The sequence below is a fragment of the Paenibacillus sp. BK033 genome (genome assembly GCF_004345425.1).
GTDB lineage: Bacteria > Bacillota > Bacilli > Paenibacillales > Paenibacillaceae > Pristimantibacillus.
On sequence record NZ_SLVP01000002.1, the window covers coordinates 173015 to 230009 of the forward strand.

General features: G+C 52.2%; 63 protein-coding genes (2 of these 63 cut by a window edge). 3 read left to right on the forward strand and 60 right to left on the reverse strand.

The window, feature by feature from the left end; translation table 11 throughout:
- The 33 genes from flhF to sucC all read right to left on the reverse strand — a co-directional run.
- Positions 1 to 482 carry the start of a flagellar biosynthesis GTPase FlhF gene (gene flhF / locus EV294_RS07970; RefSeq protein WP_132305616.1) on the reverse strand. Its footprint begins 769 nt before the window's first position, so 482 of the gene's 1251 nt are visible here — the first part of the coding sequence; it begins with the start codon at positions 480 to 482; its stop codon lies off the left edge, out of view.
- The gene (gene flhA, locus EV294_RS07975) at positions 479 to 2512 is read right to left on the reverse strand and encodes a flagellar biosynthesis protein FlhA (RefSeq protein WP_132305618.1); all 2034 of its coding nucleotides are present in this window, start codon (positions 2510 to 2512) and stop codon (positions 479 to 481) included. Before flhA ends, flhF begins: the two co-directional genes overlap by 4 nt.
- 22 nt (positions 2513 to 2534) lie before the next feature.
- The gene (gene flhB / locus EV294_RS07980) at positions 2535 to 3632 is read right to left on the reverse strand and encodes a flagellar biosynthesis protein FlhB (protein ID WP_132305620.1); all 1098 of its coding nucleotides are present in this window, start codon (positions 3630 to 3632) and stop codon (positions 2535 to 2537) included.
- A 13-nt stretch (positions 3633 to 3645) separates the two neighbouring features.
- On the reverse strand, positions 3646 to 4440 hold the full coding sequence (fliR, locus tag EV294_RS07985; protein ID WP_132305622.1) for a flagellar biosynthetic protein FliR: 795 nt from the start codon (positions 4438 to 4440) through the stop codon (positions 3646 to 3648).
- 16 nt (positions 4441 to 4456) lie between these two features.
- Positions 4457 to 4726, reverse strand: a complete 270-nt coding sequence (gene fliQ / locus EV294_RS07990; RefSeq protein ID WP_127495819.1) for a flagellar biosynthesis protein FliQ — start codon at positions 4724 to 4726, stop codon at positions 4457 to 4459.
- Positions 4727 to 4747: 21 nt separating this feature from the next.
- Positions 4748 to 5455, reverse strand: a complete 708-nt coding sequence (gene fliP, locus EV294_RS07995; RefSeq protein WP_373312715.1) for a flagellar type III secretion system pore protein FliP — start codon at positions 5453 to 5455, stop codon at positions 4748 to 4750.
- 37 nt (positions 5456 to 5492) lie between these two features.
- The gene (locus tag EV294_RS08000; protein ID WP_165930612.1) at positions 5493 to 6083 is read right to left on the reverse strand and encodes a flagellar biosynthetic protein FliO; all 591 of its coding nucleotides are present in this window, start codon (positions 6081 to 6083) and stop codon (positions 5493 to 5495) included.
- Positions 6084 to 6116: 33 nt separating this feature from the next.
- Entirely contained in the window at positions 6117 to 6479 is a 363-nt protein-coding gene (locus EV294_RS08005; protein ID WP_132305626.1) for a response regulator, read from the reverse strand.
- Positions 6480 to 6499: 20 nt separating this feature from the next.
- Positions 6500 to 7759: a flagellar motor switch phosphatase FliY gene (gene fliY, locus EV294_RS08010; RefSeq protein ID WP_132305627.1), complete on the reverse strand. Its 1260-nt coding sequence runs from the start codon at positions 7757 to 7759 to the stop codon at positions 6500 to 6502.
- Positions 7749 to 8750 (reverse strand): flagellar motor switch protein FliM, encoded by a 1002-nt coding sequence (gene fliM / locus EV294_RS08015; protein ID WP_132305628.1) that lies wholly within the window; start codon positions 8748 to 8750, stop codon positions 7749 to 7751. Before fliM ends, fliY begins: the two co-directional genes overlap by 11 nt.
- A gap of 36 nt (positions 8751 to 8786) precedes the next feature.
- On the reverse strand, positions 8787 to 9257 hold the full coding sequence (locus tag EV294_RS08020) for a flagellar basal body-associated FliL family protein (RefSeq protein WP_132305629.1): 471 nt from the start codon (positions 9255 to 9257) through the stop codon (positions 8787 to 8789).
- Positions 9258 to 9259: 2 nt separating this feature from the next.
- Positions 9260 to 9481 (reverse strand): flagellar FlbD family protein, encoded by a 222-nt coding sequence (locus EV294_RS08025; protein WP_127495824.1) that lies wholly within the window; start codon positions 9479 to 9481, stop codon positions 9260 to 9262.
- 75 nt (positions 9482 to 9556) lie between these two features.
- Entirely contained in the window at positions 9557 to 10369 is an 813-nt protein-coding gene (gene flgG / locus EV294_RS08030; protein ID WP_132305630.1) for a flagellar basal body rod protein FlgG, read from the reverse strand.
- A gap of 176 nt (positions 10370 to 10545) precedes the next feature.
- Entirely contained in the window at positions 10546 to 10923 is a 378-nt protein-coding gene (locus tag EV294_RS08035) for a TIGR02530 family flagellar biosynthesis protein (RefSeq protein WP_132305631.1), read from the reverse strand.
- On the reverse strand, positions 10920 to 11459 hold the full coding sequence (locus EV294_RS08040) for a flagellar hook capping FlgD N-terminal domain-containing protein (RefSeq protein ID WP_132305632.1): 540 nt from the start codon (positions 11457 to 11459) through the stop codon (positions 10920 to 10922). The genes EV294_RS08035 and EV294_RS08040 overlap by 4 nt, the downstream gene beginning before the upstream one ends.
- Before the next feature lie 45 nt (positions 11460 to 11504).
- Positions 11505 to 12962 (reverse strand): flagellar hook-length control protein FliK, encoded by a 1458-nt coding sequence (locus EV294_RS08045; RefSeq protein WP_132305633.1) that lies wholly within the window; start codon positions 12960 to 12962, stop codon positions 11505 to 11507.
- 24 nt (positions 12963 to 12986) lie between these two features.
- Positions 12987 to 13883 carry a magnesium transporter MgtE N-terminal domain-containing protein gene (locus tag EV294_RS08050; RefSeq protein ID WP_243711639.1) on the reverse strand — a complete coding sequence of 299 codons (897 nt, stop codon included), beginning with the start codon at positions 13881 to 13883 and terminating at the stop codon, positions 12987 to 12989.
- Positions 13884 to 13924: 41 nt separating this feature from the next.
- Positions 13925 to 14374 (reverse strand): flagellar export protein FliJ, encoded by a 450-nt coding sequence (fliJ, locus tag EV294_RS08055; protein WP_132305637.1) that lies wholly within the window; start codon positions 14372 to 14374, stop codon positions 13925 to 13927.
- 10 nt (positions 14375 to 14384) lie between these two features.
- On the reverse strand, positions 14385 to 15710 hold the full coding sequence (gene fliI, locus EV294_RS08060; protein WP_132305639.1) for a flagellar protein export ATPase FliI: 1326 nt from the start codon (positions 15708 to 15710) through the stop codon (positions 14385 to 14387).
- Positions 15697 to 16533, reverse strand: coding sequence for a FliH/SctL family protein (locus EV294_RS08065; RefSeq protein ID WP_132305641.1), 837 nt, complete (start codon positions 16531 to 16533; stop codon positions 15697 to 15699). The genes fliI and EV294_RS08065 overlap by 14 nt, the downstream gene beginning before the upstream one ends.
- Entirely contained in the window at positions 16526 to 17539 is a 1014-nt protein-coding gene (gene fliG / locus EV294_RS08070; RefSeq protein ID WP_132305643.1) for a flagellar motor switch protein FliG, read from the reverse strand. Before fliG ends, EV294_RS08065 begins: the two co-directional genes overlap by 8 nt.
- Positions 17540 to 17550: 11 nt before the next feature.
- Positions 17551 to 19134 (reverse strand): flagellar basal-body MS-ring/collar protein FliF, encoded by a 1584-nt coding sequence (gene fliF, locus EV294_RS08075; RefSeq protein WP_132305645.1) that lies wholly within the window; start codon positions 19132 to 19134, stop codon positions 17551 to 17553.
- Between the two features lie 41 nt (positions 19135 to 19175).
- Positions 19176 to 19487, reverse strand: coding sequence for a flagellar hook-basal body complex protein FliE (gene fliE / locus EV294_RS08080; protein ID WP_132305647.1), 312 nt, complete (start codon positions 19485 to 19487; stop codon positions 19176 to 19178).
- A gap of 29 nt (positions 19488 to 19516) precedes the next feature.
- Positions 19517 to 19972: a flagellar basal body rod protein FlgC gene (gene flgC / locus EV294_RS08085; RefSeq protein ID WP_132305649.1), complete on the reverse strand. Its 456-nt coding sequence runs from the start codon at positions 19970 to 19972 to the stop codon at positions 19517 to 19519.
- Between the two features lie 6 nt (positions 19973 to 19978).
- Positions 19979 to 20386: a flagellar basal body rod protein FlgB gene (gene flgB / locus EV294_RS08090; RefSeq protein ID WP_132305651.1), complete on the reverse strand. Its 408-nt coding sequence runs from the start codon at positions 20384 to 20386 to the stop codon at positions 19979 to 19981.
- A gap of 236 nt (positions 20387 to 20622) precedes the next feature.
- Positions 20623 to 21393, reverse strand: coding sequence for a GTP-sensing pleiotropic transcriptional regulator CodY (codY, locus tag EV294_RS08095; protein ID WP_132305653.1), 771 nt, complete (start codon positions 21391 to 21393; stop codon positions 20623 to 20625).
- Positions 21394 to 21431: 38 nt separating this feature from the next.
- Positions 21432 to 22835: an ATP-dependent protease ATPase subunit HslU gene (gene hslU, locus EV294_RS08100; protein WP_132305655.1), complete on the reverse strand. Its 1404-nt coding sequence runs from the start codon at positions 22833 to 22835 to the stop codon at positions 21432 to 21434.
- Between the two features lie 17 nt (positions 22836 to 22852).
- Positions 22853 to 23398: an ATP-dependent protease subunit HslV gene (gene hslV / locus EV294_RS08105; protein WP_132305657.1), complete on the reverse strand. Its 546-nt coding sequence runs from the start codon at positions 23396 to 23398 to the stop codon at positions 22853 to 22855.
- An 89-nt stretch (positions 23399 to 23487) separates the two neighbouring features.
- A complete protein-coding gene (trmFO, locus tag EV294_RS08110) occupies positions 23488 to 24819 on the reverse strand; it encodes an FADH(2)-oxidizing methylenetetrahydrofolate--tRNA-(uracil(54)-C(5))-methyltransferase TrmFO (RefSeq protein WP_132305659.1) in 1332 nt (443 codons plus the stop codon).
- Positions 24820 to 24917: 98 nt separating this feature from the next.
- A complete protein-coding gene (gene topA, locus EV294_RS08115) occupies positions 24918 to 27014 on the reverse strand; it encodes a type I DNA topoisomerase (protein ID WP_132305661.1) in 2097 nt (698 codons plus the stop codon).
- Positions 27015 to 27041: 27 nt separating this feature from the next.
- A complete protein-coding gene (gene dprA, locus EV294_RS08120) occupies positions 27042 to 28157 on the reverse strand; it encodes a DNA-processing protein DprA (RefSeq protein WP_132305663.1) in 1116 nt (371 codons plus the stop codon).
- A gap of 175 nt (positions 28158 to 28332) precedes the next feature.
- Positions 28333 to 29274 (reverse strand): succinate--CoA ligase subunit alpha, encoded by a 942-nt coding sequence (gene sucD / locus EV294_RS08125; protein ID WP_132305665.1) that lies wholly within the window; start codon positions 29272 to 29274, stop codon positions 28333 to 28335.
- Positions 29275 to 29305: 31 nt separating this feature from the next.
- Positions 29306 to 30466, reverse strand: coding sequence for an ADP-forming succinate--CoA ligase subunit beta (gene sucC, locus EV294_RS08130; RefSeq protein WP_132305667.1), 1161 nt, complete (start codon positions 30464 to 30466; stop codon positions 29306 to 29308).
- 311 nt (positions 30467 to 30777) lie between these two features.
- On the opposite strand from sucC, the gene EV294_RS08135 reads away from it, so the two are divergent.
- Positions 30778 to 32337: a YifB family Mg chelatase-like AAA ATPase gene (locus EV294_RS08135; RefSeq protein WP_132305669.1), complete on the forward strand. Its 1560-nt coding sequence runs from the start codon at positions 30778 to 30780 to the stop codon at positions 32335 to 32337.
- Positions 32338 to 32368: 31 nt separating this feature from the next.
- On the opposite strand, the gene EV294_RS08140 is transcribed toward EV294_RS08135, so the two are convergent.
- From EV294_RS08140 to rplS, 7 genes are all read right to left on the reverse strand, one after another.
- Positions 32369 to 32737: a YraN family protein gene (locus EV294_RS08140; protein WP_132305671.1), complete on the reverse strand. Its 369-nt coding sequence runs from the start codon at positions 32735 to 32737 to the stop codon at positions 32369 to 32371.
- A complete protein-coding gene (locus EV294_RS08145) occupies positions 32730 to 33035 on the reverse strand; it encodes an EscU/YscU/HrcU family type III secretion system export apparatus switch protein (RefSeq protein ID WP_132305673.1) in 306 nt (101 codons plus the stop codon). Before EV294_RS08145 ends, EV294_RS08140 begins: the two co-directional genes overlap by 8 nt.
- Positions 33032 to 34912 carry a hypothetical protein gene (locus EV294_RS08150; RefSeq protein WP_132305675.1) on the reverse strand — a complete coding sequence of 627 codons (1881 nt, stop codon included), beginning with the start codon at positions 34910 to 34912 and terminating at the stop codon, positions 33032 to 33034. Before EV294_RS08150 ends, EV294_RS08145 begins: the two co-directional genes overlap by 4 nt.
- Positions 34913 to 35141: 229 nt before the next feature.
- Entirely contained in the window at positions 35142 to 35753 is a 612-nt protein-coding gene (locus tag EV294_RS08155) for a ribonuclease HII (RefSeq protein WP_132305677.1), read from the reverse strand.
- A gap of 2 nt (positions 35754 to 35755) precedes the next feature.
- Positions 35756 to 36649 carry a ribosome biogenesis GTPase YlqF gene (gene ylqF, locus EV294_RS08160; protein ID WP_132305679.1) on the reverse strand — a complete coding sequence of 298 codons (894 nt, stop codon included), beginning with the start codon at positions 36647 to 36649 and terminating at the stop codon, positions 35756 to 35758.
- 20 nt (positions 36650 to 36669) lie between these two features.
- Entirely contained in the window at positions 36670 to 37347 is a 678-nt protein-coding gene (gene lepB, locus EV294_RS08165; RefSeq protein WP_132305681.1) for a signal peptidase I, read from the reverse strand.
- 106 nt (positions 37348 to 37453) lie between these two features.
- Positions 37454 to 37795, reverse strand: coding sequence for a 50S ribosomal protein L19 (rplS, locus tag EV294_RS08170; protein ID WP_132305683.1), 342 nt, complete (start codon positions 37793 to 37795; stop codon positions 37454 to 37456).
- Positions 37796 to 38262: 467 nt separating this feature from the next.
- Between rplS and EV294_RS08175 the strand changes: the two genes are divergently transcribed.
- Complete coding sequence (locus tag EV294_RS08175) at positions 38263 to 38718, forward strand: C1q-like domain-containing protein (RefSeq protein WP_132305685.1); 456 nt, start codon at positions 38263 to 38265, stop codon at positions 38716 to 38718.
- Between the two features lie 8 nt (positions 38719 to 38726).
- On the opposite strand, the gene EV294_RS08180 is transcribed toward EV294_RS08175, so the two are convergent.
- From EV294_RS08180 to EV294_RS08270, 19 genes are all read right to left on the reverse strand, one after another.
- Positions 38727 to 39137: a hypothetical protein gene (locus tag EV294_RS08180; protein WP_132305687.1), complete on the reverse strand. Its 411-nt coding sequence runs from the start codon at positions 39135 to 39137 to the stop codon at positions 38727 to 38729.
- The gene (gene trmD, locus EV294_RS08185) at positions 39101 to 39847 is read right to left on the reverse strand and encodes a tRNA (guanosine(37)-N1)-methyltransferase TrmD (RefSeq protein WP_132307141.1); all 747 of its coding nucleotides are present in this window, start codon (positions 39845 to 39847) and stop codon (positions 39101 to 39103) included. Before trmD ends, EV294_RS08180 begins: the two co-directional genes overlap by 37 nt.
- Positions 39847 to 40368, reverse strand: a complete 522-nt coding sequence (gene rimM, locus EV294_RS08190; RefSeq protein ID WP_132305689.1) for a ribosome maturation factor RimM — start codon at positions 40366 to 40368, stop codon at positions 39847 to 39849. The genes trmD and rimM overlap by 1 nt, the downstream gene beginning before the upstream one ends.
- Positions 40369 to 40441: 73 nt before the next feature.
- Complete coding sequence (locus EV294_RS08195) at positions 40442 to 40672, reverse strand: KH domain-containing protein (RefSeq protein ID WP_127499255.1); 231 nt, start codon at positions 40670 to 40672, stop codon at positions 40442 to 40444.
- Between the two features lie 25 nt (positions 40673 to 40697).
- Positions 40698 to 40970 carry a 30S ribosomal protein S16 gene (gene rpsP, locus EV294_RS08200; RefSeq protein WP_132305691.1) on the reverse strand — a complete coding sequence of 91 codons (273 nt, stop codon included), beginning with the start codon at positions 40968 to 40970 and terminating at the stop codon, positions 40698 to 40700.
- A 43-nt stretch (positions 40971 to 41013) separates the two neighbouring features.
- A complete protein-coding gene (gene ffh / locus EV294_RS08205) occupies positions 41014 to 42402 on the reverse strand; it encodes a signal recognition particle protein (RefSeq protein ID WP_127499257.1) in 1389 nt (462 codons plus the stop codon).
- A gap of 15 nt (positions 42403 to 42417) precedes the next feature.
- Positions 42418 to 42789 (reverse strand): YlxM family DNA-binding protein, encoded by a 372-nt coding sequence (ylxM, locus tag EV294_RS08210; RefSeq protein ID WP_208403219.1) that lies wholly within the window; start codon positions 42787 to 42789, stop codon positions 42418 to 42420.
- A 117-nt stretch (positions 42790 to 42906) separates the two neighbouring features.
- Positions 42907 to 43905 carry a signal recognition particle-docking protein FtsY gene (ftsY, locus tag EV294_RS08215; RefSeq protein ID WP_132305693.1) on the reverse strand — a complete coding sequence of 333 codons (999 nt, stop codon included), beginning with the start codon at positions 43903 to 43905 and terminating at the stop codon, positions 42907 to 42909.
- Between the two features lie 35 nt (positions 43906 to 43940).
- Positions 43941 to 47528, reverse strand: coding sequence for a chromosome segregation protein SMC (gene smc, locus EV294_RS08220; RefSeq protein ID WP_132305695.1), 3588 nt, complete (start codon positions 47526 to 47528; stop codon positions 43941 to 43943).
- Between the two features lie 153 nt (positions 47529 to 47681).
- The gene (rnc, locus tag EV294_RS08225) at positions 47682 to 48377 is read right to left on the reverse strand and encodes a ribonuclease III (protein ID WP_132305697.1); all 696 of its coding nucleotides are present in this window, start codon (positions 48375 to 48377) and stop codon (positions 47682 to 47684) included.
- The gene (gene fabF, locus EV294_RS08230) at positions 48367 to 49608 is read right to left on the reverse strand and encodes a beta-ketoacyl-ACP synthase II (protein WP_132305699.1); all 1242 of its coding nucleotides are present in this window, start codon (positions 49606 to 49608) and stop codon (positions 48367 to 48369) included. The genes rnc and fabF overlap by 11 nt, the downstream gene beginning before the upstream one ends.
- Positions 49609 to 49758: 150 nt before the next feature.
- Positions 49759 to 49992: an acyl carrier protein gene (gene acpP / locus EV294_RS08235; RefSeq protein ID WP_091181516.1), complete on the reverse strand. Its 234-nt coding sequence runs from the start codon at positions 49990 to 49992 to the stop codon at positions 49759 to 49761.
- A gap of 94 nt (positions 49993 to 50086) precedes the next feature.
- Complete coding sequence (gene fabG, locus EV294_RS08240; protein ID WP_132305701.1) at positions 50087 to 50836, reverse strand: 3-oxoacyl-[acyl-carrier-protein] reductase; 750 nt, start codon at positions 50834 to 50836, stop codon at positions 50087 to 50089.
- Between the two features lie 35 nt (positions 50837 to 50871).
- The gene (fabD, locus tag EV294_RS08245; protein ID WP_132305703.1) at positions 50872 to 51795 is read right to left on the reverse strand and encodes an ACP S-malonyltransferase; all 924 of its coding nucleotides are present in this window, start codon (positions 51793 to 51795) and stop codon (positions 50872 to 50874) included.
- 14 nt (positions 51796 to 51809) lie between these two features.
- Positions 51810 to 52796 (reverse strand): beta-ketoacyl-ACP synthase III, encoded by a 987-nt coding sequence (locus EV294_RS08250; protein WP_132307143.1) that lies wholly within the window; start codon positions 52794 to 52796, stop codon positions 51810 to 51812.
- On the reverse strand, positions 52796 to 53788 hold the full coding sequence (plsX, locus tag EV294_RS08255) for a phosphate acyltransferase PlsX (protein ID WP_132305705.1): 993 nt from the start codon (positions 53786 to 53788) through the stop codon (positions 52796 to 52798). Before plsX ends, EV294_RS08250 begins: the two co-directional genes overlap by 1 nt.
- A 58-nt stretch (positions 53789 to 53846) precedes the next feature.
- Entirely contained in the window at positions 53847 to 54419 is a 573-nt protein-coding gene (gene fapR / locus EV294_RS08260; protein WP_132305707.1) for a transcription factor FapR, read from the reverse strand.
- 178 nt (positions 54420 to 54597) lie between these two features.
- Positions 54598 to 54771: a 50S ribosomal protein L32 gene (gene rpmF, locus EV294_RS08265; RefSeq protein WP_015845071.1), complete on the reverse strand. Its 174-nt coding sequence runs from the start codon at positions 54769 to 54771 to the stop codon at positions 54598 to 54600.
- Between the two features lie 37 nt (positions 54772 to 54808).
- Positions 54809 to 55333, reverse strand: a complete 525-nt coding sequence (locus tag EV294_RS08270; RefSeq protein ID WP_132305709.1) for a YceD family protein — start codon at positions 55331 to 55333, stop codon at positions 54809 to 54811.
- Between the two features lie 161 nt (positions 55334 to 55494).
- Between EV294_RS08270 and EV294_RS08275 the strand changes: the two genes are divergently transcribed.
- A complete protein-coding gene (locus tag EV294_RS08275; RefSeq protein ID WP_132305711.1) occupies positions 55495 to 56742 on the forward strand; it encodes a nucleotidyltransferase in 1248 nt (415 codons plus the stop codon).
- Here EV294_RS08275 and EV294_RS08280 read toward each other — a convergent pair.
- Positions 56732 to 56995, reverse strand: partial view of a S16 family serine protease gene (locus EV294_RS08280; protein ID WP_132305713.1) — the 3' portion only. 537 nt of this gene lie beyond the right edge of the window; only the last 264 of its 801 coding nucleotides appear in the window; its start codon lies off the right edge, out of view; it ends in the stop codon at positions 56732 to 56734. The two genes, EV294_RS08275 and EV294_RS08280, sit on opposite strands and share 11 nt — an antisense overlap.

The following is a 56995-nucleotide window of genomic DNA, read 5'->3' on the forward strand; positions in this document are numbered from 1 at the left end:
TCATACAAGGATTGAATAGCGAGCGGCCGGTTATTGTCCGGATTATGCATCGACAGCTGCTTCAGAGATTGCTTGATAAACCGGATCTCTTCCAACAGATCATCGTTAATCCGGTTAATCGTCTGTGACGGAGGCGAAGCCGGCGTGACGGGCGGAGGCGGCTGAACGGCAGGGGCGGGCGCGGGGGCCGGAGGTTCAAGTACCGCCGTTGCCGCAGCTGCTTGTCTTTTCGACTCTTGAAGCGCTTGAACAACCCGCTGTACCTCTGCTGCCGCTTTTTTCGGTGCGGTTGCGGCAGGCGGCGCTGCGGCTCCCGACTCAATTGCCGCTATAACTTCCATCTTTTTCTTCCGGAACATCCCCATAAACCCGCCGATCCGGACTTCCTTCGTATTCAGGATGACCGCATCCTTGCCAAGCTCGCTCCGGATCATCGGCAGAGCCTCCGGCAAGGCGTTCACCACATAACGTTTTACTCTCATAAATTCACCACCCCTACGCTTTGAACTTCAATGTTAGGCTCAAGCTCGCTGTACGACAGTACCGGTACATCCTGCATGGTGCGTTCGACGATCTGTCTTAGATACATGCGGATGGTAGGCGATGTGAGTACAACGGGATGCTGGCCGGATTGAATTTGGCGCGACACTTGCTCATTGAGCTTCTGATAGATTTGCTGCGTTGCCACAGGGTCCAGCGCAATATAACTTCCCTGTTCGGTCTGCTGAACCGACTCGGCAATTTTCTTCTCGAGTGCCGGACCTACGGTAATTACCCTGAGCATATTGCCCGTCGAGGTAAACTGCTGCGTAATTTGTCTCGACAGAGCCTGCCGGGCATACTCCGTAAGAATGTCCGGGTCCTTCGTATAATGGGCTTGATCCGCCAGCGATTCGAAGATCGTAACCAGGTCCCGAATCGAAACTTTTTCTCGAAGAAGCTTAGCCAGCACCTTTTGCAAATCGCCAATCGATAGAATGGAAGGAATAAGCTCTTCGATAAGCGCCGGGTAAGACTCTTTCACATTTTCTACGAGAGCCTTGGTCTCTTGACGGCCGATCAGTTCATGAGCGTGGCGCTTGATTATCTCGGTCAAATGGGTCGCCACGACGGATGGCGGATCCACGACGGTATATCCGGAGATTTCCGCTCTCTCCTTCATCGCTTCATCAATCCAGAGCGCCGGAAGTCCAAACGCCGGCTCCGTTGTTTCGATGCCGATAACGGACTCGTCTTCAAAGCCCGGGCTCATCGCTAGATAATGGTTAAGCAGCAATTCTCCGCGCGCAACGATGTTCCCCTTAATTTTAATGACATACTCATTAGGCTTCAGCTGAATGTTATCACGTATACGGATGACCGGTACCACAAGCCCAAGCTCCAGGGCGCATTGCCTTCGGATCATAATAATCCGGTCCAGCAGGTCTCCTCCCTGCTGCGTATCCGCAAGCGGAATAAGGCCATAGCCAAATTCGAACTCGATCGGATCCACCTGCAGCAGGCTGATGACACTTTCGGGACTGCGCACCTCTTCGATTTGCTGCTCCTCCTCCAGAAGCTCTTCCTGCTGCATTTGCTTGGCAATGGATTGCTGCATTCTCCAGGCTCCAAACAGAAGCAAGGCGGCAAAAGGAACCGTGCGCAAAATTCCGATTGGCGTAAATACGCCGAGCAAAGTGATTGTTCCCGCCACGATATAAAGCAGCTTCGGATATTTAAGAAGTTGCGTTGTAACGTCCTGCGCGAAGTTTCCGTCCGATGCGGCACGGGTTACGATCAAGCCCGCTGCCGTGGAGATAAGCAAGGCCGGAATCTGGCTGACCAAGCCGTCACCAATCGTAAGAATCGAGTACGTTTGCAGGGCGTCGGTAAAGCTGTCCCCATGAATGGCCATTCCGATAATGAATCCGCCGATGAGGTTAATAAGCAAGATAATGATAGAAGCGATCGCATCGCCTTTGACGAATTTGCTGGCACCGTCCATGGAGCCGTAAAAATCCGCTTCTCTTTCGATTTTCGAGCGGCGCTCACGCGCCTGCTGTTCATTAATCAGTCCCGCGTTCAGGTCGGCATCAATACTCATTTGCTTGCCGGGCATCGCGTCGAGCGTAAATCTGGCTGCAACCTCCGCTACCCTCTCCGAACCTTTCGTAATAACGATGAACTGGACAACGACAAGGATGAGGAAAACGACGAAGCCGATTGCGATTTCCCCGCCGCCTACCCAGGATCCAAACGTCTGCACAACCTCGCCCGCATGGCCGTGCGACAAGATATTACGCGTTGTCGAGACGTTCAGCGCAAGCCGGAATAAGGTTGTGACTAGCAGGATTGCCGGGAAGATAGAGAAATCGAGAGCTTCCTTCGTATTCATCGCAATCAGCAGAATCATGAGCGCGATCGAAATGTTCAGGATGAGCAAAATATCTAGCAGCAGTGTTGGTATAGGGATGACCATCATGAGTACGATGCCGATAATCCCAGCTAAGATAGCAATATCTTTCACTTTCATGATGTTGTCTCCTCCCTCTCAATTATGATGATCGAACCCGGCCTTTCATTTTATAGACGGCCGCCAATACTTCCGCCACAGCTTGGAACAAATCGGCGGGAATCGAATCGCCGATATCGGCCCGTTCGTATAACGCTCTGGCCAGAGGCTTATTTTCCATCATGACGACGCCGTGTTCCTTGGCGACTTCACGAATGCGCAGCGCCAAGTGATCCATCCCTTTCGCAATGATGACCGGGGCTTCCATTTTGGATGCATCGTACTGCAGGGCAATAGCAAAGTGGGTTGGGTTCGTAATAACCACGTCGGCTTTCGGCACCTCCTGCATCATCCGCTGCATCGCCATGCGGCGCTGCCTTTCACGGATTTTGCCTTTGATAAGTGGATCGCCCTCCGACTTCTTGTATTCATCTTTGATGTCCTGCTTGGACATTCGGAGACTCTTGGCATGCTCGTAACGCTGATACATATAGTCGGCGAAAGCCAATATAACCAGCACGGCTCCGGTCTCCAGCCCCAGCTTCACCGTCAATCCGGCAGTAAAGGCGAAGATTTGCTGGACCGATAAACTCGATAGAATCAGTATCTTGTCCCAATCGCTCCAAATCGCCCGATAGACCAGAATGCCGATAATTAGGAGCTTTAGAATGCTCTTTAGAAACTCGACGACCGTTCGCATGGAGAATATCTGTTTAAAACCGTTAATCGGATTCAGCTTGGTGAATTTCGGCTTAAGCGATTCGCCGGTAAGGAGAAATCCGAACTGCATAACGTTTCCCAATATCGCTACGATTACAACGATAGCGAAAATCGGTGCCAGGAACATCAGCATATCGACCGCAAGCTTGTCAAACAGAGGCATAATATTGGCCGTAGTAACTTCCATCGTAAGCCAGTTATCAAACAGCTCCTGGAACACGCTCATAATCCTCGTCTTATAGTAGCTGCCCAATGCCGCAAAGGTTGCAAAGGTAAAGAGCAAAATCATGGAGCTTGGCAAATCGTTGGATTTGGCGATCTGCCCTTTCTTGCGGGCTTCCTGCGTTTTCTTGGGCGTTGCTTTTTCCGTTTTTTCTTGACTGAACAGCTGCAAGTCTAGCTCTAGGTAGTAAGATCTCAACGTTGCAGCCTCCTTATTTGCTATCGGTTTGTTGCACAATGCCAAACAATTGTTCCAGGTTGTCAAACATGATGGAGAACAGTCTTTCGAATATAGCGGATATACCGGGAAGCACCAGAATCAATAAACCAAGACCAAGGAGAAGCTTAAGCGGAATCCCGATTACAAACACGTTGTATTGAGGAGCTGTCTTCGCCAGGAAGCCAAGGCCTACATCCGTCAGGAACATCGCAATGACAAGCGGGGCTGCTACCTGCATGGCCAGCAGGAATGCGTTCCCTACCGCCCGCGACAGGAAATCGGTTATGCTTCCGTCGTATAGCCTGCTAAACAATTCATTGGACAGAGGCATCCATTTGTAGCTGTCCATCAATCCGGTCAACAGATAATGATGCCCGTTGACGGCCAGAAACACCATGATTAGAAGCATGTACTTGAAGTTGCCCAGCAGCGGGGCCGAGACTCCCGTCATAGGATCGATAACGTTTGACATGGCGAATCCGATCTGCATATCCATTAGTGCGCCGGCTGTTTGCACAACCGTCATAAAGAGATAAACGATGTACCCCATTAAAAGTCCAATCAGGACCTCCCGGAAAATGTACAGGACATACTCTGCATCCATCGGTACCGTCTTCTCTTTCAACCCATAGGTCATAAAGACGATAAGGGAGAGAAAAAAGCCAAGTCCAATCTTGAAGGTACTTGGTACTCCACGCATGTTAAACAGAGGTGCCACGACGAAAAACGATGTCATTCGACAAAAAATAAGCAAAAAAATAGGAAAGTACTCCACGATCTGATCCATGATTTCCGTTCACAACCTATCCGATGTATTTATACAAGTTGTTCAGCAGATTGTAAGTGAAATCGACGATTACATTCAGAATCCAAGGTCCGAATATAATCAGGGATACAAAGACCGCTACGATTTTTGGCACAAAAGCTAACGTCTGCTCTTGAATTTGGGTAGTCGCTTGAAAAATACTGACGATTAATCCGACGACTAGAGCGAGAACGAGCATCGGCGCGCTGGCTTTCAATACGGTACTGATGGCTTGTCCGGCCAATCCGATGATGAAATCAGCACTCATTGAACGTTCCTCCCTGTCCTGTTACGTGTTGAAGCTTAACAGCAATGATTTGACGATCAAGTACCACCCGTCCACCAGTACGAATAACAATAGCTTAAACGGCAGGGATATCATGACCGGCGGCAGCATCATCATCCCCATCGCCATTAGCGTGCTCGAGACGATCATATCGATGACCAGGAACGGAATAAATATCATAAAGCCCATTTGGAATGCGGTCTTCAGTTCGCTTATCGCGTAGGCAGGCACCAGAACGGTAATCGGGATATCCTGGTATTTCTCCGGCTTCTCCGTCTTCGTATAGTTGAGGAACAGAAGCAAATCCTTCTCCCTCGTATGCGAGATCATAAACTTTTTCATCGGATCCGCTGCTTTCTCCAGCGCAACGGTCTGCGTGATTTCACCCTTGAGATAAGGCTGCAAAGCCACCTCGTTTACCTGGGAAAAGGTTGGAGCCATAATGAAAAAAGTCAGAAACATCGCAAGCCCGATCAGAACCTGGTTAGGCGGCATTTGCTGCGTGCCAAGCGATGTCCGTACGAATCCTAGCACGATTACAATTCGGGTAAAGCTTGTCATGAGTACCAGAATCGCCGGAGCGATGCTCAATACCGTTATTAGAAGCAGGAGCGACAAAGCGCTTGTTCCCGGCTCTTCGCTTCCGTCACCGATGCTGATATCGACATTTGGCAGCGGATCAGCCGCAAACGCATGCGATTGCAGCAACATAACCCCCAGCGCTGCGGTGACGATCGAAATCCACCATTTATTTTTCATTGTCATCCCCATCATGTTTGGATTCCTTCAGAAGCGACTCCAGCTGCTGCTTGCGATCAGCCTGTTTGCTGAGGTTGTGATTCAGCAAGCTTTCGAAGGAGGATTCCGGCATGTTCCATTGCACTTCCGTCAGGTCCTCTCCCGCTTGCGACTCTTCTTTACGGAACCTCTTCAGAAAATCAGAGATTGTGTTTGCCGACCATCCGGCTGTATTGGATTGTCTGCCCAGTGAAGCAAGAATAGCCTGCACCTGCTTCTCATCGTCAATCTTGTCGAGGAGCGTCACGTTTTCTCCGACACCCACCACATACAACCGGCCTGACAGCTCGACAACCTGAAGCGAATTGTTCTGTCCCAGCGCAACCCCTCCGAGAGAGCGAACCGCACGGTTGGTTCCCCACATGCGATTACGCTGAGACAAAAATTTAATAAGCAGTACGATTAAGCCGATAACTATAAAGAGAGAGACAATGACCCAGATCACGCTGCCCGTATAGCTGCCGGCCATTGGACTCTCGTCATTCCCGCTGCCCGCTGCCGCGGCGAAGGCGGGCTGTACAGCAACGCCAACCGCAGTCAAGGAAATTAATCTCGTAGCATATGTAAGCATAGCTTAGCCAAGCGTTTTCTTAATCGCTTCGATTACACGATCAGCTTGGAATGGTTTAACGATAAAGTCTTTTGCGCCAGCTTGGATTGCGTCGATAACCATCGCTTGCTGGCCCATCGCGGAACACATAATAACCTTTGCGTTGGCGTCTAGTTTCTTGATTTCTTTCAGCGCGGAAATGCCATCCATCTCCGGCATCGTAATGTCCATCGTAATCAGGTCAGGCTTAAGCTCCTTGTACTTCTCTACCGCCTGTGCGCCGTCTTGCGCTTCCCCGACGACCTCGTAGCCGTTTTTAGTCAGAATGTCTCGGATCATCATGCGCATGAATGCTGCGTCGTCTACGATTAGAATGCGGTTTGCCATCTTTTTTTCCTCCTAGAGTATTATTGCAATTTTTGAATGCGGTCCCATTGGCTTACGATATCCGTTACCCGTACACCAAAGTTCTCGTCAATGACGACAACCTCTCCCTTGGCGATCAGCTTGTTGTTCACCAGGATGTCGACAGGCTCGCCGGCGAGCTTGTCCAGCTCGATAATGGAGCCTTGGGACAGTTCCAGAATATCCTTAATTTGCTTTTGGGTCCTACCTAATTCTACGGTAACTTTAAGCGGTATGTCGAGAAGTAAATTGAGGTTTGTCTCATCTGTTTGCACATACGGCGCTTGGTTGAAGTTTGCGAACTGTACCGGCTGAACGTTTACGTTCCGGTTTGCCGCGTGACCATAGGTCTGAGGTCCCTGTGGCTGCATCGGAATATCGAATGCCGCGCCTTGCTGGTAAGGATTATAGGGCTGATTATATTGGGATGCCGCAGCCGCCGGAGCTTGCTGATACGGATCTTGATAAGCCGGCTGCTGAGCTGGCGCAGGCGTTGGCATTGCCGCAGGTGCCGGAGTTGGCTCAGGCGCTGGAGTCGGCGGAGCCGGAGCCGCCTGGATCTCTTCCTGAACGTCGCCCATCAGAATGGCCACCATCTGCTTAGCAAACGGTACGGGCAGAAGCTGCATGATGGTGGAATCTATCAAATCGCCAATCGTCAACCGGAAAGAGATTTTGATAAACACGTCTTCAGGCGGGAGCTGCCCCATTCCGCCGCCGCTGTCCACATTCAGAATGTCGATGCCCGGAGGCGAAATATTAACGAATCGGTTAAAAATCGTCGACATTGATGTTGCGGAGGAGCCCATCATCTGGTTCATCGCTTCCTGAACGGCGCTGATATGGATCTCATTCAGTTCCTGAAGCGTTACATCGCCTTCTCCGCCGAGCATAAGGTCCGCGATGACTTGCGCGTCCTTCGTTTTGATAACCAGCGAATTAATCCCCTGGAAGCCGTCTACGTACTGTACGCTGACCGCAACATGAGGCTTGGGAAACTCGTTTGCAAGATCCTCGCGTTTAATGAAGGTAACCTGCGGCGTAGTAATATCGACTTTCTTGCCAAGCAAGGTCGATAAAGCCGTAGCCGCGCTGCCAAACGTGATATTGCCGATTTCCCCCAGAGCATCCTGCTCGATCGAAGACAAGAAGTCCGACAGCTGATATTCGGAAGCCTGCGGCTGCGATGAGGCGAGCTCGCTGGCTGTCTGATTAAGCAACGCGTCAATTTCCTCTTGCGATAAATAATCTTTACTCGTCATTTTCTTCTTCCGCTCCTTCGCTGACAACTTGATCCACTTGCACGGCAATCCGATCCTTGACGGAGCCCGGGCTTCCGATAAACTTCAGCTTCTCGCCAACCTTGATGCGAAGTCCGTCCTCTATCGGTTTATTTAACGAAATGACGTCCCCAATCGCGAGACCCAAAAACTCCTTGATCGTAATAACCGATTCGCCAAGCTCGGCAACGATTGGAAGCTTCGCTTTGCTTACTCGCTGCTCCAGCATCTCAACTTCCTCCGGAATCCTCTCTTTCTTCTGAGAGACGAACCAGTGGTGAGCAGACAACCGCGGCATAATCGGCTCAATGACGACATGAGGAATACACAGATTGATCATCCCCGTCGTATCGCCGATCTTCGTGCTAAGCGAGATCAGTGCGATTGTTTCGTTAGGCGAGACAATCTGCATGAATTGCGGATTCGTCTCCAGCGCCTCCAGGCGAGGCGATATGTCTATGATCGTCTTCCATGCTTCCTGCAAGCTTTCAAACGCCCTGGCGAAGATGCGTTCCATAATAATGGTCTCGATCTCGGTCAGATTGTTGATCTTGGAAGGCGCCATCCCCTGCCCGCCGAGCATCCTGTCGAGCATGGCGTAAGCAACGTTGGGATGAACCTCAAGCACCATGCGCCCTTCCAGCGGCTCCGCTTCAAATATGTTTAGAATCGTCATCTTCGGAATCGAGCGGATAAATTCATCGTACGGCAGCTGCTCGACCTGCACGACATTGATCTGAACGAACGTCCGAAGCTGCGCTGAGAAATAGGTTGTCAAATATCGCGCGAAGTTTTCGTGTATGCGTGTTAAGCTTCGTATGTGATCCTTCGAGAATCGAGTAGCGCGCTTGAAATCGTAGACTCGTACTTTTCGCGTAACCTCTTCTTTTTTCAGTTCATCCGCATCCATCTCACCTGATGATAAAGCGGCCAGCAGCGCGTCTATCTCATTCTGCGATAATACATCAACCAATCCTCTCACCCCCTTCAAGGAATGTCGGCAACAAGCTTATAACTGCTGCATGATAAAATTCGTAATTTCTACTTTAACCAGCTTCTTTCCCTCCGGCAGAATCGGATTAATTAGATTCAGAAGCTTCGATTCAAGCATATCCTCGCCTTGCGAGCCGTTAAGCTCGGCCGCCGTCAAATCGGCAACCGTACGGTTAATGATCGGCCGCACCTCAATCTCGAGAATCTTGTCGAACTCTTCCTTCGTCTTCTTGCTGTCCAGTTGGAACGCAAAGCTCATAACGACGACATAGTCCGAATCTTTCAGGTTGCGTTTGAAATCCTTCAGCTCGGAAGTAACGGACACCAGTTCGTCGGCGGAAAGCTGCTTCACCGTAACGGGAGCTTTTTCCGGGTCGGGCTGATCGGTGGTGTCATTAAAAAACGATTTGTACATAATGATGGCTACGATTGCGATCAGCGTAATTGCTAGCAAAGTAGTGACTAGCCATGGCAACATTTTTTTCATCTCTAAGGACCCTCCGTATGTTCGATCTTCTGGGTCGCTGCAAGAACGCCGATTGAACGAATATAACTCTGAATTAACTGCACCAGCTCGGCTGCGCTCTCCGTTACGATAAACTTTTTACCCGTGGTAAGCGTAATAATCGTATCCGGAGTTTCTTCAATCAATTCGATAAGAAGAGCGTTAATCATCAGCTTCGAGCCATTCAATCGAGTTACGGTAATCATAAGCTCCCCCCTCGCCGATTCGGGGGCTGAGAGCAGCCCCCTTCAGTCATGAACGATAGCTATTGCCCGATGTTATTAACGTTTCAGGTTAACAACCTCTTGCAAAATCTCATCGGATGTTGTGATGATGCGGGAATTCGCCTGGAAGCCGCGCTGCGCAACGATCATCTCGGTGAATTCGTTTGTCAGATCGACGTTGGACATCTCCAGCTGGCCCGCAATGATAGCGCCCGTGCCTAATTCAGCATCATCTGCCGTTACAATCTCGAATTCGCCGTCCGGATTCGCATTGGCCGTTACCCGGTACAGATTGCCGCCTACTTTCTCCAGGCCGCTCGGGTTGACCACTTTCACGACCCCAAGCTGGGCAACGGCTTCCGTACCGTCCGCTGTCACGGCCAGAATCGAACCGTCTTGTCCGATCGAGAAGGAAGTTACATCCTCTCCAAGCACGATTGGCTCACCGTCGGAGGACAGAACAAACATGCCGTCGGCATTAACGAGCTGTCTATTGCCATCCAAGGTGAAGTTGCCTGCGCGTGTCAGATAAGTAGGAGAATCGCCTCCGGCGGATACCGCGAAGAATCCGTCACCGTCAATGCGAAGGTCGGTTGGCACGTTAGTTGTCATTGCGCTGCCTGGCGTATGGATGGTATCGATCGAGGAGATCGTAACGCCAAGACCAATCTGCTTCGCGTTGACGCCGCCCTGCTCTCCTTCGAGAGATGCCGTAACGCCTGAAGTGGTCTGGCTCAGAATATCACTGAACATAACCCGGCCGCCCTTGAAGCCTACCGTGTTGACGTTCGCGATGTTGTTGCCGATGACGTCAAGCTTTGTCTGGAAACCGCGCATACCCGATACGCCGGAATACATGGATCTAAGCATTTATATAACTCCTCCTAAAAAGAAATAGCACCCAAATGAACATCTGTATGCCCATTTGTGATGATTCTTGCTTCGTAAGCATTTCCTTAAAGAATTACCCAAATGGACTTCTGGATCTCTTGCGGAATGGCTGCGTCAGTCGGTCGGCAGCCAAGGGCCTCCTAATCGGTCCAGCCCTAGCTTAAGATCACCGCACTGTCGATATTCGTAAACACATTGCTTTGCATTTGATTGCCGTCCATCGCAGTGACTACCGTCCGGCTTGGAACGTTTACAATCATCGCAATATCTTTCATGACGATTAAGGAATCCTTCGCACCCTTGGACTCGGCTTCATCCACCGCATTCATAATCTTTGTCAACGATTCCGGCTGCAGCTGAATTCCGCGCTGCTTCATGCGCACTTCGGCATGCTGGCTGAATTTCAGCACCTTGGCATCAAGCATATCCTTGAAGCCGCCGGCTTGCTGCGGACGCGGAGCGGTATTCTTGGCACCGGCCAGGGGCGGCGCTCCGACGGGAAACAGATGGCTGATTTTCACTCCGTCACTCATACGGAACCATCTTCCTGTTCGGACGAACTTGATTTTTTATCTGCCGCTGCGCCTGATTCGGAATCGGATTCATCGCTGCCGTCCGGTTGATTCGCTTCGGGCGCTTTATCGGATACGGTGACCACGTCGCTAAGCTTAATCATCGTTTCATCCGCGAATTTGGCATACAAAGTACCGTCCTGAGAAACGATTGAATTTACCGTGTCATACATCAGCTTGGTTTCGCCAGCGTCATCCAGCTCATACCAGGAAACGGTTTTGCCGATCATCGAAGATGCCGTGCCCAGATTTTGATTGAGCTGAGAAAGCTGATCCGACATATTCATTAGCTGCTCGACAGAGGTAAACTGCGCCATCTGCGTAATGAATGCGGCATTATCCTGCGGCTGAAGCGGATCCTGGTTTTTCAGCTGGGTCACGAGCAATTCCAGAAACGCATCTTTGCCAAGCGCATTTTTATCCGTGTCCTTGCCTGCTGCCTTCACGTTCGAAGTGCTATAGTTCGGCCACATGACTTTCGAAGATACTGTCGCCATAAACTCACCTCCATCCTACACGCGTACCGTCTAAGGAGCATTTGATTAAGCCGTCACATTGACAGCACGTCCGTAGCCTAAATCTTGTATCGCCTGCTGCTCGGCAACATCAGACTCAAAATCCTCCTGCATTCCGTCGCCTTTGGATTTATTTTGATTTGAAAAAGCCTGCTGACCGGTTCCTTGGCCATGCTGGCCGTTGGATAAGTGCGCGGCCGACTGGCCGTATGTTACTTCGAGCTTGTCGACTGACAAGCCTTGTTGCTGCAAGGCAACTCTCAGCTGCGCCATCTGATTGTCAAGCGCATCCTTAGCGCTAGCGTTATCCGCATGGAACAAAGCCGTAAGCTGTCCGTTATGCATCGTTATCCGCACATCAACCTGTCCAAGCTCTTTAGGAAACAGCTGAATGGTTGCTTCCGACATCCCGTTGCCATGCTTGATATCCAGCTTCTGAATAAAATCCTTCATATTGTCCGCGAAATCGGTAACCGGAACGGACGCTTGAACAACAGGCGCCAGCTTTGCCGCATGAGACGTCGTTTGACGTATGACATCGGCGTAAGTCTGACCGGTCGTTACTGTCGGTACCTGCTCTTCCGGTTCACTGGATGCTTCCGTCTCTTCCTTTGTTACTTGCTGATCGGTAGTCGCTGCTATCGCAACAGGATGTACAGCGCGCTCAGACAATCGCTGCAAATGAACGGATACTGCAGGCGCATTAGTGGCAACCGTAATTTCCGGCGCTTTCTCTGCGGATACAGCCGGGGTCTCAACCCGCGAATTCAAGTCTTTCTGCTTTTGAACGAATTGCTGCAAAACCTCAAGCTGCTGTCCGATTAATTGCACGGGCTCCTGGAGTCCGATCTGCTTCATTGTTCCTTCCTGCATGGCCGTTTGAAGCTGCAGCAAGGAATCCTGAATCCTGCCTGCGATTGCGGCCAGCTGCTGATTCGCATTCTGATCTCCTGCAAACGACTGATTGGAAGCGTCTTTAGCCTCACTCTGAAGCTGTACCGGCATCGGAATCCCGAGAATGGCTAGCAAAGCCTGCAGTTGATCCAGCATCGAAGCTGGCTGCGAAGTATCCTGATCTTGACTATCGGCCGATGGGTCGGATAAATCCGTTTTGATCTTTTCCAAATCGGCAAGCAATTGATCGATGATTTCCATCAGCTCAGCTTTCGCATCGGTCAGTATATCCGATCCCGCTACGGGACTGCTTGCCGTAGCTGTCGCTTCGCCTTCGGCAGCCTGATCTACTGCCGCTGCATCCTTCGCTGCTGCGGCTTGCGTGCCTGAAGCGGCTTGCTGTCCGTTGTCTGTCTTCCCCGCACCGGATGATGCCGCGCCGCTTTTATCCGAAGCGCCTTTGCCATCCTTCATCTGAGTGGCCAGCGTCTTTTGAAATTTGTCGTTTCCGCCAGTTTTCGCTTGCGCCGATGCGTTGCTTGTTGGCGCGGCCGGTGCCGGCGTTGCGGCTTGAGGAATGATCATCTCCATTATTTGATTCACCTCCTCTCTCTCTTAGCTGCCAGCCATCAGCTTGGACATCAGCTGTGCGGTAATGGTCTGGTTTATCCCCGACATTTCGGCCAAAATGCCGGAACGCGTCTTGTCATCCACGGTATTGAGAATACGGATAACCTTGCTTGGGCTGATGTCCGCCATTTTAATCAGAAGCTCGGCGGCGCTCTTCGCGTCCATTGCTGCGAATGTGGCGCTTAGCTGATCGCTGCTAAGCTGCGAGGCAGGCTGCTTGGTTTCCGTCGGCTTGGCTTTCTTCAGCTCGGCTTGCAGCGCGGCAATTTGTCTGTCCTTCGCCGGTACGGTATCCTTCAACGCCATCGTTGCATCGGCCGCCGTTTGCGGGTTCATTTTCTCCAGAATGCGAACCCTGTCGTCCGGTCTCATGGAATCCAGGACAAGCACCATTTCATCCATCGTCATGCTTTGCAGAATCGGCGCCGCTTTACTTGGGGTAATTTTGCTGTACATGCTTGCAAGCTCTTGGATTTTAGCCTGATAAGCCGCATCGTCCGCAGCTTTTTCTTCATTGGAAGATTTCAGCGAATCAATCTGATCCCGCATGCTTTTCAATTCTTGCTCTTGGGTTGCCTTCGTCTGGTTGGTCTGTGCAAGCTCGGCTTCCTTGTCCTGCAGCTGCGCCTGGAGCTCGTCGATCTTACGGCTCATATTGGCTGATTTCAGCTGGTCATCGTTCGCCTTTCCGTCAGCTGTTTTGGGATCGGGAAGCACATCCTTCAGATAGGGAATCGAGTTGCCGATCTCCAGCATTTGATTGCGGGTTTCCGTATTAAACAAGACATATAACGCTCCCAAAAGGACTATCGTAAACAAAATCGGCGTCATAAAAAACATCAACCGTTCGAAGCCGCTGTACCCCTGCTTCTCCATTTCCATATCCGACACTGTCATTCACTCCCTTTACCTTGCGCCGCAGATCATGATGAACGAGATACCTTGAAGCGGTTGGTAGCCATTTCATCCAGCTCGTTTTGATCCTTGATCTGCATTACATGCCGAAAACGGTCTTTGGCATGCTCCTTCGCTTTAAGCCATACCTTCTCATCCTTCATGCGATCCGCGAGGTTCGTCCGGTTGTATTCCACCTTTCGTTCAGCCTGCCTGACATCCGTAAGCTTGCTAGCAATGCAGGAATCCAAATATTCCAGATAATGCTGCATCAGCTGCAGCTCGGCGAGAGAGACAGCTTCATTGGAACTCTCGTGCTGCTTGTTTTCCCACTCCGCCCGTTTCAACCGCAGCTCCGAAAGACTTAATTCCTCCGCCTGCAGAACACCGATTGCTGAAGATAGCTGCCATTCGGCCTGCGTCTTCTCGCTTGACTTCAAGTCTACGATTTTTTGATAAGCGTATCGAAAGGTTGCCATTTACCCGTCGTCATCTCCCGTGGAATTCCTGTAATAATCTTTCCTTCGAATCGGCCAAGGTGACCTTTTCAGTTGTCTTTTGTCTTGTAAATTGATAGATGGCATCGATATTTTCGATAGCCGTATCAATTTTTTCGTTTGTGCCCCTCTGGTACGCCCCGATATTGATGAGGTCCTCCGAATCTCTATAAACAGAGAGTAACATCTTTAACTGATTTGCCGCTTCCTGATGCTCTTCGGTCACGATTTCCTTCATGACGCGGCTGACGGAAGCGAGAACGTCAATCGCCGGAAAATGGCCTTTATTCGCTAGCTGCCTGTTTAGCACGATATGACCGTCCAATATGCCTCGCACCGCGTCGGCTATCGGTTCGTTCATGTCATCGCCGTCAACGAGAACGGTATAAAACGCGGTAATCGAGCCGTTAGGCCCCGTTCCCGCCCGTTCCAGCAGCTTGGGAAGCGTCGCGAATACGGAAGGCGTGTAGCCTCTTGTAGCAGGCGGCTCGCCAATGGCTAGGCCAACTTCGCGCTGCGCCATCGCGTAACGCGTTACCGAATCCATCATCAGCATGACGTTTAACCCGCGGTCGCGGAAATATTCCGCAATCGAAGTAGCGATAAGCGCTCCCTTAATCCGGATTAACGCAGGCTGATCCGAGGTCGCAACAATAACAACCGAGCGGGCAAGTCCTTCGGGACCAAGATCCTTCTCGATAAATTCGAGCACCTCGCGTCCGCGTTCGCCAATTAAAGCAATGACGTTTACGTCTGCTGAAGTATTTCGGGCGATCATGCCAAGCAGCGTGCTTTTGCCTACGCCAGAGCCTGCGAAAATACCTACACGCTGCCCCCTGCCAACGGTAAGAAGGCCGTCTATCGCTCGGACTCCAATGCTCAGCGTCTCCTTAACGCGGGGACGCGCAAGCGGATTGCTGGGTTCATTATGGGTCGAGTAATGCTGCATGCGGCTTGGCAGAAACGATCCGTCAAGCGGCTGACCCAAACCGTCGAGCACCTTGCCTAGCAGTTCGGAACCAACCTGAACCGATAAGGGCTTTCCGGTCCCCACAACATCGCAGCCCGGGCTTATCGCATGCAGCTCGCCCAAGGGCATTAGAATAACTTTGTTATCACGGAAACCTACGACTTCCGCTTTAATCGGTTTGACGCCCTTTGCCGGGTAGATCAGGCATACGTCTCCGATGCTTGCGTCTGGCCCTTCCGATTCTACGGTAAGTCCGATAACCTGGGTGACCTTGCCGTTCACCCGGATGGGGTCAAGATGACGAAGCTGGTCGATATATTTGGAGCTGTCCAGTTTAATACCGTTCATCCGGCATGCTCCGTTCTTCATGGCTTTGGTTGGCAAGCTGTACAAGCTCGCGCTTGATCTCGGACAATTGCGTATCAATCCGTGCGTCTATGCTGCCGTAAGCGGACCGGATGACACAGCCGAAATCTTTCACCGTTGCGTCGGGAATAATCTGAAGCTCTGCCTGCGAATCGATAACAAGATTTAGTTCTTCCCTTGCGGCCTGGACAAAAGCTAACTGCCCCGGAGCAACGCAAAGGGCGATAACGCCTTGTTCCCTTCGTCTGGACAATGCTTTGCGGATAAGCTCAAGCGCCATATCGGGCGCTTCCGACAACTGCTTGCCGATTACTTTTTCCGAAATAGAGACGCTAAGCTCTACAAGGAAAGGCTCAGCCTCTTGAATAATCTGCTCGCGCATTTCGTAAGCGGATTTAAGAACGGCATTGGCCTCTTCCAGACGGCTCTCCCATTCTTGCTGCAATGCCTGCTCGGCATGCGCCCGGCCTTCGGCATAGCCTTGCTCAAAGCCTGCTTGACGGGAGGCTTCGGAATGCCTTTCGTCCTCCAGCCGTTTCTCGAGCCACCAGGCATCGATTTCGGCTTCCGCCTTTGCCAGCATTTGCTCGCATTGCTCGCCGGCTTCACGAATACGTTCTTCGGCAAAAATTTGTGCATCCGAGATGATCTGGTCGCGAATGGAGATGGTCTCTTCATCCGGCCCTGCCTCTTCAATAATCTCTTCGGTCACCGCTACTTGCTCAGCAGCATGTTTGTTAAGCCAATAAAGCTGTTTCAGCTGATCAAGCGCGATTACGCTTGAAGACTTTATCAAATTAGACAATGATATCATCTCCTCCGCCGCGGGCAATGATAATCTCGCCGGCTTCTTCTAGCCTGCGAATCGTAGCGACGATACGGGTCTGAGCTTCTTCGACGTCACGCAGCCGGACAGGCCCCATAAATTCCATTTCTTCCTTGAACGTATCGGCCATCCGTTTCGACATGTTGCGGAAGATCGCTTCGCGCACTTCCTCGCTTGCCACCTTGAGGGCGAGCTGAAGATCGGCGTTCTCCACGTCGCGAATGATGCGCTGAATCGAACGGTTGTCGATATTGACGATATCCTCGAAGACGAACATGCGTTTCTTGATTTCTTCCGCCAATTCCGGATCTTCGATCTCGAGAGCATCCAGAATGGTCCGTTCCGTACCGCGGTCCACGCCGTTCAGAATTTGAACGATCGAATCGATGCCGCCCGCATTCGTGTAGTCCTGTGTTACCGTAGCAGAGAGCTTTTGCTCGAGAACGCGTTCTACCTGGCTGATAACCTCAGGCGAGGTGCTGTCCATCAAGGCGATTCTGCGCGCAACGTCTGCCTGCTTCTCTTGAGGCAAGGACGATAAAATATGCGAGGATTGCTCGGATTGCAAATACGAGAGAACGAGCGCGATCGTCTGCGAGTTCTCGTTTTGGATAAAGTTAAGAATTTGCGTCGGTTCCGCCTTGCGGGCAAAGTCAAACGGTCTGACTTGCAGCGTCGCCGTCAAACGGTTAATGACCTCGACGGCCTTTTGCTCCCCAAGCGCTTTCTCCAGAATCTCTTTCGCATACGAGATGCCGCCTTGCGAAATATATTCCTGTGCCAGGCAGATTTGATGGAAATCGCTCAAAATTTGCTCTCTTTCCGCACTGTCTACTTTGCGGACATTGGCGATTTCGAGAGTAAGCTGTTCGATTTCTTCTTCTCTCAAATGTTTAAAGATTTGGGCGGATACTTCTGGCCCGAGCGTAATAAGCAGAATCGCCGCCTTTTGTCGACCGGTTAATCCATTAAGCGGTTTTGCCACGGGAGCCACCTCTATTCATCCACTAGCCAGGTGCGGAGCAAGTTGACGAATTCTTCCGGCTTGCGTTTGGCGAGTGTTTCGAGATTTTTTCTAGCCTGACTGTCATTGTTAACTGTTTCAAAATCAATCGTAGGGAATTCCGGCTTAGCCGGCGTTTCCATCATCGCCGCCGCTTCGGCTGCCGCTGCTTCTTCAGCCTGTTTTCTGCGTCTGCGGACAAGCATAATGGCAAGACCGCCGATAAGGGCAAGCGCTGCTGCGCCGAGACCAATCGCCCATTGCATCGACAGACCGCTGGAAGAAGTTCCCGCATCCGTAGCTGCAAAGTTCTGGCCGAGAATGGTAACCTTTTTCGCAATCATTGCGTCATCATTAACATCTTGACCGGAATCGGCCAGCTGCGCACGAACAAGCGAGCTTAGGAAATTGGTTAACTCCTGCCGGGACTGATCCGTAAGTTTGCTCTGCTCAACGCCAATGCTGATCGACAAGTCCTTCAGCTGATACGGAGCGGATTCAATCTGATTGTTAATGCGGTCGTAATCATAATTGGTCACACGCGAGCTTTGTTCGGAGGAACCGTTGGAATTGTCGGTTGCCGTATAACCGGGCACATCCGTTTCGCCTGTACCGGCTACTCCGCCTGCATTGGCCGAACCGTTCGTTGTTGTGCTGTTATCTTGCTGTTCGCTTACGATAATGCCGTTATTGTTATTGTTCTCGAGCGGTCTGACCAGGTTCTCCTGCGTGACCTTCTTGTCGAAGTTAAAGCTGCTGGCAACGCTGATTACCAGATTGTCTCCAAGCATCGGGGACAGGAACTGCTGAATATTCTTTTTCACTTCGGCTTCGTATTTCCGCTGAATCATGAAGTGGCTTTCAGCCGCATCGGTTGCCACGCCAATCTTGTTGCCGTCGATTTCGGAAGAAACCAGTTCGCCTTGGGGACTCGATATCGTAATATCCTGAATCGCAAGCTTCGGAACGGCTGTTTTCACCAGATTGTAGTATCCGTCAACCTCTTGCTGGCTTGGCCGATAACCCGGCGTAAAGTTCATCATGATGGAAGCGGACGCCTGTTCCTTCTCTTCCGGAGTCAGAAATACCGATTCCTTAGGCAGGTTGATAAGCACTTTCGAGCTCTGCACGCCCTGCATCCGGTTAAGCAATTGCTGCACTTCGCCGTTAAGCGCGTTAATGTACTTCACGTTAAATTCATTTTCGGTTTGCCCGAATGCGCTTCCGCCCTCGAAAGCCTCAAATCCGATTGAGCCGTTTTGCACCAGCCCTTGCGAACCGACGTCAACCCGGGTTCTTGTCGCTACCGCGCTAGGCACCGAGATGCTCTGACCGTCCGCGCTTAATTTATAGGGAATACCGTTTCCGTCCAGGTAAGTCATGATTGCTGCTGCATCTGTGGTGTCAAGGTTTTGAAATGCTACTTCGTAATCCGTTCTTGTGAATATGTAAGTCAAAATCACGATTGTTAACAACAATGCACCAATGGATGCCCCCAGCCCTATTTTTTGTTTTTTACCCATCTGCCCCCAAAATTGCGTGAGTCTTTGGCGGTATTGGGCGATTCTTTCGTTCACGTCGTCACCTCACTCAGCATCTGTCTGGTTCGAAAGCCCTATTACACTGACATTCGCATAATTTCTTGATACGCATCAATCACTTTATTGCGAATTTGTGTCGTCAGCTGTAAGCTAAGCTCTGCTTTCTGAGTTGCGATGAGAACCTGTGAAACGTCAACCTCGCCTATTAAGTATTTATCGTTTAGTTTATGTACTTCTTTTTCCTGTGCATCCACGCTATTCAGTGCGTTCTCCAAGTATTGCCCGAAAGAATTCATCGACTCAGCAGGTGTTGCCTGCTGCTGCGGCTTCGCAGTTTCAAGCAGCTTGTTAACGGCTTGTGCGGGATTAAGTTGCAACGGTTGAATCATGCCCGTCCCTCCGTCATCGTTATTTTACTTTACTTTCCAATTTCCAGCGCCTTCGTAAACATGGCTTTAGACGCATTCAGAGCAGTTACGTTAGCCTCGTAGGAACGAGATGCTGAAATCATGTCGACCATTTCTTTCGCCACGTCAACGTTAGGCATATGGACATATCCGTCCGCGTCCGCGTCCGGGTGAGTTGGATTATAAACAAGCTTGGTAGGCGACTGATCCTCGATAATTCTAGTTGCCTTTACACCTTGTGCTCCGGAAGTCCCATTAAGCTGCTTGTTCAGCAGATCGGAGAAAGAGGAGTTTTGCGTCATCGGTTCAAGTACGACCATCTTCCTTTTATACGGTACGAATTGGCCATTTACATAACCTGCGCGGGTTGTTTCAGCATTCGCGATGTTTGAGGAAATAACGTCCATTCGCAAACGCTGTGCGGTTAGTGCGGAAGCACTGGCGTCAAAGCTGCTAGAAATTCTCACTTCCTGTTATCTCCCTTCAATGGCAGTCTTCATCATCTTCACGTCGTGATTGATTTGCTGAATATAAAAATTGTAGCTGAGTTGATTTTTGGCCAGCAACGACATCTCGCGATCGATATCGACGTTGTTCTGATTGTTATTCATTTCGGACAAGTTGTCGGTCTGTATCTGAGCGGATGGGACTATTCCGCTGGTCCTGCCTATCGGAATATGACGCTCGTTTGTCCGCTTGCCCTGAAGCCCGGCTTGTCCTCCCATCTCTTGGCTGAGAAGCTCTTCAAACAAAACCTCCGAACGTTTGAAGTTTGGAGTGTCGACATTTGCGATGTTGTTGGCTATGACGCCTTGTCGCAATTCTGAAGCCTTGAGCGCGCCTTCCAATCGCCCAAATGATGTGCCATTCAATAGATTCACGTTCCTGTGTCACCACTTTCAGTTAGAAGATCTTTGTAAAGTATTCAACAGATTGCGAACCATTCCTTCTTTGTTCGACATTAAATTATGAAAAAAATGAGACGAAACTGTCGAGTTTTGCCGACATGATAATATTCAACAATTGTCCAAAATATTACAATAAGAAAAAAGCCCTATCTTTAAAACCAAGATAGGGCTTTTCGATGAATTTCCGGTAGGATGGTAGTCCCAGGAAATTATTGCTTAATTTTTTCCAATTCCTGAAGCAGCTGGGTATTTAAAATTTTGATGTAGGTCCCTTTCATCCCAAGCGACCTGGTTTCAATAACGCCGGCGCTCTCCAGCTTGCGCAGTGCATTAACGATAACGGACCTCGTAATACCTACCCGATCCGCAATTTTGGATGCAACAAGCAGTCCTTCCTTTCCTTCCAGCTGCTCGAAAATATGCTCCACCGCTTCAAGCTCGCTGAAGGACAATGAGCCGATCGCAACCGATACGACGGCACGGCTGCGTGCCTCCTGTTCAACCTCTTCTGCGCGTTCACGCAGGATTTCCATGCCGACAATTGTCGAACCGTATTCGGCCAGCACCAGATCGTCATCGTCGAAGGAACCGTTCGTGCGTGTCAGAACAAGCGTACCGAGGCGGTCTCCTCCCCCGGTAATCGGTACTACAGTCATAATTTCTTGTTCGCCAAGCGCCGGAAAAGTCTCGTAGACTCCTGCATCCGGAGCAACGTTTGTTACCGGTTCCTGCATGTCCAGAAATAGGCTGTTACTCACTTGCGGAAAGCGCAGTTCTTCAACAGACATCGAACGAAGCGTGTCATGGTCATAAGGATTCACGGCTGCGCAGCCCAGAACCTTACCTTTCCGGCTGACCACGAACACATTCGTCTGTATGGTGCTGCACAATACCTCAGCCATTTCTCTGAAGTTGAGCGCTTTGCCGGCTGCACGCTGCAGCAGCCGGTTCAACGTTCTTGTTTTTGTAAGTAAAGTCATTCCAAAGCCTCCCAAAGCTCATCCCAACTGCATTTCAACTACAATATATATTGACTCAAATCGCGATTTTTCGCAATGCCTCCCACTTTTTCACGCACGTACTCGGGAGTGATGATCATATGGTCAAGCGTAATATCCGGTGCTTCGAAGGAGAGATCCTCAAGCAGCTTCTCCAATATGGTATGAAGCCGGCGGGCACCGATATTTTCGGTATTGCGGTTTAAATCGGCTGCAATCGACGCAATCTCTTTGATTGCATCGTCAGAAAATTCAATCGTTATGCCTTCTGTTTGAAGAAGGGCCGCGTATTGCTTCGTTAAAGCATTTTTCGGCTCCGTCAGAATGCTGACGAAATCCTCCAGGCTAAGCGACGTTAATTCTACGCGGATCGGGAAACGTCCCTGAAGCTCGGGAATCAGATCCGACGGCTTCGCTACATGGAATGCGCCAGCTGCGATAAACAGTACATAATCGGTTTTTACCGGACCGTATTTCGTCACGACCGTGGATCCCTCCACGATTGGAAGAATATCGCGCTGTACGCCCTCGCGGGAAACGTCTGGACCACTGCCTCTGGACGGGCTGGCGATTTTATCAATCTCGTCGATGAAAATGATACCGGTCTGCTCCGCGCGGGTTACCGACTCCGCAATGACATCATCCATATTAATCAGCTTGTTGGCTTCTTCCTGAATGAGCACTTTACGGGCTTCTTTAACTGGCAGTTTACGTTTCTTGGTCTTCTTCGGCATGAACTGCCCCAGCATCTCCTGCATGTTCATTCCGCCTAGGCCATCCGGTCCTTGACCGCCAAGCATATCCAGCATCGTAGGGGTATTATCCTCAATCTCAACCTCTACGGTTTCGTTTTCGAGCTTGCCTGCTGCCAGGTCATCGCGGGCCTGCGAGCGTTTGGAGATAATCACGGCATCCTGCTCCGGCTCTTCAACCGTTTCCTTGTTGTTTTGCTGATTGCCGAACAGCATTTCGAACGGATTTTTGGATGACTTTTCTTTTACCTTGGATGGTACCAGCAAAGAAACGAGACGCTCGTTTGCGAGCCTCTCCGCTTTATCCTGGACAGCCTCGGTCTTCTCTGCCTTCACCATCCGGATGGCTGTCTCCACCAAGTCTCTTACCATCGATTCCACATCGCGGCCAACATACCCGACCTCGGTAAATTTGGTCGCTTCCACCTTAATGAAAGGCGCTTTGACCAATTTGGCCAGCCTGCGCGCGATCTCCGTTTTGCCCACGCCGGTAGGACCAATCATCAAGATGTTTTTCGGAACAATCTCATCGCGAAGCGACTCGTCGAGCATGCTTCTGCGGTAGCGGTTGCGGAGAGCAATGGCGACAGATCGTTTCGCGGGTTTTTGGCCCACAATGTATTTATCGAGCTCGGCTACGATTTGACGAGGGGTAAAACCTTGATTCACCATATGATATCTCCTCCGCTTCAACCAATTTCTTCCACGATAATATTATGATTCGTATAAACGCATATGTCGGCAGCCGTCTCCAGCGCTGCTCTTGCGATATCCTTCGCTTCCATATGGGAAGCATGCTTCTGCAGTGCCCTTGCCGCGGAGAGAGCATAGTTGCCGCCCGAGCCAATGGCCAGGATGCCGTCATCCGGTTCTATAATTTCCCCGTTGCCTGAAATCAGAAGAAGGCCGGTCTGATCCATAACCAGCATCAGCGCTTCGAGTTTGCGGAGAACGCGATCGGAGCGCCAATCCTTCGCCAGCTCAACAGCCGCACGCTGAAGGTTTCCGTGATGCTCCTCCAGCTTCGCCTCAAACTTCTCGAATAACGTAATCGCGTCTGCAACCGATCCGGCAAAGCCGGCAATAACTTGCCCGCGGTATAAACGGCGAACTTTTTTCGCTTTATTTTTCATCACGACGCTGTTCCCGAAGGTCACCTGACCATCTCCGGCAATTGCTCCTTTACCTTCGTGACGCACCGCGCAAATCGTGGTGGCGTGAAATTCCATCTCCATCTCTTCGCCCTCCTATAGCTTGCAGATATTAAAGTTCAAGTGTATGCGGCTGCACTGCCCTTGTAGGAAGCAGCATCCGACTCGACTGTTTATACGTTCAGATGATCGAAATGTTCCTTCTTGAATCGTTCCAGGCTGTCCAGCGCGCGGTTCGCAATCGCTTCGTTCTTTTCCTTCTTGTTGCGGATCCGGTTCTCGAGCGGCGGGAACAAGCCAAAGTTCGCGTTCATAGGCTGGAAATGCTTGAAATCCGCCGTTGTAATGTAATGGGCCATGCTACCGAGCGTCGTATCCTCCGGCAGCACCAGAGGCTCCAGTCCGCGGGAAAGTCTCGCCGCGTTGAAACCGGCAATCAGGCCGGAAGCAGCGGATTCCACATAGCCTTCAACGCCAGTCATTTGACCCGCGAAGAATAAGGTACTGCGGTTCTTGAGCTGATAAGTCGGCTCCATTACCCGAGGCGAGTTAATGAAGGTATTGCGATGCATCACGCCATACCGCACGAATTCCGCATTCTCGAGACCCGGGATCAGGGAGAATACCCGCTTCTGCTCGCCCCATTTCAAATGCGTCTGGAATCCTACCATATTGTAGAGAGTACCTGCCGCATTATCCTGACGAAGCTGGATAACGGCATGCGGAAGTTTGCCGGTATGCGGGTTGACAAGGCCAACCGGTTTCATTGGTCCGAAGAGCACGGTCTGCTTGCCGCGGCTGGCCATCACTTCGATTGGCATGCAGCCTTCGAAATAAACTTCCTTCTCGAAATCTTTTAACGCAGCCGTCTCCGCCGTCGTCAGGGCCTCATGGAAGATCTCGAACTCCTCTTCGGTCATCGGGCAATTCAGGTAAGCCGCTTCCCCCTTGTCGTAACGGGACGCCAGATATACCTTGCTCATGTCAATGGAGTCCTTCTCGATGATCGGAGCCGCCGCATCATAAAAGTAGAAGTATTCTTCGCCAAGCAAGCTGCGGATCTTCTCAGAAAGCGCAGGCGCAGTCAAAGGACCCGTTGCGATGACAACAATGCTGTCCTCCGGGATGTCCGTTACTTCTTCCGTGCGTACCTCTACAAGCGGATGCTCGTGAAGCAGACGAGTTACTTCACCCGAGAAGCCGTCACGGTCAACCGCAAGCGCCCCGCCCGCAGGTACGGCGTGACGATCCGCGCTGCCGAGAATCAGAGAGTTCAGGCGGCGCATTTCTTCCTTCAGCACGCCTACGGCATTGGAGAGTCCATTAGCGCGCAGGCTGTTGCTGCATACGAGCTCCGCAAAGTTTTTGGTATGATGGGCAGGCGTTTTGGTCTCGGGACGCATTTCGTATAAAATGACAGGCACTCCTTGGGATACGATCTGCCATGCTGCCTCGCTTCCCGCTAGACCTGCTCCGATTACGATGACTGGTTGTTGAACTGACAATGTAAAGACCTCCAATATATGCTAACACGGCAGTGAAAACACAGCTGTCCTCCCTGCGTCAGGGAGGACTGTCGTGTCGCCGCGTCTGTTTCTTTAGTTTAGGCTTGCTCTTGCTCGTCTTCCGTAATCTCTTCCGAATAATCGCAATTCGGGCATTGCAGCTTCGCGCCGCTGCGGTTTCGTTTCTCGACAAGCATCGAATCGCAATTCGGGCAAGGCTTGTTCGTCGGCTTATCCCAGGACACGTAGTCGCAGGTCGGATAAGTATCGCAGCCGTAGAAGATCCGTCCTTTTTTGCTGCGTCTCTCGATGATTTTGCCCTCGCGGCATTTCGGACAGGTTACGCCGATATCCTTGACGATTGGCTTCGTATTGCGGCAGTCCGGGAATCCGGAGCAGGCAAGGAACTTGCCGAAGCGCCCCATCTTGTACACCATATGGCGGCCGCATTTCTCGCAGATTTCATCCGATACCTCGTCTTGAATCTCGACTTCCTTCATTTCTTCTTCGGCGACCTCAAGGCGCTTCTCGAAAGATTCGTAGAAGTTAGAAAGGACTTTAACCCAGTCCTCCACCCCATCCTCAACATGGTCGAGATCCGTTTCCATCTTCGCCGTAAATTCGGAATCCAGAATTTCGGGGAAAAATTCCTCCATCATCTGATTAACCAATTCTCCCAGCTCGGTAGGAATAAACTTTTTCTCTTCGATCGCTACGTAACCGCGTTTCTGGATCGTTTCCAGCGTTGGCGCGTACGTACTTGGACGTCCTATGCCAAGCTCCTCCAGCGTCTTGACCAGCCTTGCCTCGGAATAACGCGGCGGCGGCTGCGTGAAATGCTGCTTCGGTTCAATGGAATCCGAGGACACGACATCGCCGATCGCAAATGGCGGAAGGAATTTATGCTCTTCCTCCGTGCCATCGTCATTGCCCTCTACATAAACCTTCATAAAGCCTGCAAACTTGATTTTCGATCCGCTCGCACGGAATGTGGCATCGCCGGAAGCGAGGTCTACCGTCATTGTATCAAGCACGGCGGAAGCCATCTGGCTGGAAACGAAACGTTCCCAAACCAGCTTATACAAGCGGAATTGATCGCGGGAGAGGAACGGCTTCATCGATTCCGGATCACGGAGCGTCGATGTCGGCCGGATCGCTTCGTGGGCATCCTGCGCGTTGCTGTTCTTCTTCGTGTAGACGCGCGGCTGCTCCGGATAGAACGACGGGCCGTATTTTCCTTCAATATACTCCTTCGCTTCTTCCTGGGCAACCGGAGAGATTCTTGTCGAATCCGTTCTCATATAGGTTATAAGACCAACGGTCCCTTCCTTGCCTAGCTCGACGCCCTCATACAGCTGCTGGGCAACGGACATCGTCTTGGAGGCACGGAATCCGAGCTTGCGGGCTGCTTCCTGCTGCAGGGAGCTTGTAATAAACGGTGGCGCCGGATTGCGGAGACGTTCTTTCTCCTTCACTTCAGCTACCTTGAACTGATTGCCGGACAGGGCCGCAAGAACCGCCTTCATCTCATCTTCGTTATGGAGCTCACGCTTCTCGCCTTTTATCGAATGGTATTTTGCTTCAAACGGCACACCCTGCTGGGTAAGCTTTGCCGTAATGGACCAGTACTCTTCCGGAATGAAAGCATCAATCTCGTTCTCCCGGTCGATAATCAGCTTCACGCAAACGGATTGTACGCGTCCGGCGGACAATCCCTTCTTAACCTTCTTCCAGAGCAACGGACTAATCTTGTAACCGACGAGACGGTCAAGAATACGTCTTGCCTGCTGAGCGTTAACAAGATCCATATTGATCTTGCGCGGCGTTTTGAAAGCATCCTTAACGGCTTGCTTCGTTATTTCATTAAATACGACGCGGCAGGTATCTGACTCGTCCAGCTCCAGATAATGAGCCAGATGCCATGCGATCGCTTCTCCTTCGCGATCGGGGTCGGCTGCAAGAAAGACATGTTTGACCTTTTTGCTCGCATCCTTCAACTCTTTTAATACGCTGCCCTTGCCGCGGATCGTAATATATTTCGGCTGGAAGCCGTTTTCCACTTCGACGCCAGTCTGACTTTTTGGCAAATCGCGAATATGGCCCATCGATGCTTTAACGATATATTTGCTGCCCAAATATTTGCCGATCGTTTTTGCTTTGGCCGGTGATTCTACGATTACTAATGAATCTGCCACATTAGGCGCCCCCTCTCTCACTACGTGTTACAACGCTATATAAACTGCCCCTGGCTGTTGCTCGATTTTCCGTTTTATACATAAATTTATCAGAAGTGCGCTTAAATGTCCAAAAGGGATCATCGTAAGCTGGTGCAATTCGTTAATTGTAAGCGGACGATCGCGCAGCAGATCGATAACTTTCTGCTCCTCGGCATTCATGCTAGCCGCAACGGCAACCGTCGGCTTGGGCTTTGCCAATGCTGCAAGCTTCTTCTCCAGCCATCCGTATTCCTCGAGAATATGATCGGCGCTGCTGACCAGCTTCGCGCCTTCGCGGATCAGACTGTTTGGACCCTCGCTCTTCAGCGATGAGATCGGACCGGGTACGGCAAACACATCCCGCCCCATTTCGAGCGCCTGATCTGCCGTAATTAGCGAGCCGCTGCCCTTCGCCGCTTCCACCACGATCGTCCCCAGCGACAACCCCGCTATAATGCGGTTGCGAAGCGGAAACATGCCAGGATGAAGCGGCGAGCCCACCGGAGACTCCGACAGAATCAATCCTTCCCGGATAATCTGCTGGTAGAGCGAACGGTTCTCGGGCGGATAACAATGATCAACCGGACTAGCCAGTACGGCAATCGTGCTTCCAAAGCCCCGCAAAGCGGCTTCATGCGCCTTGCCGTCAATCCCCCTGGCGAGACCGCTCACTATGGTCAATCCTCGCCCAGAAAGCTCCTCAGACAGCGCTAATGCGGTATGCCGGCCATAGGCGCTGGGATTTCTGGTTCCTACGATCGCAATCGAGGGTCGCTTCATGAGCTCAACCCTCCCGAGAGCGTACAGTACCCAAGGCGGCTGCGGGATCCGTCGTAGTTCTTCCGGATACTCCTCATCGTAAGGTGTGATCACCGCCGCACCAAGCTCCTGCGCCTTGAGATAAGGCGCCCCGGGCCAATCATAGGGCTCGTTCCAACGTCTGGCCGCAGCCATTGCTTGCGGGCGTCCAAATCCGATTGCCATCCAATCTGCAACGCTTTCGCCATCCACGCTCTCCCAAGCTTTGCGGTCAACCGCTTTCTGAACGGTATGCCAACCAATGCCCGAACATTCGTGGAGCATGATAATCATTTGCTTACATTTATCAACATTTAGCGTCATTCTAACCGCATCTCCCTTGGGAGGATCGGCTTGCATTCCTTCCTATTGTGCGTTACATGGCAAAAGAATGCAAGTCGACCCGGAATTTTATGAAAAAAAAAGCAACCTTTCAAGCCCAAAACGGGCTTTGAAAGGTTGCTTACCTTTAATGCTTCATTAATATGCGATTGTTTAATTAGGCTTGAGCTACACCGGTTGTGCATTTCTCAAGCAGGCCTTTTTCTTTAAGCACCGATACAAGCGTCGAGCCCATGTCGGAAGGCGTTGGAGCCACTTTGATTCCGCAAGCTTCCAAAGTAGCGATTTTTTCTGCGGCCGTGCCTTTACCGCCGGAAATAATAGCGCCGGCATGACCCATGCGTTTGCCTGGAGGGGCCGTAGCGCCGCCAATGAAGCCTACAACAGGTTTCTTCATGTTGGCTTTGATCCATTCGGCAGCTTCTTCCTCTGCCGTACCGCCGATTTCGCCAATCATGATAACGGCGTAAGTATCCGGATCTTCGTTGAAACGGCTCAGGATATCGATAAACTCGGAGCCTTTAACAGGGTCGCCGCCGATACCAACCGCGGAAGATTGACCGATGCCGCGAGTCGAAAGCTGATGAACCGCTTCGTAAGTGAGAGTTCCCGAGCGGGAAACGACGCCTACATGGCCTTTTGTATGAATGTAGCCCGGCATAATGCCGATTTTGCATTCGCCTGGAGTAATAACGCCCGGGCAGTTAGGACCGATCAGAGTCGTTTTGCTGCCTTCCATGTAGCGTTTTACTTTAACCATGTCCAGAACCGGAATGCCTTCCGTAATACAGATGACCAGATCAAGACCAGCGTCTACCGCTTCCATGATCGAGTCAGCCGCGAATGCAGGCGGTACATAGATTACCGATGCTGTTGCGCCGGTAGCCGCTACCGCTTGCTCAACCGTATTGAATACCGGAAGAGAAACAACGTTACCGTTCTCCAGCGTAATATCGACGTTAGTGCCGCCTTTGCCCGGTGTTACGCCGCCAACCATTTGCGTGCCGTAGTCCAATGCGCCTTTCGCATGGAACAAACCAGTTGCGCCTGTAATCCCTTGCGTGATTACTTTTGTGTCTTTATTGACCAAAATGCTCATCGAATTTCACATCCCCGTTAATGAATTCGTACTATTTGACGAGATTAACGATTTTTTGCGCGCCGTCTGCCATGGAGTCAGCCGCAACAATGTTTAATCCCGATTCGTTTAACATTTTTTTGCCAAGCTCAACGTTAGTGCCTTCCAGTCTAACAACCAACGGACGGTCCAGGCCAAGCTCTTTCGCAGCAGCAATAACGCCTTCGGCGATAACGTCGCAACGCATAATGCCGCCGAAGATATTAACGAAAATACCTTTCACGTTCTCGTCGGACAGGATGATCTTGAACGCTTCCGTAACTTTCTCTTTCGTAGCGCCGCCCCCTACGTCAAGGAAGTTGGCAGGGTCGCCGCCGTAGTATTTGATGATGTCCATCGTCGCCATTGCAAGTCCGGCGCCGTTAACCATACAGCCGATGTTGCCTTCGAGGGCAATGTAGCTCAGGTCGTATTTCGATGCTTCGATCTCTTTTGCGTCTTCTTCTTCCAGGTCGCGAAGCGCCACGATATCTTTGTGACGGTAGAGCGCATTGGAATCGAAGTTCAGCTTAGCGTCAAGCGCCATAACGTTGCCGTCGCCAGTAACAACAAGCGGGTTGATCTCGGCGATGGAGCAATCTTTGTCAACGAACGCATTGTACAGAGCGATCATAAATTTAACCGCTTTGTTAACAAGCTCGCTAGGAATGTTGATTGCATAAGCAAGTTTGCGTGCTTGGAACACTTGCAGACCGATTGCAGGGTCAATGACTTCCTTGATGATTTTCTCAGGCGAGTGAGCTGCTACTTCTTCAATCTCCGTGCCGCCCTCTTCGGAAGCCATCATTGTTACGCGGCCGGTGCCGCGGTCAATAACAACGCCTACATAGTATTCTTTCTTGATGTCGCAGCCTTGCTCGATAAGAAGACGTTTAACTTCTTTACCTTCCGGGCCAGTTTGATGAGTAACGAGCACTTTGCCAAGAATCTCGCTGGCATATGCGCGAACTTCATCGATGTTTTTCGCTACTTTAACGCCGCCCGCTTTACCGCGGCCGCCAGCGTGAATTTGCGCTTTTACAACGACCACTGGAGTACCCAGTGCTTGCGCCGCTTCTACCGCTTCGTCAACGGAGAAAGCTACCTTTCCTTCTGGAACAGCAACACCGTACTGTTTCAGGACCTCTTTGCCTTGATACTCATGGATATTCATTGTTAGAAATCCTCCATTTCACAGACTCAACTTCAGTCATATGTACACAAACCTTAATCATTGTAGCATTATTTATGCCATATTTCGACCCTTCGGGTTTTGGTTTTTTGATATGGATTTGATCTCAAAATGAGATTAAATCACCGACGGACTAGAGTAGTATGCCCTATTTTTTTGAAGAATTCATACTTGTTTTTCCAATATTGACAGACTTGTCTTTTTTGCACTATGATGATTTTACGATAATTTTATACGACGAGATTCGGACGTGAGGAAGCACCTTCATCCTATTTTTGGAGGTGCTCTTTTTTATGTTCAGTTTAATGCATAGCAGCAGCGTTCTAGGAGTCGAAGGAAAAGCCATTTCCGTGGAAGTCGATATTGCCAGCGGTTTGCCGCAGATCAGCGTTGTCGGGCTGCCCGACCCTGCCGTCAGAGAATCCGTTGAACGGGTCCGCGCAGCGATTAAAAACAGCGGCTTCACTTTTCCGCTTGACCGCATAACGGTAAATCTGGCTCCGGCGGATTTGCGCAAGGAGGGCACTGCCTTTGACCTTGCGATCGCAGCGGGTATTCTAACCGCCAGCGGCCAACTGGAAGCAAAACCCTTCGAGCAATCGATGCTCATTGGAGAATTGTCCCTGAATGGCGATATCCGTCCTGTGCCCGGCGTTTTGGCTATGATCGAGCAGGCTAAGCGTTCCGGCATCCGGAAGGTGCTGCTGCCGCTGGCCAATGCCAAAGAAGCCGCATGGATAACGGAGATGGAGCTTTATGCGGTAACCCATCTGAAGGAGCTCTTAACGCAAAATAAAGATGCCGAAGCCTGGTCCGCAATCCGGTTTGACGCTGCTGCAAGCAGGGCGCTTGCCTCTGCTGCAGCCGCGGCAGAGCATGCTGTCGACTTTGGAGACTACAGCGACGTGTACGGGCAGCAGCAAGCCAAGCGCGCATTGCTTATCGCCGCGGCCGGCAAACACAATATCTTGTTCGCGGGACCGCCCGGAACCGGCAAAACGATGATGATCCGTCGTCTCCCCGGCATCCTTCCTCCTCTCACCGAAGAAGAAGCGCTGGAAGTGACCAAGATTTACAGCGCGGCTGGCAAGCTGTCAACCGACGCGAAAGGTCTGATAAGGATCGCTCCCTTCCGCTCACCGCATCACACGATTTCGGCCGGAGGGCTCATAGGCGGCGGTTCGGTGCCGAAGCCCGGCGAGGTGACACTCGCCCATCATGGCGTGCTTTATCTCGACGAGCTGCCGGAATTCTCCAGAGCCGTGCTTGAGGTATTGCGCCAGCCGCTGGAGGACGGAATCGTCACCATCGCGAGATCCCGAGCCGTATTTCATTTCCCGGCCAGGCTTATGCTGGCCGTGTCCTTTAATCCGTGCCCGTGCGGATACGCTGGCCATGAAACGGCCGAGAAACGCTGCACCTGCAGCGACTCGGCGATTGCCAAATATAAAAGCAAGATGTCCGGCCCTCTTCTTGACCGGATCGATATCCAGCTCGAAGTTCCTAGACCGTTAGAGCCGGCGGGCGATCCGGCAAGTCCTGCCGACATGACCACCGCCCGAATGAGACAGCTTGTGCTTGAGGCGAGAGCCAGAAAAGAACGGCGGGATGAGGAGCTGGGGCTAACCAAAACGCCGGCACGGCTCTCCGGCAAAGCGCTCAGGCGCTCGATTCTAATGAAGAATGAAGCTTTCGAGCTGCTTGACCAAGCGCTAACGGTGCTGAATATCAGCATGCGCGCCTATGACCGTATATTGCGGCTGGCAAGGACCATTGCGGATGTCGAAGGAAGCGAATACGTGGAAGATGTGCATGTGGCGGAAGCGATTCAATACCGTAGATTGGATCTATAAAAAAGACGAAAGCGGCTTTCCACCGGATAGGTTAGAAAGCCGCTTTTATATGTTTAATTTCGCTGATGGAATCATCGCGATTCATGGATACCGCGATTACATCAAACCGCATAGGCGGATAGTTTAATTGTCGCATCCGCAAATAAACCTGTGCGACTAGCGCCACCTGCTGCTGCTTTCGGCGGTCTACGGATTCGGCCGCTGTCCCGAATCGTCCTCCCGCTCTTCTCGTCCTTACTTCGACAAATATGAGCGTATCATCGATGGAAGCGATAATATCAATCTCTCCGGAACGGCAGCGCCAATTCCGCTCGATGACGGTATAGCCTTCGTTCTCAAGATATCGGCATGCAGCCGTTTCGCCGGCCAATCCGGTTTGCCTTCTTCGGTCCTCACTCATCCAAATCCCTCGCTCTCTGGTCGGAACGATATACAAAGCTCAAGACCTCGGCGACCAGCGTATAGAGCTCGGGCGGAATCGATTGGTCGACATCCAGCTTGGACAATACTTCCACAAGCGAAGAGTCCTGCTGCACCGGCACATGATGCTCTGCCGCCTGCTCCAATATTTGCTCCGCCAAATAACCTCTCCCTTTGGCGGTTACCACCGGCGCTTTGTGCACCCCAGGCTCGTATTTCAACGCTACGGCCTTTTTAACCGTCCTCTTCTCCTTGCCGTTCTTCTGTTCCGGACTCATGCCCTTATGTCGACTCCTTTATAACGCGTGTTTACGAATTGAGCCGGATCCGGCATGATCCGTTTAACCCCTTCCCCCTCATCGCTATCCGCTCTTGTTGGAGTTGCGCGAAGGGACAGCAATTGATAGCCTGCCTGATTAAGACTTGCCGTAATTTCCGTGCGGGCGGAGTCTACGAGCGCAGCTATTGCCGGATGGTCGTTCCATAACGTCAGGCTGACGATTTTGTCCATGACGTTAACGTCAACCAAGGTAGGACCTAGCGTCTTCATCGACAGATCGAATAATAGACGGCAATTTTCCGCGTCCAGCTGGCCCTGACGCCCTCTTCTCGTCTGAATATGAACGGAAGCGGTCTGATTTCCATCCGGACCGTTAAGGGGCACAAACATGGTAAGATGAGAGAAAACAGCACCGTTGCGCTCCGGCGACAACAGCAGCTGCTGTCCCGTTATCTGCTGGACGAGCTGCTGCGCGGTTTCGCGTAGGGCTGGCGGTGTGTCGCTGGAAGCGGCAATGGCAAGCAACGTGCTTTTTAACGATTCCTGCGCTGCAGGCTTGTTATCCTCCGCTTTCACCAGGTCCGTTGACAGATGCTGAACGGTAACTTGCGGCTCGCGGAACCGATCGTTTTGGACAACTTTATGGTCTTTGTCGCGAGGGGCAGCAGCGTCCGCCTGTTCGGGCTGCTGCCCTGCCGCCTGCTCCTGCTGCGTATTCGGGCTTTGGCGCGTTTCCAGACGCCCTTCGGCTGCCTGTCGGCGAGTAAGCGAATCTGCCACGCCATTGGCGCTGCGCGTAACAATTGGTTCATCTGCAGTTACGCTGTCGTTAACATGGCCATTGCCTGCCATAGGCGTATCCTGTTCTTGAGGCTGAACAGACCCTTGAGCAGGCGGAACCGGTAATTGCTTCGACAATTGATTCTCATAGTCGACGCCCATCCATTTCATCATCTGGCCGAGCCAGTTGCCGGATGATGACGTGCTGCCGCCCGCAGCCGCGCCCGGGCGGGCGCCTTGCGGCTCCGCGCCCTGCTCCGCGGGCTCCGCCGCGGACGCTTGCGCTGCCGCAGCAGGCGCGGCTTGGCTGCCCGCGCCTATGCCTTCGGCGCGCTGCGCTGCCGGCGCCCGCGGCGCGGCTGCCGCGGGCGGCTCCGCCGTGGCCGCGGCGCTCTGCAGCGCCGCGCCTTCGGCGAGCAGCGCAGCCAGCCGCGCGGCCAGCTGCGGCAGCGCCTGCGGCCCGCTGGCGGCACGCGGCGCGGCTGCGCCCGCATCATCGCCAAATGCTTCGCCGGCGATGGCAGCAAGCTGCTGCTGCAGCGTATCCAGCAGTTCGTGCGGCGGACGCCCGAACATAACCTGCTGCAGCGCTCCGACCGTGCCGCCGGACATCGGCAGCCCGCGCTTCAACCCCGCCGCCGCCGCTTGCATCCATTCCTCGGCATTCGCACCCTGCGGCATTGCCTCGGCTGCCGCCTTCAGCGCCGCAAACGTGTCACGGCTCATCGTCACGCCGTCTTTTCTAAGATCCTTCAAGATGTTACTTGCCCACTCCTGATCGGGCAGGCCGCTTTGCTTCAGCCAATCCTTCAGAGCATCCTCCAGACCCGCCTGATTCTCCACCTGCTTCAGCACAAGCAGGCCGCCGGCGGATTGCGGCTGTACCTGCAGCATCGCAAATTTGCCCGGCTCAAGCGGAAGCTCGAGAACCGCGCGAACCTGCACGCCGTTTATCTGAACCGTTGCTTCGTTATTTTCCAACAGCTGCAGAACCAAACCCCGGACAACCTGACCCGGCTTCAGCTCCAGCTTGCGGGTATCCCCGCTGCCGGACGACTCTCCCAATAATCCTCTTACCAACTGTCCAATATTCATTCGGTCACCTTCTTCATCTGTGGCATAAGCTGAAACGACACAACGCGCATTTTAGTTACCCTATTTATCGGTAGATGAGCGCTTCTTCTGAAGAACAACGCAGCGACTTTCTGCATGCTCCTGATCTAAATAATTCTAAGCTCTCCGCCGTTCCCCGAAAAAAAAGACAGCGTATCGCTCCATTGCGAGCAGTACGCTGTCTTTCCAGCACCATATTAAGAAAATTATTTTAAAATAGCTGTTGTTGCTCCACGAATATTTTACCCAAGAAAGATTTGCGGTGAAGCGGACTTGCACCGTATTCGAGCAGCCGTTCCCGGTGCAGCTTGGTTGCATAGCCTTTATGTATCGCAATTCCATACTCCGGATAAAGCCGCTCCCATTCTTTCTCGCACAGCCGGTCTCTTGTCACCTTCGCGATAATCGAGGCGGCGGCAATCGACTGACTGGTGGCATCCCCTTTTATTATCGCTAGCTGAGGCTTCGGCAGGTCTACCTTTTCCGCGTCCACTAGCAAATAATCCGGTTCCGTCTTCAGCGATTCCAGCGCGATCTTCATGGCAAGCCTTGCAGCCTGCTTGATGTTGATTCGGTCAATGGTCTCGGCATCCACGCGAGCCGCAGCCCACGCCATGCTTTTGTCAACGATGATGTCGTAGAGCTCGTTCCGCTTTTTCTCCGACAGCTTCTTGGAGTCGTTAACGCCTTCAAGAACAAGATGAGGCGGTAAAATAACCGCTGCGGCCACAACGTCGCCAAACAGGCAGCCTCTGCCTACCTCATCCACGCCGGCAATGGCGGAATACCCTTCATCCCATAATCTCTGTTCGTATTCCAGCACGTTTATTGCTCCCCCGGTCTGCCTGCAGCCGCAGGGAACGGTGCTTCCAGCGTTATGCGGCCAAGATTGCCTGAACGGAGCTCCCGCAAAATAATGCCGGATACTTTCTCCAAGTCCACTTGCCCCCCGCTTACGAGGCAGCCTCTGCGGCGGCCGATGTCTTCCATAATCCTTACCACTTCATCCGACTCCGATGGATCGGTTGGGGCTTTGTCCAGTTTGAAACGCTCCTGAAGCGCCGGCCAATAACGCTCGGCAAGCTCGCGAACCGCGAAAAACGCGATATCCTCCACGTTCAGGATCTGCTCTCTGATCGCGCCCGTCATCGCAAGACGGTAGCCAACGAGTTCATCCTCGAACTTCGGCCACAGAATGCCCGGCGTATCGAGAAGGTCCATGTCGAAGGTTGTTTTGATCCACTGCTGTCCCTTCGTAACACCCGGTTTATCTCCCGTGATCGCGATGTTGCGGCCAGCCAGGCGGTTGATCAGCGTCGATTTGCCGACATTCGGGATACCGACGATCAGCCCCCGAACGGCACGAGGATTCATCCCTTTCGCCACCTGACGTTCGATTTTCTCCTGCAATATTTCCTTGGCCTTCACCGGAATATCACCGACGCGCGTGCCTGTCGACGAATCGACGGCTACCGTTTCATGACCTTCGTATTTGAAATAGTCGATCCATTGCTCCGTCACCCTCGGATCGGCTAAATCCGACTTGTTCAAAACAATCAGCCGCGGCTTGCCGCCGAGTATCTCATCAACCATCGGGTTGCGGCTGGAAAGCGGAATACGCGCATCCAATAGCTCAATGGCAATATCGATTAGTTTAAGCTTCTCTTGAATTTGCCGTTTTGCCCGGGTCATATGACCGGGAAACCATTGAATGGTCATTTCCTCACCTCATTGCAACATTACCAGTGCACTTTGTAGCGCTTAATGATGCTGATTTTATTTAATGGCCAGAACATGGCGTCTGCACGGCCGATAACTTCTTTTTCGGATACAAAGCCGATGTCGCGGCTGTCCTGGCTGTTTCCGCGATGGTCGCCCATTGCAAAAATCTTGCCGTCCGGAACAACGGATTCCGAAACGTTCGCGTTCGGGAAGTCCGGTCCGGTATTGTACAGCTCGCCGTTCGCATGTGCCGCTTCGATAGCTTCTTTAATATAAGGCTCATCAACCTTCTGATCGTTAACGAACACGTCGTCGCCCACAACCTTGATCGTGTCGCCCGGTACGCCGATAACCCGTTTAATGAAATCGCGTCCTTGATCAGGCACATGGAACACCACGACTTCTCCGTGATGCGGCTCGCGGATTTTGAAAATCAGCTTGTTGACAATCAGGCGCTCACCCGTATAGAAGTTAGGCTCCATGGAAGGTCCTTCAACGATAAATGGCGAGAACAGAAACGTACGGATAATAAACACGAGAATGACCGCGATTGCGAGCGCTTTAATCCAATCTACAATTTCCTTGTAAGCTCGTCCGCCTTTTTTAGCGTCAGCGGGTCCTGATGTATTCAGTACAGATCCATCGATTGCTTCTGATTGCTGATTCGAATCTTCATTATGTTGTTGTGAATTCACCAGTACGCCTTCTTTCCATTCTATAGTGTCCCTATTCGTACATAGCAAGTCATGTCAAAATAACGAAAAGGAGCTTGTTTGAGCAAGCCCCTCTTGTCGTTTGATCTTAACGAATTTCTTTAATTCTTGCAGCTTTACCGCGCAGTTCGCGAAGATAGTACAGTTTCGCGCGACGCACTTTACCGCGACGAGCAACTTCAATTTTCTCGAGTTTTGGCGAATGCAGCGGGAAAGTTCTTTCCACACCGACACCGTACGAAATTTTGCGAACTGTGAAAGTTTCGCTGATTCCGCCGCCGCGACGTTTGATTACAACGCCTTCGAACAACTGAATACGCTCGCGCGAGCCCTCGATAACTTTAACGTGTACTTTCAGCGTGTCACCAGGACGGAAGCTAGGAAGGTCTTGACGAAGCTGTTCCTGAGCAATCGTTTGTAAAAGATTCATTGTAGTTTCACTCCTTCCACCATAGACGTTCTTAATAGCTCTTTCTGCTCCTATGAGCAGCGTCATCACTATTAGCGGACCGCCCGATTAATACGAACAACATTTGAAATTTTATCACAGCGTAGAACATTTTTCAACCTAATATTCCGTATTGCCCGCAAAAATTCTATTATTTCTTCAGTATATCCAAAAGATAAGCAATATACACGTTTAATCCATTATATATAGCCTATTTCATGGACTTCCGAGTTATATGCCGTTTCTGCCGCATAATTCGCAATTGCCCTTCGTTCAGACCTTGAGCGCAGGCCGCGGAATTGTTACGACCTCTTCGGACAGGGAGTTCTTTTTACGCGCGCCTATTTAATAGATTCGCTACATCTGCCGTTTCTATCAAATTTCAATATGCATACCTTGAAGTATTGCTGTGACAGCAATGATTTCTCAGGAAAGGAGGTCATGTCTTGATGTCGATCCGCAAAGTAAAAAAAGGGACATGCCGTCCACGGTCGTTTAAGTCCGCTTTCAAAGCCGTCTCTGCAAAAAATCAATCCATCGGCAGACCGGAGTTTGGCGTTACGGTAAAGTATGGCAAAGTTATCTTTGATGCGGCAAACGAATATAACCCCGTCACTTCATCGTTTATGCCAAAGCATGACGGCGTCTACTCTCTATTCGGCAGCATCCTTTACCGCAGAGGCTCGCAGGAGCCGGACGAGGTACAGCTTCTTCTTACCGTCAACGATATCGTTGTTTTTGCCGGCAGCAAAGTCATTCATTCGGACCGCGAGATTATTGCGGCGGCTGCCGTCAAAAGACTCCGCAAGGGAGACAAAGTCAAATTATCTGCTTCATCCCATGTCTCCGGCGGCTTCATTTTAAAGGGAGGCTCCACTCGTTTCAAAGGAAAAAGAATTCGTTAAGGGGGAGGTTACGGACGATGAGTAATAGAGAACAAGAAGTAAAAACTTTGGGTTACGGCTGCCGTTCTTACGCCAAAAAAACCGGATACGGCTTCTGCAAGAAGAAAAGCAGCTCCAAAAAGAAAAGCGGTTACGGCTGTAAATCCGTTAAATGCTGCAAACCTGTCAAATGCTGCAAACCCGTTAAAACTGTCAAATGCGTTTGCAAGCCGGTTCATTCCGCGCCTGAAAATAAGGCGAAAAAAAGGGATCCTGAAATCGGCTTTCCATGCCATTTCGAGCAACATCCGGAGCATTGCAGCGAACCATCTGGTACAAGCTGCATCTAAATAGGGCAAAAAAACCGCCTGCTCGGCCTTATAGGCTGTGCGACGGTTCTTTTTTATGTCGATTGATTTTTCTGTTGAAGGTTCAGCCACTTGCGTTCCTTATCCGTCAGCTCTGCCTTATCCAGCAGATCCGGACGGCGCTCAAGCGTCCGGAGCAGCGACTGCTCGCGTCTCCAGGCGTCAATCTTGGCATGATTGCCGGAAACAAGCACATCCGGGACTCCCCAGTCCCTGAATACGGGCGGTCGCGTGTAATGCGGATATTCCAGCAGACCCGTGCTATAGGAATCCGTGACTGCGGAAGTCTCGTTGCCTAGCACGCCGGGAAGCAGCCTAACGACGCTGTCGATAACGGCCATTGCCGGGATTTCTCCGCCTGTCAGCACATAGTCGCCAATCGACAGCTCATCGGTTACCAAGTGCTCCCGAATACGTTCGTCGTAGCCCTCGTAATGACCGCAGATCAGCACAAGATGCTCTTCCTTTGCCAGCTCTTCGGCTTTCTTTTGCGTGAAGGATTCGCCTTGCGGGCACATCAGAATAACGCGGGGACGAGCTCCGCTCTCCTTCTTGGCCATCAAATCCTCTACAGCGGCAAATACGGGTTCGGGTTTGAGGACCATTCCGCCTCCCCCTCCGTACGGATAATCGTCAACCGTGTTATGCTTGTTATTGGAGTACTCGCGGAAATTAATCGCTTCAAGCGATACAATTCCTTTTTCTTTAGCTTTGCCCAGGATGCTCGCGCCAAATACGCCGTCGAACATCTCCGGGAACAGCGTCAGCACATCGATACGCATCATGAGATCAGCCCTTCCAGCAACCGTACGGTTACCGTTTTGTTTGCCACGTCGACCTTCAGCAGGACATCGTCAATAACCGGCAGGAGCAGCTGCTTTTTCTTTGGCATATCCACGACCCATACATCATTCGCGCCGGGGCGGAGAATCTCCGAGATTGTGCCAAGCTCTTCGCCGTCTTCCGTTAATACCCGGCAGCCCATGATTTCATGGTAATAGTATTCGCCATCTTCGAGCTGGTCCAATTCTTCCTCGGCGATTTTCAGCGTCCAGCCCTTGTATTTCTCAGCCTCGTTAATGTCGTAAAAGCCCTTCAGCTTCAGGATAAACATCCCTTTATGCTCCCTGGCGCCGGTTACCTCCACTTCGAGCTTTTGTCCGCTGTCAGGGTGCTGCAGGGACAGCTTGCTTCCGCTCGCAAACCGGGTTTCGGCGAAATCCGTCTGGGGCAATACTTTAACTTCGCCGCGCAGGCCATGCGTATTCACAAGCTTGCCGACATTATAATATTTTTTGCTCATCGTATGTAACCACCCGTCTCTATTTGTACGAAAAAGGGCTAGGATAATTATCCTAACCCTGCATCGTATGTTTTTACGATATGATGTCTACGATAACGCGCTTCTGGGATTTGATGGCCGCTGACGTAACGACGGCGCGAATTGCTTTCGCAATCCGTCCCTGCTTGCCGATTACCTTGCCGATATCATCGGCGTGAACCGACAGCTCGTACACCGTACCTCGGTCATCCTCTCGCTCATTCACGCGCACGTCCTCTGGATGATCCACTAACGCCTTTGCGATGACAAGAATCAATTCTTTCATTTCAAGGCCCTCCGCTGTTCAACAGTTATTTCTGTTGCTTAAGCTCATGGAACTTTTTCAGGACACCTGCTTTGGAAAGCAAGTCGCGAACGGTATCAGATGCTTGAGCACCTGTTTGCAGCCATTTCAAAGCTTTCTCTTCGTCGATCGACACTTGAGCCGGTTGAGCAACCGGGTTGTAAGTACCGATTTCTTCGATAAAGCGACCGTCACGTGGGGAACGGGAGTTAGAAACGACAACGCGGTAGAATGGAGCCTTGTGAGCACCCATACGTTTCAGACGAATACGTACTGCCATGGAAATTCACCTCCTTCGGTTAATCAACTGCGCTTTATATCGGTTAGAACGGGAACTTAAACCCTTTTCCGCCTTTGCCAAGCATGCCCTTCAGACCTTTCATTCCGCCTTTTGGACCTTTAGGTCCCATCATGGACGAGAACTGCTTCATCATCTTGCGCATGTCTTCGAATTGCTTGATAAGCCGATTGACTTCCGTAATCGACGTGCCGCTGCCCGCTGCTACGCGTTTGCGGCGGCTGTGGTTCAGTAGCTCCGGCTTTTGCTTCTCCGCCTTCGTCATTGAGCGGACAATCGCTTCAACGCGGTTGATCTGCTTCTCGTCCACCTTCAGATCCTTCATGTTTCCCTTCATCTTGTTCATGCCGGGCAGCATATCCATCAGCTGATCCAACGGACCAAGATTGCGGATTTGCGCCATTTGCTCAAGGAAGTCGTCGAACGTAAATTCGGCGGTCCGCATTTTCCGTTCCATCTCGGCCGCTTTATCGGCATCAATGTTCGCTTGCGCTTTCTCGATCAGGGACAGCATATCTCCCATCCCGAGAATCCGGGAAGCCATCCGGTCCGGATGGAACGGCTCAAGCGCATCGATCTTCTCGCCCATCGCAGCGAACTTGATCGGCTTGCCGGTTACCGCTTTGACGGACAATGCCGCACCGCCGCGCGTATCGCCGTCAAGCTTCGTCAGAACGACACCCGTTAGCTCTAACTGGTCATGGAAGCTCTGCGCAACGTTTACCGCGTCTTGACCGGTCATCGCGTCAACGACGAGCAAGACTTCATCGGGCTTCACGTTCTGATGAATTTGCTTCAGCTCTTCCATCAGCGCTTCATCGATATGCAGCCTGCCCGCGGTATCGAAGATGACGTAATCGTTGTGGTTTTCTTTCGCATGCGCCAGGCCCGCTTTTGCAATCTCAACCGGTGAAGTCTGGTCGCCAAGCGAGAATACCGGGGCGTTAATCTGCTCGCCAAGCACTTGCAGCTGCTTGATCGCCGCGGGACGGTAAATGTCGCACGCTACGAGCAGCGGCTTGCTATTGCCTTTTTGAAGCAATTTGGCCAGCTTGGCTGTAGTCGTCGTCTTACCCGCACCCTGCAAACCAACCATCATAATAACGGTAGGAGGCTTGTTCGCTTTTGCAAGCTTGCTTTGCGTGCCGCCCATCAATTCCGTTAACTCTTTGTTAACGATGTCGATGACGACCATGCCTGGCGTAAAGCTCTTGGAAACATCCAGGCCAAGCGCCTTCTCTTTCACTTTGGCGATAAAATCTTTGACGACCTTAAAGTTAACGTCAGCTTCGAGCAGCGCAAGACGTACCTCGCGCATCGCCTCGTTCAAGTCCTCTTCCGTTACTTTGCCTTTGCCTCTCAGCTTGCTGAACACATTTTGCAATCGGTTCGTTAAGCTCTCAAATGCCGCCATGATTCGTCACCTCCGTCACATCATAATTTCGGTCTTCGTCAATTGCTCTATGTCTTTTAGAAGATTTTGCTTATAAGTAGGATCGATTGGCAGCTCGGCAACCTTCCGTTCCAGCCCTGAGGCAAGCTGCTGCATGGTTTCATGCTTAGCCAGCAGATGAAGCTTGGCTTCATAGCCCTCAAGCACCTGCTCCGCCCGCTTCACATGCTCGTAAACGGCTTGCCGGCTGATGCCGGATTCGGCTGCGATCTCGCCAAGCGAGTAATCGTCGTGAAAATAATATTTTAAGAAGGTCCGCTGTTTCTCCGTGAGCAGCGGCTCATAGAAATCAAATAATAAGTTGATGCGTGTTGTCTTGGCTAGGGCATCGGGTTCATGTATGGTCATCCGCTCAAAGCCCCTTTCCAAATCATCCGTCAAGCAAAAAGCCTTGACAGTGTCACAACGTCTCTTATCTTACACGATCGCCGTTGGCACTGTCAAGCTTTTGTCCTTGTCACTTATTTAATTTGTTTCGGACTGTTCTTCTTCACGCTGGATCAGCCCAGCAAACAAGGCATGAACGAACTGCTCGGAGTCGAATTCCTGAAGGTCCGTCATCTTCTCGCCAAGACCAACAAGCTTCACCGGCAGGTTTAGTTCATTGCGGATGGCGATAACAATGCCGCCTTTTGCCGTACCGTCGAGCTTGGTCAGAACAAGCCCGGTAACCCCGCTCTTTTCGCCGAAGAGCTTCGCTTGGCTGAGGGCGTTCTGGCCCGTTGTCGCATCTAGCACCAGCAGCACTTCATGCGGAGCATCCGGAATTTCGCGCTGGATAACGCGGAAAATCTTGTTCAGCTCCTCCATCAGGTTAGTCTTGTTTTGGAGACGGCCGGCCGTATCGCAGAGAAGGACGTCAACGCCGCGCTGCTTTGCCGCTTGAACCGCGTCAAACATAACCGCGGCCGGATCGGAACCGGATTGCTGCTTGATCACGTCAACGCCAACGCGCTGCCCCCATACTTCGAGCTGCTCGATAGCCGCCGCACGGAATGTGTCGCCCGCCGCCAGAAGCACGCTTTTGCCTTCGCTTTTGAATTTATGGGCGAGCTTGCCGATCGTTGTTGTCTTGCCGACGCCGTTAACGCCAACGAACAAGATAACGGTAATGCCGCTTTTCGCCATTTGAAGACCGGGGTTCTGCTCCCCCTTCAGCAAACCGATCAGCTTTTCCGACAGGATTGGCTGCAGCTCGGCTGCCTGCTCGATTTTACGCTTCTTCACTTCGGCGCGAAGCTCGTCAATCAAGGTCATAACCGTATTGACGCCGACATCGGCACCGATGAGAATTTCCTCGAGCTCCTCGTAGAACTCCTCATCGATTTTTTTGCGGCGCGTAATCAGCTCTTCGACCTTCTCGACAAGGGCAACGCGCGTCTTGGTCAGACCTTCCTTGAATATCGTCGTTACCGCTTCGGTTTTCGAAGCGATGCTTTCCTTCAGCTTTTTGAAAAAACTCATTCGGGTTCAAGTCCTCCATCCTATTAGGCCGCTATTTATGCGGATTCCTGCTCTTCCGCGTCTTCTTCCAGGCGCACGGATACCAGCTTCGATACGCCGCCTTCCTCCATCGTTACGCCGTACAGGACATCGGCTTCCTCCATCGTGCCTTTGCGGTGCGTTACGACAATAAATTGGGTAAGTCCGGAGAACTCGCGCAAGTATTGGGCGAAACGGGCAACGTTCGCTTCGTCGAGAGCCGCTTCTACCTCGTCCAGCACGCAGAACGGCACCGGCTTCACCTGCAAGATGGCAAACAATAAGGCGATAGCCGTAAGCGCCCGCTCACCGCCGGATAGCAGCTGCAGGTTTTGCAGCTTTTTGCCCGGAGGCTGAGCCACGATATCAATCCCCGTATCCAGGACCCTCTCCGGATCAACCAATACCAGGTCGGCCCGGCCTCCGCCAAACAACTTCGCGAATACGACCACGAAATGCCTGCGGATCTGCTCGAAGGTTGACCGGAAGCGATTGGACATCTCTTCGTCCATCTCGCGGATAACCTGATACAAGGTGGTTTTGGCTTCAACAAGATCGTCCTTCTGCTCGGTAAGGAATTCGAAACGCTCCCTTACGCGTTCATACTCTTCGATGGCGCCCAGGTTGACGTCGCCAAGCGCCGTAATCTGGCGCTTGATATCGCGGACGGCGTTTTGCGTGCCTACGATATCCTCGGGCACCGGATACTGCTCCTTCGCTAGTTCAAAGCTAAGCTCGTATTCCTCGCTCAGCTTGCGGAGCAGGTTGTCCAACTCGACATCGAGGCGGTTAGCCGCGATCTCGGTCTGGCGCATCTGCTCTTCCACCTGACGAAGCTGTCCGCGCTGTTCCTTCGTATCGCTCTCGCCTTGCTCCAGCTCCTTCACCCGGTCGGCACGGGCCGAACGCTTCAGGTCCGTCTGTTCCGCGCATTCCTGCTTCTTCAGGCGCAGATGGTTCAGCTGCTCGATTTGGGCGACCGTCTCCTCGCTGTGACGCTCCGCTTCCGCAGCCTGCTGGCTATACAGATTGCGGTAGTTGGCGAGTTCCTGCTTGGCGCGCTGAATATCGGCGCGGACGCGAGCCGCCTGATCCTCGAAGGATTGCTTCTCCTGATCGGTCTTCGCGACGGAAATTTTCAAATCCGTCAACTGGACCTGCAGCTCCTCCTTCGCCGTCTCGCTTGCCTTGCGGCGCTCTTCAGCCAGCCTGATCGCTTCCTGCAGACGTGCTTCGTCCGCAGTCAATTGCTCAAGCCGAACCTCGGCTTCCGCCGCCATATTCTGCATCGACTGCTGCTCCGCTGTATGATTCGTGCGGTCTGCGGTGAACAGCTGCTCTTGTTCGCTAAGGTTCTTGGCTTCATTGTTCAGCTGCTGCAGCTCGGCGCGGACCTGCTGCTCGTCAATCCGGAACTGCTCGGCCTGCGAGCGAAGCTCCTCCATGTTTTGCGAGAGGATGGACTGCTCCTTGCGGATATCGCTTAACTTGTCGCGCAGCTGGGCGATTGTTTTCTCGCCCTCGGCGATCTCTTGATCCAATGCTTCAATCTGGCGCTGACGGCCAAGCAAGCTTGCCCCCTTCTTCTGGAGGCTGCCGCCCGTCATCGAACCGCCGGCATTTACGACATCGCCTTCCAGCGTCACGACGCGGTAGCGGTATTGGCATTTGGATGCAATACGGTTGGCTTGCTCTAGCGTTTCGGCCAAAAGCACGTTACCGAGCAAATTTTGAATAATCGCTTCGTAACGCGGTTCGCAGGATACCAAATCCGCCGCAACCCCGACAAAGCCGTCAACCGACTCGGCCATCCGCTTTTCGTGCTCGGGAACATGACGGCCCCGGATAACGTCTAGCGGCAGGAACGTCGCACGGCCAAGCTGGCGTTGCTTCAGGAAGGAAATTGCGCTTCGCGCCGATTTCTCGTCTTCCATAACGATATGCTGCAGGGCTCCGCCTAACGCGGTTTCCACAGCGGTCTCTATTCTCTCGGGGACTCGGACAAGCTCGGCCACGGCGCCGTGCACGCCGCTGATTCCTCCGGATCCGGAAGATCTGCGGGAAGCTTTAAGCACTTCCCTGACGCCATGCATAAAGCCGTCCAATGCGTCCTGCATTTCCTTCATCGTATCGCGCCGCGAGACTTGCGCATCGAGTTTCTGCTCCCATTTGCGCAGCGCGGCCGTAGCGTCCTCCGCGATTTGACCCAGCTCCTTGGCCTTTTCCGCTTGGTCGATATACTTGGTGCGCGCCTTGCCGATGGCGTCAAGCGTAGCTTCAAGCTGCTTCTCGAGCTCTGCTCTGCGGGCATTGAGCTTACGCTGCTGCTCCGCCCACTTTGCTTCCTCGTCGCTGAGGCGCTCCATGCGGCGCTGAACCGCTTCCTGCTGCTGGGCAGCGTAACGGATTTCGTTGCGCAGCTGAGCCATTGTGCTGAGAACCTCAAGCAACTCGCCCTTCAGCATTTCTTCGGCATCCGCCGCCGTACCGCCGGTTACGCCAATCAAATGATCTTCCTCAACGGCGAGCTTATGCTTGAGCTCCGCCAGCTGCAGCTCCAATACCGCGGCGCGATTGCGGAATTCCGCTTCTTCGCTGGTCAGCGCCGCGATTCTCTCGTCTTGTGCGGAAATCGTTTCTTCAAGCTGCTTTTTGTTTTGCTCCAGGTTCTTCTTCCGTTCCTTCAGAACCTCGCCGTAGCCTTCGCATTTCTCGTACTCTTCGCTGTAGTGAAGCATGTCCTCGTGAAGACGGTCGAGCGCTTCCTCCAGCTCGCGGAGCGCCTGACGGTCCTTCTCCAGATGGGCATCATGCTTGCTGACAACGGTAGACAGCTCCAGCTGTTCACGCTTCAAACGCTCCAGCTTGGCATTGGATTCCGACCAAGAGCCGTACACGTTTTCAATGTTATGTACGTACATCGAGATCTCCTGCGTCTTCAACTGCTCTTTAAGCTGCTTGAAGTGGATGGCTTTCTCCGATTGAACGCGGAGCGGCTCGACCTGGTCCTCCAGCTCTGTCACAAGGTCATGGATCCGGAGCAGATTATTCTCCGTATCCTCCAGCTTGCGCTGGGCTTCGCGTTTACGCGATTTATATTTGACAATGCCTGACGCTTCTTCAAAAATACCCCTGCGGTCTTCCGAACGGGTACTTAATATTTCCTCAATACGGCCTTGTCCGATAATGGAATAGGCCTCCTTGCCGATACCCGTATCCATAAACAGCTCGGTAATATCCTTTAACCGGCAAGACTGCTTGTTAATCATATATTCGCTATCGCCGCTCCGGTGGACGCGGCGGGTAACCGTCACTTCATTGTATTCAAGCGGCAGCGCCCCATCGCCGTTATCAAGCGTAAGCGATACTTCTCCATAGTTAACGGCCTTGCGCGCGTCGCTTCCGGCAAAGATAATATCCTCCATCTTGCCGCCGCGAAGGCTCTTGGCGCTCTGCTCGCCCAGCACCCAGCGGATGCCGTCCGATATATTGCTTTTACCGCTGCCGTTAGGTCCAACGACAGCCGTAATGCCGGTGACGAATTCCATTTCCGTCTTGTCGGCAAACGATTTAAATCCCGATAATTCTATCCGTTTCAGGAACATAACCTGGCTTTCACCTCATCGCCTATTGTAACACAACTTAACGCGGCTCGTTAACCTTTTACCCGCTGTAAAATCAGACTAGGTACCGAAGAAATGAAAAAGAAAAAAGCCTGCCGCAGATCCCTGACTTGAGTCCGCAACAGGCTTATTCCATTATTCCGTTAGCGATTGCCAAGCAACTGCCGCAGCACGCTGCTCCGCTTCCTTCTTCGTTCTTCCGCTGCCGTTACCGTAAGGAATGTCGCCGATGCAAACCTCGACGACAAATTCACGGTCATGGGCAGGCCCACGCTCTTCCATAATCCGGTATTCTACGGCGCCAAGCCCCTTGTGCTGGGCGCGCTCCTGCAGCTTGGACTTGAAGTCCTTCACCAGCAGGCCATAGTCATTGGATTCAATGTACGGGAACATATGCGTCTCAAGAAAAGCTCTTGTCCGTTCTATGCCGGCATCAAGGAAGATGGCTCCGACAAAAGCTTCAAACAAATCGGCAAGCAGCGCGGGACGCTGTCTGCCTCCAAGCTGCTCTTCGCCTCTTCCAAGCTGAATATGGGCGCCAAGCTCCAGCCGCTCCGCGAATTGAGCCAATGACGGCTCGCAAACGACGGATGCGCGCATACGGGTCAGCTCTCCTTCCGGACGGTTCGGATAAGCCGCAAACAAATATTCCGATACGAGGAGCTGCAATACGGCATCGCCCAGAAATTCCAGGCGTTCATTATGCTCGATCGTCCCGTGTTTATGCTCATTGACATAGGAAGTATGCGTAAAAGCCTGCTTCAGCAGCTTGAGCTGTTTGAAGCGAAGCTGCAGACGGGTCTGCAGCTCGTTAATGGAATCACGCTTCATAGACTTTCATCACGATCGTCGCGTTATGACCGCCGAAGCCGAACGAATTGGACAATGCCGTTCTGACATCCGCCTTACGCGGCGTATTCGGCACGTAATCCAGGTCAAGCTCGGGATCTTGATTCTCCAGGTTAATGGTAGGAGCAATAACGCCGTTATTGAGCGTAAGGCCCAAAATAACGGCCTCCACGCCGCCGGCAGCGCCAAGCAAGTGGCCTGTCATCGATTTGGTGGAGCTTACGGCCAGCTTATAAGCATGCTCGCCAAACGCTTTTTTGATCGCGCTGGTTTCGGAACGGTCGCCCACCGGCGTCGAAGTACCGTGAGCGTTGATATAATCAATCGCCTCTGGTTCGATTCCCGCGTCGCGCAGCGCTTTCGTCATGCAGCGTGCCGCTCCGTCCGGATCCGGCTCCGTCATATGGTGAGCGTCACCGCTCATGCCGTAGCCAATGACTTCCGCGTAGATGCGAGCGCCGCGCTTTTGCGCATGCTCCAGCGATTCCAGGATCAGAACGCCTGCGCCTTCGCCCATGACGAAACCGTCGCGGCCGATATCAAACGGACGACTTGCTTTCTCCGGCTCGTCGTTGCGAACGGACATCGCGCGCATCGAGCAGAAGCCGGCAAGACCCGTTGGACGGATTGTCGCTTCCGCGCCGCCGCAGATCATGACGTCGGCATCGCCGCGTTGAATCATCTTGAACGAATCGCCGATCGAGTGCGTGCCCGTTGCGCAAGCCGTAACCGCCGTGCTGTTCGGACCTTTCGCGCCGGTCAGCATCGAGACTTGTCCGGAAGCCATGTTCGCGATCATCATCGGAATGAAGAACGGGCTTACGCGCTTTGGACCTTTCTCGAGCAGGATGTTATGCTGGTCCTCCCAGGTCCCGAGACCGCCGATGCCGGAGCCCACGATGACGCCAACGCGCTCGGGATCGACATTGGAACCGATCTCAAGACCCGCGTCTTTGACCGCGCTTAAGCTGGCTACGGATGCGAATTGAACGAAACGGTCCATGCGGCGCGCTTCTTTTTTATCAAGATTGTAATCTTCCGGATTGAAGTTTTTTATTTCAGCGGCGATTTGAGTCGGATATTCGGATACGTCAAACGCTTCGATGCGCGATACGCCCGATTTCCCTTCCATCAAATTACCCCAAAACTGTTCCAGGTCTGCACCGAGCGAGGTAATAACCCCCATGCCGGTAACGACAACTCTTTGTTTCATTGTAAGATTCACCTCAAAGTGGACTGCAATTTAGATGCGTGCATCACATCTTCTATAGTAAAAAGCGTACAAGCTCATTCATAATATCATGATGATTCCGTGCTTCAGATGGAGAGAAGTCCCGTTTATTACAACGGGACCCTTGTTTCCTTACGTATGAGATTGTATGTAATTGACTACTTCTCCCACCGTGGTGATGGTCTCTGCATCTTCATCAGAGATCTCCATATCAAACTCGTCTTCCAGTTCCATGACCAACTCAACGACATCAAGAGAGTCAGCGCCGAGGTCATCTTTGAAGGAAGCTTCCAGCGTGACTTCCGCTTCGTCTACGCCAAGTCTGTCGACGACGATACGCTTTACACGTTCTACTACTTCGGACATCCGATTCACCTCCTCCTAGGGTATTATACGAGAATTTAAGACAAAACGCCATACGTAACCGTTGCATTTCCGGTCATTGCGGCGTGATGCTATCTTACATGTACATGCCGCCGTCAATATGGACGGTTTGGCCGGTCATATAAGAAGCAGCATCGGATGCGAGGAAGCGTACCGCTGCCGCAATATCCTCAGACGCGCCAAGGCGCGCAAGAGGGATTTGCGACGAAAGCGATTCCTTCATCTCGGAGGACAGCTTGTCCGTCATATCCGTTTGAATAAAGCCGGGAGCAATGCAGTTTACGGTAATGCCGCGGGAGGCAAGCTCGCGCGCGCTGGACTTCGTAAGGCCGATTACGCCGGCTTTCGCCGCCACATAGTTCGATTGACCCGGATTTCCGAGCACGCCAACTACTGAAGAGATATTAATAATGCGTCCGGAACGCTGCTTCATCATAGGCCGCGTAACCGCTTTGATTCCGTTAAAGACGCCCTTCAAGTTCGTCTCAATAACTTGGTCAAATTCCTCTTCTTTCATACGCATAATTAAATTATCTCTTGTAATGCCTGCGTTATTCACTAAAATGTCGATTGAACCGAATTGATCAACAACTTCCTTGACCATGGCTTCGAATTCAACGGATTTGCCAACGTTCGCCTTCAGAATAATAGCGCGGCGGCCAAACGCTTCAACCGCTTTGGCCGTCTCCGCCGCGGAAGCCTCGCTTCCGGAGTAGTTGATCGCTACATCGGCGCCAGCTTCCGCAAGTGCGACGGCGATGGCGCGGCCGATACCGCGGGATGCGCCCGTTACAAGCGCTTTTTTGCCTTCAAGACTAGCAAACATGGTATGCCTCCTCCAAGTTTTGCATGAGAACGATACTACAGTGTTTCCAAAGCAGCAATGCTGTTCACAGAGATGACGCGCAGATTTTTGTCGATTTTCTTGATCAGGCCGGCAAGCACGGTTCCCGAGCCGATCTCAACAAACGTGTCTACGCCTTGTTCGGCGAGATAACGAATGCTGTCTTCCCATAGAACAGGTGAATAAACCTGCTCGACCAGAAGATTGCGGATCGCTGCCGCTTCCGTCACCGGAGCAGCGGTTACGTTCGCCACTACCGGAATAGCCGCATCGTTCATCGCTACTTCCGACAATACGCCGGATAGCTTCTCAGCCGCAGGCTTCATCAGCGAGGAATGGAACGGACCGCTTACTTCCAGCGGAATGACTCGCTTCGCGCCGGCTTCTTCTTTGCCCCGCTCAACAACCGCTTGAACGCCGGCTGCCGAACCGGAAACCACGATTTGACCCGGACAGTTAACATTCGCCAGCTCAACCGTATTTCCTTCTTCCGTGATCTTCGAACATAATTCGGCCAGAACGCCGCGTTCCGCTCCAAGCACGGCGGCCATTGCGCCTTGTCCGCCCGGAACAGCCTGCTCCATGAATTCGCCGCGCGCACGAACCGTGCGGACCGCATCCTCAAAGCCAAGTACGCCCGCCGCAACCAGCGCGCTGTACTCGCCAAGGCTATGGCCAGCCGCGTAATCGGCCTTGAGTCCCCGGCCCTCGAGCGCCTTCAGCAGCGCAACGCTTACGGTCAGAAGCGCTGGCTGGGTATTCGCCGTTTGCTTCAGCGCATCGTCCGGACCGTTAAAAATAATATCGCTCAGCTTGAAGCCCAGCGCTTCGTCCGCTTGCTCGAATACAGAGCGGGAGCTTTCGAATGCTTCATAAGCGTCTTTGCCCATGCCGACGGCTTGTGCGCCTTGGCCGGGAAATACAAATGCTGTTTTGCTCAAATGAATTCCCTCCGTTACCAGATCAATACGGAAGCGCCCCAGGTCAGGCCTCCTCCGAAGCCAACAAACACGAGGCAGTCTCCATCGTTTACTTTTCCTTGCTCTACGGCTTCGGCCAGCGCAACAGGAATCGATGCGGCTGACATATTGCCGTATTTGTCCAGATTGATCATGCATTTCTGTTCCGACAGATCCAGACGGTTAAGTGCCGATTGAATGATACGGACATTCGCTTGGTGAGGAACGAGCAGATTAATATCCTCTTTGCTCATGCCTGCTTTGCGGAGAGCTTCCTCCGCCGCGTTGCCCATGATCCGCACGGCAAATTTGAACACTTCATTGCCGGCCATATGAATGTAGTGCTGCTTCGACGCGACGCTTTCTGCCGTTGAAGGCATACGCGAACCGCCGCCGCTCACTTTAAGAAGTTCGCCGCCGCCCCCGTCCGCGCCAAGCTCGAACGACTTGAAGCCGCGTCCTTCCTCTACCTGTCCAAGCACAACGGCGCCAGCGCCGTCGCCAAACAAGATGCATGTATTGCGGTCGGTATAATCCGTAATGCGTGACAATGTCTCGGCCCCTACAACCAGGACATGCTTATACATGCCCGTAGCAATCATGTTCGAAGCGGTTGCGAGCCCGTAAATAAATCCGGAGCAAGCGGCCGACAAATCAAATGCAGCGGCTTTTTTTGCTCCGAGCTTTTCTTGCAGGAGGCATGCCGTCGAAGGGAAGAACGTGTCCGGCGTAATGGTCGATACGATAATCAGATCAAGGTCTTCAATGGTGATGCCCGCCGCTTCGATTGCTTTCAGAGAGGCTTGATAAGCCAGATCGGAAGTCGCCTGCTCCGCTGCCGCCAAACGGCGTTCGCGGATACCCGTGCGCGTTACGATCCACTCGTCGTTGGTTTCCACCATTTGTTCAAGTTCTTTATTGGATAAAATCCGGTCGGGAACGTATTTGCCCGTACCAATAATGCCAACAGGATGTAGATTCATCATGACCTCCCGCCTATTTCCGCCGCGATGGATTCCGTAAGCTGGGCTTTAATAGCCGTCCGGGCCTGCCGGATCGCGTTTTTCACAGCCGTAGCATCCGACGAACCGTGACATTTCATCACCAGCCCGTTCAAGCCAAGCAGCGGAGCGCTCCCATGTTCTTTGTAATCCATCTTTTTCCGCAATGCGCGAAGTCTTGGCATCATTATCGCTGCGGCAAGCTTCGTCAACATCGTCTCGCCAAAAGCCTCTTTCAAGAAGGTCATCAGCGATCCCGCCGTCCCCTCCATCGCTTTAAGCATAATATTCCCCGCGAAACCATCGCAAATGAGGATGTCGCAGCTGCGATTAAGCAAGTCGCGCGCTTCAACGTTGCCAATAAAATGGATCGGCGCCTGCTCAAGCAGATCATAGGCCGCTTTGGTCAGCTCGTTGCCTTTGCGCTCTTCGGTACCGACATTCAGGAGGCCAACGCGCGGGTTGTCAAACCCATGCACCTTTGCACGGTAAATACTGCCCATGATTGCGTATTGGAGCAAATGCTCGGGCTTGGCATCCATATTGGCGCCAAGGTCAAGCGCAAGAACCCCTATATCGTCCATTGTCGGCAGCATTGGAGCAAGCGCGGGGCGCTCGATACCGTCCAGTCTGCCAACAACAAGCAAACCGGTGGTCATCAAAGCTCCGGTGTTGCCCGCGGAAATCATGGCGTCGGCACGTTTTTCCCGAACCAGCTGTCCCGCAACGACCATGGACGAGCCTTTTTTTCGGCGAACCGCTTTGACCGGTTCTTCATCCGGACCGATCACCTCATCCGTATGGCATAACGTCACGTTGGCCGGCTTTTGTCCTTTGAGGAGCGGCTCGACTGCCGCCGTATCGCCAACAAGAACCAACTCCGTATCCGGCCACTCCGCCGCAGCTTCCAGCACGCCCTGAACGATAAGCCCGGGCGCATGGTCGCCTCCCATCGCATCTATGGCGATCCGCATGTTTACTACCTCCCAGAAGCTCTGCCCTATAAGACAGGCAAAGCGCTAACATAAAAGCCTATGCCTCGCTCTCTCCTTCACCAGCCGACCGGTAAATGACGAAGTTCCCCTGGAACACCATCTCATCCCCGACATAGGTAAAGAGCTCCACCTTCGACTTGTGGCGCTCGCCGGATATCGAACGTACATAAGCTTTTGCAATGCACTTTTCGCCCAGCTTAACAGGCCGGATAAAGCGGATGTCCGCCGTAACCGTCAGAGCGATTTTTTCTTCAATTACAGCTACAGCCAGCGAGTTCGCCTGGGCAAATACGTGATGGCCCCGGGCAATCCCCGTACGAGAGAAAACATGCTCTTCTCGAATTTCGAATATCGAGATCCCGCTTTTGTCCAGCTGCAGATCTACGATGTCACCAATCACTTCGTGCAGCGGCAAGGACTGAACGGAATCGTAAGAACGCTCAGCCATCAGCTTCATCCGCTCGCGCAGTTCGGGAATGCCCAGTTCCATCCGGTCAAGCCTTATGGTCTGAATGCTGACTTTCAAATGTCTCGTCAGCTCCCGGTCCGTCATAAACGGATTTTCGTCAATTAATTGCGCGAGCAGCTGATGCCGCTGTCGCTTAGGCATTCGTTCGATCTTCGGCACCACCTTATCAGTATTGTGACCCTTGTCTGATTTTACTCGAATAATGGCTGATATTATAACCTGGTACTAAATAAGTATATAAAAAAAAGAGTATGTAAGCAACGGACACAAAAAAATAGCACCTCATCGTAATGAAGTGCTATTGTGGGAAACCCCGAGATTATTGGGAAATAATCTCTTTCGTTTTGTAATATCCGCACACTTTGCATACGTGGTGGCCAAGTTTCAGCTCTCCACATTGCTCGCATTTTACCATACCTGGTACCGCCAGTTTGAAATGCGTGCGACGTTTGTCGCGGCGAGTTTTGGATGTTCTTCTTTGAGGTACTGCCATGTTTCCCACCTCCTTCACAGAATCAATGAATCACGCTTTATTGTTCGTCTTTGAATAAATCCTTGAGCACTGCCATGCGAGGGTCAATTCTCTCGGTAGAGCAGCCGCATTTTTGTTCATTTAAGTTCTGTCCGCAATTTTGGCACAGTCCTTTGCAATCCTTACTGCATAACGGCGCGAACGGCATGAACAGCTGAAGCACTTCTTCCACATAAGGCTTCAAATCCAGCCTGTCCCCCGTTACGGCAATAACGTCGTCATCCTCATCCTCTTCCGATTCTTCCTCATCCTTGTCGGATGCCGGCTTGAACTGGTCGGACACGGGGATTACCGTATGAAGCTTCACCGGGTCAAGACAACGCGAGCAAGCGAGCTCCCAATCAATGGTCAATTCGCCTTCGACCGCAATCGAGCCTTCATTGCCTGTTACCTGAAGCGACACATGGAGCGGACCGGTACTAATGACATCCGATCTGTCTTTGAATAAAGCGGACACATCGAGATTCTCATCAATCTTTGCCTTAATGCCTTTGGACATCGTTTCTTGTACATGAAACTGCATGTGATCACCCCAAACAAACAAAAATTATTATATCTATCTTCGAGCGGTTTTGTCAACATTTTCACACTGTTTTTCATCTTTTGCCCCGTTATTTCGTGAATATAACGATGGCCTTGTGCTATGATGGGACATATATCCATCTGAGACAAGGAGATGTCAGCTTGCGAACGGTAGGACTAATTGTTGAGTATAACCCATTTCACAACGGTCATCAATATCATTTGCGCGAATCGGTCAAAATAGCAGAAGCCGATGCCGTTGTCGCCGTCATGAGCGGAAATTTCCTGCAGCGCGGAGAGCCGGCCGTCATGGATAAATGGGCCAGGACGGAAGCCGCGCTTCGCGGCGGCTGCGATCTCGTCCTGGAGCTGCCGGTCGCCTACGCTACGCAAGCGGCGGAATGGTTCGCTTACGGAGCGGTCGCCACCCTGGAGGCGACCGGTGTCGTAGACGCCTTCTGCTTCGGTACGGAGAGCGGAGAGCTTCAGGCGCTGCACGAAGCGGCCAAGCTTGTTGCCCACGAGCCGCCAGCCTTTCAGCAACTGCTTCGGGAAGCAATGGAGAACGGAAGCAGCTATCCAAGCGCTTATAGCTCTGCGATCGCCTCCTACCTTGAATCGGTCGGCAAGGCGGATGCGGCTGTCTTCCCTTTCGCCCAGCCGAACCATACGCTTGGTCTTCATTATTTAATCGCGCTGGAACGGATCGGCGGGCGGATGCTGCCCTACACGATTCGGCGGGAGAAATCCGAATACGGTCAAACGACGGTTACCGACAGCGCTATTGCCAGCGCCACCGCGATCCGCAAGCTGCTGATCGAAGGCGGTGAGCTTGAAGCAAGCAGGCCGCTGGTGCCTGCCGGAACTTTTGAAGTGATGCAGAGGGAATGGTCCTCCGGGAGAAGCCCCGTCAGCTGGGCCAACTTCGTCCATCAGCTGCTGCATGCCGTTGTCACCCGTACGCCGGAACAGCTCGCCGGATACCGGGAAATGACGGAAGGGCTCGAATACCGGCTTCTTCAAGCTCTGCCGAACCTGGACCATACGGGATTTGAGCCGCTGCTGGATGCTCTGAAGACAAAGCGTTACACGAGAACCAAGCTGCAGCGCTCCCTGCTTTCTATTCTGCTCCGCCATAAAAAAGAAGATTTCACTCCCGAGAAATTGGCTTCCGGCGTTCAATATATCCGGGTGCTTGGATTCACAAGCAAAGGACGGCAGCTTCTGCGCCGCATGAAGAAGGAAGCTAAGCTCCCCGTTCTGCTAAGCGCCGCCAGAGCTCCAATCGAGTCCAGATACCTCGAGCTTGATACCCAAGCTTCGGCGGTCTATATGCTGGCCCAGCCCGGGCATGAATCGGCGGCAGCGTTGTACCGCGATTTTACGGACAGACCGGTTATTATCGGGTAAAACCGGCTTCATCCTGTATGGCCGCAATCGCCGAGCCCAGCGAGGTGACGGGAACCACCTTCATCTCGCTGCGAAGCTCCTTCGCTTTCGCCGCAGCCTCTTTATAGTTATCTGTTGGAGCAAGGAACAGCTCTGCCCCCGCCTGTTCCGCCGTAACCACTTTTAACGAGATTGCGCCGATTGACCCGACCTTCCCGTCTTTGTCGATCGTTCCCGTTCCCGCAATTCTTAACCCCCGGGTAAAATCCTCATT

Excerpts from the sequence above, each read along its gene's own strand:
- flhA (WP_132305618.1), bottom strand. The coding sequence starts at position 2,512 with ATGAAAGTGAAAGATATTGCTATCTTAGCTGGGATTATCGGCATCGTA.
- fliR (WP_132305622.1), bottom strand. The coding sequence starts at position 4,440 with ATGGATCAGATCGTGGAGTACTTTCCTATTTTTTTGCTTATTTTTTGT.
- fliQ (WP_127495819.1), bottom strand. The coding sequence starts at position 4,726 with ATGAGTGCTGATTTCATCATCGGATTGGCCGGACAAGCCATCAGTACC.
- fliP (WP_373312715.1), bottom strand. The coding sequence starts at position 5,455 with ATGTTGCTGCAATCGCATGCGTTTGCGGCTGATCCGCTGCCAAATGTC.
- EV294_RS08005 (WP_132305626.1), bottom strand. The coding sequence starts at position 6,479 with ATGGCAAACCGCATTCTAATCGTAGACGACGCAGCATTCATGCGCATG.
- fliY (WP_132305627.1), bottom strand. The coding sequence starts at position 7,759 with ATGACGAGTAAAGATTATTTATCGCAAGAGGAAATTGACGCGTTGCTT.
- EV294_RS08020 (WP_132305629.1), bottom strand. The coding sequence starts at position 9,257 with ATGAAAAAAATGTTGCCATGGCTAGTCACTACTTTGCTAGCAATTACG.
- EV294_RS08025 (WP_127495824.1), bottom strand. The coding sequence starts at position 9,481 with ATGATTACCGTAACTCGATTGAATGGCTCGAAGCTGATGATTAACGCT.
- flgG (WP_132305630.1), bottom strand. The coding sequence starts at position 10,369 with ATGCTTAGATCCATGTATTCCGGCGTATCGGGTATGCGCGGTTTCCAG.
- EV294_RS08035 (WP_132305631.1), bottom strand. The coding sequence starts at position 10,923 with ATGAGTGACGGAGTGAAAATCAGCCATCTGTTTCCCGTCGGAGCGCCG.
- EV294_RS08040 (WP_132305632.1), bottom strand. The coding sequence starts at position 11,459 with ATGGCGACAGTATCTTCGAAAGTCATGTGGCCGAACTATAGCACTTCG.
- EV294_RS08045 (WP_132305633.1), bottom strand. The coding sequence starts at position 12,962 with ATGGAGATGATCATTCCTCAAGCCGCAACGCCGGCACCGGCCGCGCCA.
- EV294_RS08050 (WP_243711639.1), bottom strand. The coding sequence starts at position 13,883 with ATGGAAATGGAGAAGCAGGGGTACAGCGGCTTCGAACGGTTGATGTTT.
- fliJ (WP_132305637.1), bottom strand. The coding sequence starts at position 14,374 with ATGGCAACCTTTCGATACGCTTATCAAAAAATCGTAGACTTGAAGTCA.
- fliI (WP_132305639.1), bottom strand. The coding sequence starts at position 15,710 with ATGAACGGTATTAAACTGGACAGCTCCAAATATATCGACCAGCTTCGT.
- fliE (WP_132305647.1), bottom strand. The coding sequence starts at position 19,487 with ATGATTCAACCGTTGCAACTTAATCCCGCACAAGCCGTTAACAAGCTG.
- codY (WP_132305653.1), bottom strand. The coding sequence starts at position 21,393 with ATGACTTTACTTACAAAAACAAGAACGTTGAACCGGCTGCTGCAGCGT.
- hslU (WP_132305655.1), bottom strand. The coding sequence starts at position 22,835 with ATGGTGAATCAAGGTTTTACCCCTCGTCAAATCGTAGCCGAGCTCGAT.
- hslV (WP_132305657.1), bottom strand. The coding sequence starts at position 23,398 with ATGGAGATGGAATTTCACGCCACCACGATTTGCGCGGTGCGTCACGAA.
- dprA (WP_132305663.1), bottom strand. The coding sequence starts at position 28,157 with ATGACGCTAAATGTTGATAAATGTAAGCAAATGATTATCATGCTCCAC.
- sucD (WP_132305665.1), bottom strand. The coding sequence starts at position 29,274 with ATGAGCATTTTGGTCAATAAAGACACAAAAGTAATCACGCAAGGGATT.
- sucC (WP_132305667.1), bottom strand. The coding sequence starts at position 30,466 with ATGAATATCCATGAGTATCAAGGCAAAGAGGTCCTGAAACAGTACGGT.
- EV294_RS08135 (WP_132305669.1), top strand. The coding sequence starts at position 30,778 with ATGTTCAGTTTAATGCATAGCAGCAGCGTTCTAGGAGTCGAAGGAAAA.
- EV294_RS08140 (WP_132305671.1), bottom strand. The coding sequence starts at position 32,737 with ATGAGTGAGGACCGAAGAAGGCAAACCGGATTGGCCGGCGAAACGGCT.
- EV294_RS08145 (WP_132305673.1), bottom strand. The coding sequence starts at position 33,035 with ATGAGTCCGGAACAGAAGAACGGCAAGGAGAAGAGGACGGTTAAAAAG.
- EV294_RS08150 (WP_132305675.1), bottom strand. The coding sequence starts at position 34,912 with ATGAATATTGGACAGTTGGTAAGAGGATTATTGGGAGAGTCGTCCGGC.
- ylqF (WP_132305679.1), bottom strand. The coding sequence starts at position 36,649 with ATGACCATTCAATGGTTTCCCGGTCATATGACCCGGGCAAAACGGCAA.
- rplS (WP_132305683.1), bottom strand. The coding sequence starts at position 37,795 with ATGAATCTTTTACAAACGATTGCTCAGGAACAGCTTCGTCAAGACCTT.
- EV294_RS08175 (WP_132305685.1), top strand. The coding sequence starts at position 38,263 with ATGTCGATCCGCAAAGTAAAAAAAGGGACATGCCGTCCACGGTCGTTT.
- trmD (WP_132307141.1), bottom strand. The coding sequence starts at position 39,847 with ATGCGTATCGATGTGCTGACGCTGTTCCCGGAGATGTTCGACGGCGTA.
- rimM (WP_132305689.1), bottom strand. The coding sequence starts at position 40,368 with ATGAGCAAAAAATATTATAATGTCGGCAAGCTTGTGAATACGCATGGC.
- EV294_RS08195 (WP_127499255.1), bottom strand. The coding sequence starts at position 40,672 with ATGAAAGAATTGATTCTTGTCATCGCAAAGGCGTTAGTGGATCATCCA.
- rpsP (WP_132305691.1), bottom strand. The coding sequence starts at position 40,970 with ATGGCAGTACGTATTCGTCTGAAACGTATGGGTGCTCACAAGGCTCCA.
- ffh (WP_127499257.1), bottom strand. The coding sequence starts at position 42,402 with ATGGCGGCATTTGAGAGCTTAACGAACCGATTGCAAAATGTGTTCAGC.
- ylxM (WP_208403219.1), bottom strand. The coding sequence starts at position 42,789 with ATGACCATACATGAACCCGATGCCCTAGCCAAGACAACACGCATCAAC.
- ftsY (WP_132305693.1), bottom strand. The coding sequence starts at position 43,905 with ATGAGTTTTTTCAAAAAGCTGAAGGAAAGCATCGCTTCGAAAACCGAA.
- smc (WP_132305695.1), bottom strand. The coding sequence starts at position 47,528 with ATGTTCCTGAAACGGATAGAATTATCGGGATTTAAATCGTTTGCCGAC.
- rnc (WP_132305697.1), bottom strand. The coding sequence starts at position 48,377 with ATGAAGCGTGATTCCATTAACGAGCTGCAGACCCGTCTGCAGCTTCGC.
- fabF (WP_132305699.1), bottom strand. The coding sequence starts at position 49,608 with ATGAAACAAAGAGTTGTCGTTACCGGCATGGGGGTTATTACCTCGCTC.
- acpP (WP_091181516.1), bottom strand. The coding sequence starts at position 49,992 with ATGTCCGAAGTAGTAGAACGTGTAAAGCGTATCGTCGTCGACAGACTT.
- fabG (WP_132305701.1), bottom strand. The coding sequence starts at position 50,836 with ATGTTTGCTAGTCTTGAAGGCAAAAAAGCGCTTGTAACGGGCGCATCC.
- EV294_RS08250 (WP_132307143.1), bottom strand. The coding sequence starts at position 52,796 with ATGAATCTACATCCTGTTGGCATTATTGGTACGGGCAAATACGTTCCC.
- plsX (WP_132305705.1), bottom strand. The coding sequence starts at position 53,788 with ATGCGGATCGCCATAGATGCGATGGGAGGCGACCATGCGCCCGGGCTT.
- fapR (WP_132305707.1), bottom strand. The coding sequence starts at position 54,419 with ATGCCTAAGCGACAGCGGCATCAGCTGCTCGCGCAATTAATTGACGAA.
- rpmF (WP_015845071.1), bottom strand. The coding sequence starts at position 54,771 with ATGGCAGTACCTCAAAGAAGAACATCCAAAACTCGCCGCGACAAACGT.
- EV294_RS08270 (WP_132305709.1), bottom strand. The coding sequence starts at position 55,333 with ATGCAGTTTCATGTACAAGAAACGATGTCCAAAGGCATTAAGGCAAAG.